A 56,463-nucleotide genomic window follows, 5' to 3' on the forward strand; every position below is an offset into this window, starting at 1 on the left:
TTTGTTGGGGTGGGCCGGCGGGGGGCCGCAAACTTCTGGGTGTTTTTTTCGTTTTGGTATGGGCGGCCCCGCGCCCGGCACTACCCATTCGAAGGGTTACCGCGAGAACTCGCGCAGCATCACCGCGATCGAGGCCACGTTGGCCAGCACGCACAGCCAGAACACCCACTGGAATCCGGCTTTGCGATGCTTGTGGCGGAACAGCGCCTGGCCCAGCAGCGCGCCCGGCCAACCGCCGGCAAAGGCCAGCAACTGCAGTGTGCGCTCGGGAATCCGCCACTGCTTTCGCTGCGCCGCGCGCTTGTCGTGGCCGTACAGGCCGAACGACACTGCGCTGGCGAGCAGGCACCAACCGCCCAGCCACAGCGGCAGCACGCCGCTGACCGTCAGTGCGATCAACGCACCGAATGCGGCCAGCGCGAGGTTACGCCGCCATGCCACTTACAGCGCGTCGAGGAAGCCGCGCACGGCCGGGCCGAAACGCTCGAAATCGACGAGGAAGGCGTCATGGCCCTGCGGCGACTCCAGACCGATGAAGCGCGCATCGGCACCGCCGGCGCGCAGGCCGTCGGCGACCTGTTGCTGCTGCTGCACCGGGAACAGGATGTCGGTGTTGGCGCCGATCGCCAGCGCCTTCTCCACCCGGATCTTCGCCAGCCCGGCCAGCACGTCGCCGTCGGCATACTCAGCCAGGTCGAACCAGTCCATCGAACGGCTCAGGTACAGATAGCAGTTCGGATCGAAGAAGCGCACGAAGCGCCGTGCATGGCCTTCCAGATAGCTTTCCACCTGGAATTCGAGGCCGAACGGATCGTCGTCGGCCTGGTCCGAATCCAGCCGCACGCGGCCGAAGCGCCCATCCCATTCCAGTGCCGAACGGTAGGTGATCACGCCCAGCTTGCGCGCCATGCGCATGCCGGACTCGGGATACTCGGCATCGTCGTAGTGGCCGCCATTCCAGCGTGGATCAAGGCGGATCGCCTCGCGCTGCAGCGAACGGATCGCGATCGAGAACGGCAGTGCCTGCGCACTGCCGGAAATGTTGACGTGGCTGCGCGCAATGCCCGGGTGCAGCATCAGTACCGCGAGTGCGGTCATGCCGCCCATTGAATTGCCGACCACGCAGGCCAGCTGTTCGATGCCCAGGGCACGCACGACTTCGATGGCGGCGCGTGCGCCGTCTTCGATCGACAGCTCGGGGAAGTCGAGGCGATACGGTTGGCCCGTGGCCGGGTTGAGCGAGGCGGGACCGGTCGAGCCCTTGCAGCTGCCCAGCGAATTCACGCATACCACGAACCAGCGGTCGGTATCGATCGGCTTGCCGGGGCCGACCATGCCTTCCCACCAGCCCACTGCGGGGTTGGCGTCATTGGCAGCGGCGTGTGCATCCGGCGACAGGCCGGTCACGATCAGGATCGCGTTGCTGGCGTCGGCGGCCAGCGTTCCCCAGGTTTCGTAGGCCACGCGTGCGCCATGCAGGGCGCCACCGCGCTTGAACGGGAACGGCGAGGGCAGGGCGTGGAAGCGGGTGCCGGGCGGGATGAATTCGGTCATGCAGCCATTCTAGCGGGGCCGCATGTGGAGCTGGCGACACGCTGGTTTCCATCGGCGATGCACCCGGTGGTGCCGGCCGCTGGCCGGCAACCTCATGAATCTGGATGCGCCCACGTGGTTGCCCGCCAGCGGCCGGCACTACGGGAACCGCAGCTCCACCACGCCTTCATGCGGCAGGCTCACCTTCACCGGCACGCTCTGCAGGTCATCCTCGCCGCGGTTGGCACTGCCGCTGCGCGAGATGCGTGCCAGCACTTCCACTTCGCGATGCGCGGACAACGGTGCGGTCGGCATCGGGCTGTCTGCGTCGCCCAGCCCGACCGTGGCCGGGAAACCGGCCAGAGGCAGCTTGCGTGCGGCCACCGGCATCGGCGGTCCACCCACGGCGCGGGCCAGCACGAATACCTGGGTGCTGGCGGGCCACTCGGCGTTGTTCAGCGCAGGCAGTTGCACGCGCACCTGCAGCAGCGCCGGTGGCGCCGCAGCGGCAGCATCGGGCGCCTGGCCGGCGGCCTCACGGGCGATGGCGATCTGCGCCTGCAGCGCCTGCGCGGCGCCGGGCTCAAGCCGTGGCAGCAGGCCGCTCCAGATGTCGGCAGCCTCGGCATTCTTTCCGCGCTGGCGCAGGGCGATGCCCAGCAGCCAGCTGGCGCGCTCTGCATCGGGCGCCAGCGCACGAGCCTGCTGCAACCAGGCCATCGCGGTGTCATCGAACTGCTTGCCGGCATCGGCCTGCGCACGTGCCTGCGCCGCTTCCACCAGCACGCCGGGGTCTTCCGGGGCGAGAGCGGCAGCACGTGCGAAGGCATCCGCTGCGGCTGCGGCGTTGCCCAGTTCGGCCTGCGACCGGCCCAGCAGCGTCCAGCCATCGGCTCGCTGCGGGTCTCGCTTCAGTGCATCCTGCAGGGCCTGCACGCCATCGCGCAGGGTGGCTACCGACGGGGTTGGTTGTACCTGTGCTGCACGCGGATCACCAACCAGCAGATACAGGCAGGCACCGGACACGCCCAGCGCGAGCACACCCACCACGAAACCGCGGCGACCGTGGTGGCGCAGCGGCCACAGCACCAGCGCCGCCATCAGTGCGGCCACCAGTCCAGCCAGCATCGGCAGCCAATGGCTCACCATCCGTCTCCTTCATCGGTCTTGCTGGCGGGGGCGGCAGCAACCGTGCGGCCACGGCGGCGGACGATGCCCAGTACCACCAGCGCGCCGGCGCCCAGCACCAGCAGCGGACCGCCCCACAGCAGCCAGGTGCCCGGCTGTAGAGGCGGTTGATAGAGCACGAACTCACCGTAGCGCGCGACCAGGAACTGCTTGATCTGTGCGTCGTCGCGGCCCTGCTGCATCAGCTGCAGCACCTCGCGGCGCAGGTCCTGCGCGATCTGCGCGTTCGAGTCGGCCAACGACTGGTTCTGGCACTGCACGCAGCGCAGCTGCGCGGCCAGGTCGTGGAAGCGGCGTTCTTCGGCGCCATCGCGGAACTGCAGTGGCTGCGGATCATGCAACGGCTGCTGTGCCAGCACGGCCAGGGGCAGCATCAGAAGCAGCAATGCCAGCAGCCAGCGCATGGGCTCAGGGCGCCGTGTGCAGCGTGCTGCCGGCATTGCCCTGGGCCTTCTCGATCTTCTCCAGTGCCGGGATCAGCTTCTCGTCGACCACGCGCTGGGTCATCGCACCGCTGTACTTCCAGCGCACGACACCGCTGCCATCGACCAGGAAGGTTTCAGGTGCCGCGGTCACGCCCCAGTCGATCGCGGTGCGGCCTTCCACGTCGCTGAGCACGACCATGAACGGGTTGCCCAGCTGTTCCAGCCAATGCAGGGCATCGGTCGGTTCATCCTTCCAGTTGTAGCCGATCACGCGCACGCGCTTGCTCTCGGCGAAACGGGTCAGCACCGGGTGTTCCTCGCGGCAGGCCGCGCACCAGCTGCCCCACACGTTAAACAGGTAAGGCGCGCCGCGCAGTTCGTCGCTGTGCACGATCATTTCCGGGTCGTGCAGCACCGGCAGCGCGAACGCCGGCGCCGGCTTGTCGATCAGCGCCGATGGCAGCACGTCGCGCTGCGGATCGCCCGATTTCATCACCCCGTAGATCATCAGCCCGAGCAGGCCGAAGAAGAACAGCACGCCGATCACGATGGCTACCGGCGGCAGCGGGCGGGAGGGGCGCGGGGCGGGGGACTCGGACATGGAAACTCCTACGGACGACGGAAGCGGCGGTCGGCGGCGGTGATGAATCCGCCTAGGGCCATCAACAGCGCGCCCAGCCAGATCCAGCGCACGAACGGCTTGATGTGCACCCGGACCGCCCATGCATTGTTGCCCAGCGGCTCGCCCAATGCCACGTAGACATCACCATCGAGGCGTGCATCGATGCCGGCCTCGGTCATCACCTGGCCGCCGCTGGCGTACTGGCGCTTTTCCGGATGCAGCAGGGCCAGCTCGCGGCCGTTGCGGAACACGCGCAGGTGGCCGCGGTCGGCGATGAAGTTCGGTCCTTCGCGATGGTCCACGCCCTCGAAGCGTACTTCGTGGCGGCCGACCACCACCTGCTGGCCCGGTGCCAGCGCCACTTCACGCTGTACGTTCAGGGCTTCCACCAGCAGCGCACCGGCCAGGAACACGGCGATGCCGGCATGGGCGACGATCATGCCGAGCATTTCGGCGGTGAAGCGGCCATTGCCGCGCAGTCGCTGCCAGACGAAACGTGCGGTACCGAAGCCGACCCAGACCGCGGCAGCGACACCGAGACCGGCCTTCCAGCCGTTCTGCGGCGCCTGCCACCAGGCCAGCGCACCCAGCAGCACCGCCAGCCCCAGCCAGGGTGCCAGCAGCGCGAACGCGCGCGAGGGCTGGTCGCGTTGCCACTTCACCAGCGGGCCGAACGGCAGCAGCAGGATCATCGGTGCCATCAGCAGCAGGAACAGGCTGCCGAAGTAGGGCGGGCCGACCGAGATCTTGCCCAGCGACAGTGCATCGGCCAGCAACGGATACAGTGTGCCGAGCAGCACCATCGCGCAGGCGGTGGCCAGCAGCAGGTTGTTGGCCAGCAGCAGGGTCTCGCGCGAGGTGGCGGTGAAGCCACGGCGCGGATCGTCGGCGTCCACGCTGAGCTGGCTGGCACGCAGCGCGTACAGCAGCAGGCTGCCGCCGACCAGCACCGACAGGAACACCAGGATGAACAGGCCGCGCGACGGATCTGCAGCGAACGAATGCACGCTGGTCAGCACACCGGAGCGCACCAGGAAGGTGCCGAGCAGCGACAGCGCGAAGGCCGCGATCGCCAGCAGCAGGGTCCAGCTGCCGAAGGTGCCGCGCTTCTCAGTGACCGCCTGCGAATGGATCAGTGCCGCACCGACCAGCCACGGCATGAAGCTGGCATTTTCCACCGGGTCCCAGAACCACCAGCCGCCCCAGCCCAGCTCGTAATAGGCCCACCAGCTGCCCAGCGCGATGCCCAGGGTCAGGAAGCCCCAGGCGACGTTGGTCCACGGCCGCGTCCAGCGCAGCCAGCGTGCGTCGACACGACCTTCCAGCAGCGCGGCCACGGCGAATGCGAACGGCACCGCGAAGCCGACATACCCGATGTAGAGCATCGGTGGGTGGATGATCAGCCCGGGGTCCTGCAGCAGCGGGTTGAGATCACGGCCTTCCAGCGGGGCCGGATTCAGGCGCAGGAACGGGTTGGAGGTGAAGATCAGGAAGGCGAGGAATCCGACGCTGACGATGCCCATCACCGCCAGTACACGCGCCTGCACCGGTGCCGGCAGGTGCCGCGAGAACAGCGCCACCACGCCGGTCCACAGCGCCAGCACCAGTGCCCACATCAGCAGTGAGCCCTCGTGCGCGCCCCACACCGCCGAGTAGCGGTAGATCATCGGCAGCAGCGAATTGGAGTTCTCGGCCACGTAGCGCACCGAGAAGTCCTGCTGCACGAACGCAGCGGTCAGCACGGCGAACGCGCCGGCGACCAGCAGCAGCTGCGCGAACGCGGCAGGTCGTGCCACCGCCATCCACGCGTTGTTGTTGCGCTGCGCGCCGACCAGCGGCAGGCCGGCCTGCAGCAGCGAGGCCAGCAACGCGCACAGCAGCAGGATCTGACCCAGTTCGGGCAGCACTCAGCGCACCTCGGGTGCCGTCACCGGCACGTCGTGCTTGCGATGTGCGTCGCCCATCTTGTCGGCCACTTCCTTCGGCACGTACTTCTCATCGTGCTTGGCCAGCACCTCGTCGGCGACGAACACATCGTCCTGCAGGCGGCCGCTGGCAACCACCGCCGTGCCTTCGGCGAACATGTCCGGCAGGATCCGCGACGTGGTCACCGCCAGCTGGGCATCGCCGTCGGTCACTTCAAAACGTGCTTCCAGCGAACCGACCGGGCGGTTGAAGGAGCCCTTCACCACCATGCCGCCCAGGCGGAACCGCGACTGCGCATCGACATCGCCGCGCAGCACTTCCGAAGGCGTGTACAGGTAGGCGATGTTGCGTTCCAGCGCCATCGCCACCAGCGCGGTGGCCAGCCCGGAGGCGAGCAGGGCCAGCAGTACCCAGACCAGGCGGCGACGTTGTACCGGCGTCATCGTTCCAGCTCCGTCGACAGCGGCGCCGCAGCGTCCTGTTTGACGGCGCGGGTCTGCTGCCGCTGCTGGCGTGCCAGCGCCAACCGGCGTGCCACGCGCAGGCGCAGCCACGAACCGATGGCATCGGCGCCGAGTACCAGCACGAACACGGCGTAGGCGCCGATCACATAGGGCAGGTGGGTCATGGCTGGGCCTCCCCGGCCGGACGTGCGGCATCGACGCGGCCGCCGACCCAGGCCTTGCCGGCCTCGCGGTCGAGATTGTCGGCACGGGCCTTGGCCAGCACCGAACCGGCGAACCAGAACTTGGTGCCGATCACCATCCACCACAGCGGCGCGATCATCGCGCTGCTGATCGCCGATTCACCGAACACGTTGATCGACTGGCGCTGGTGCAGGCCGCCCCACCAGTCCACCGAATAGCGGATCACCGGCAGCAGGCTGACGCCGACGATGGCCAGCAGGCCGGCTGCGCGTGCGGCGCTGCGGCGGTCCTCGATGGCGTGGTACAGGCCGATCACGCCCAGGTACAGGAACAGCAGCACCAGCTCGCTGGTCATGCGCGGGTCCCAGTCCCACCAGGTGCCCCAGGTGCCCTTGCCCCAGATGCTGCCGGTCAACAGGGTGATCAGGGTGAAACCGGCACCCATCGGTGCGCAGGCCATGGCCAGGATCTCGCAGACCTTGATCCGCCAGATCAGCGCGATGGCGGCATACAGCGCCATCAGCGCGAACACGAACAGGCTCATCCAGGCACTGGGCACGTGGATGTAGAGGATGCGGAAGCTGTCCAGCTGCTTGGCTTCCGGCGGCACCACCAGCAGCGCCTGCCATATGCCGACCAGCAGCACCGGCACCGCCGCGAGGTAGAACACCCGCGACCAGCGGGCAGCGAAACGGTCGAACGTGGGAGGCGAACCGAGTTGGTGGAACCAGCGGACAATCGGATTCATGCGTGGCGGCTATCCAGCAGGGGTGGATTGGCTCTCAGCTCGGTCAACTCAGAGAAATACGTATTGCAGCGGCGGTGGCCAACGGCGCCAGCACCAGCGCGACCAGCAGACCGGCGCCCAGCATCAGCAGCGCACCGACCGGATCCTGTCCGCGTCCCGCCGCTGCCAGGCTGCCTGCACCGAACACCAGTACCGGCACGTACAGCGGCAACGACAGCAACGCCACGAGAATACCAGAGCGCCGGATGCCTACGGTCAGTGCAGCGACCACGCCACCGATCAGGCTCAGCAACGGTGTTCCCAGCAGCAACGATGCCAGCAACATCGGCAGCTGGTCATGCGGCAGATGCAGCATTTCGGCCAGCAACGGGCTGACCACGATCAGCGGCAGCGCAGTGGTGGCCCAGTGCAGCAGCACGCGCACCAGCACCAGCCAGGCCAGCGGCACCGGCGCCAGCAGCCATTGCTCCAGCGAGCCGTCTTCGGCATCGGAGCGGAACAGTGAATCCAGTGACAGCTGGCCGGCCAGCAGCACGGCCAGCCACAGCACCGCGCCGGCGGTGGCGGCCAGTAGTTGCGGTTCGCGGCCCTGGGCGAGCGCGAACAGCACCACCACCAGTACCGCGAACAGCAGCGGCTGCAGCGCATCGCCGCGGCGGCGCCAGAGCAGGCGCAGGTCGCGCTTGAGCAGGGCCGCTGCGGTCTGCCACAGGCCCGGTTCGGTGCCTGGCGCGATCATGCGGTACCGCCGAGGTCGAGCTGGCGGGTACGCACCGGTGGTGCGGCATAGGCGCCGTGGGTGGTGACCAGTGCAGCGCCGCCGGCACGCAGATGCGCGGAAATCATCCGGTTGACCAGGGTGATGCCCTCCAGGTCGAGGTTGGCATAGGGTTCGTCGAGCAGCCACAACGGCGCCGGTGACAGCCAGATGCGTGCCAGTGCCAGCCGCCGCTTCTGTCCGGCGGACAGATGCCGAACGAGAGTGTCCTCATAACCGGCCAGGCCGACGATGGCCAGCGCGTTGCCCGGCATCTGCCGTGCGCGACGGCCGTGCAGGCCGCACAGGAAATGCAGGTTCTCCAGCGTGTCCAGATCGGGCTTCAATGCGGGCAGGTGGCTGAGGTAGGCGACGTAACGCGCGCGCTCGGCATTGCCGGCCGGCCTGCCATCGATCTGCACCTGCCCGGCACCAGGCCGGGCCAGGCCCGCCAGCACGCGCAGCAGGGTGGTCTTGCCGGCGCCATTGCCGCCCTGCACCAGCAGGGCTTCGCCGGCGTCCACATGGAAGTCCAGCGGGCCGAACACCGGCTCGTCATTGCGGGAAAAGCTCAGGCCGCTGGCGGCCAGCAATGCAGGGGTGTTCAAGGGGCAGGGTCTTCATGCCGGAGTGCGGCGGCAATTGTAGCGGTGAATGCATACGGTAGTGCCGGCCGCTGGCCGGCAGGCGCGACCAAGCGTCGCAGATAGTCCCGGGTTGGCGGCCCGCGGCCGGCCCAACCCAAGCAGGGATTTCGTAAAATAAGGGGCCGGTCTCCCCAAAAACCCCAGCCGATGCAACCCAACACCAATCTGCCCCCAGTCGGTACCACGATCTTCACCGTGATGTCCCAGCTCGCTGCCGAACACGGCGCGGTCAACCTGGGCCAGGGTTTCCCGGACTTTTCGGCGCCGCAGCGCCTGGTCGACGAGACTGCCAGGGCGATGGCCGCCGGGCTGAACCAGTACCCGCCGATGACGGGCGTGGCGCCGCTGCGCCAGGCCATCGCGCAGAAGGCGCTGGACTGCTACGGCGCGCAGGTGGATGCGGACAGCGAGATCACTGTCACCAGCGGCGGCACCGAGGCCATCTTCAACGCTATTCACGCTGTGGTGCGTGCGGGCGAGGAAGTGATCGTGCTCGACCCGGCGTATGACTGCTATGAACCGGCGATCGATCTGGCCGGCGCCAAGGCCGTGCATGTGTCGCTGGATCCGCAGACCTTCGCCGTCGACTGGGACCGCGTGCGTGCGGCGATCACCCCGCGTACCCGCATGCTGATCGTCAACACCCCGCACAATCCGTCCGGTGCGATGCTGTCGGCGCAGGACATGCAGGCGCTGACCGAGCTGCTGCGCGGCACGCAGATCTATCTGATCTCCGATGAGGTGTACGAACACATCATCTATGACGGTCGCCGCCACGAGTCGGCGCTGCGCTACCCGGAACTGCGCGAGCGCGCGTTCGTCATCTCCAGTTTCGGCAAGACCTACCACTGCACTGGCTGGAAGATCGGCTATGCGATCGCCCCGCCGGCGCTGACCGCCGAGTTCCGCAAGGTGCACCAGTACAACACCTTCACCAGCTTCGGCCCGGCGCAGTACGGCTTCGCCGCGATGATCCGCGATGAGCCCGAACACCACCTGGAGCTGGGTGCGTTCTACCAGGCCAAGCGCGATCGCTTCCGCGAACAGCTGGCCAGCACCCGGCTGAAGGCGCTGCCGGTGCCGGGCGGTTACTTCCAGCTGGTCGACTACTCGGCCATCAGCGACCTGCCGGACCATGAGTTCGTGAAGTGGCTGACCATCGAGAAGGGCGTCACTGCCATTCCGCTGTCGCCGTTCTACGAGAACCCGCCGGCCGGCCAGCGCCTGGTGCGCCTGTGCTTCGCCAAGAATGAAGCAACGATGGACGCGGCGATCGAACGCCTGCGCCTGCTCTGAGCGGAGGCGTGAACATGCAGGACCTGCGCATTTCCCTCGTCCAGGGCGACACCCGCTGGCATGACCCGGCGGGCAACCGTGAGTACTACGGCGCGCTGCTGGCACCGCTGGCGGGCACCACCGACCTGGTGATCCTGCCGGAGACCTTCACCAGTGGCTTCTCCAACGACGCCATCGCCCAGGCCGAAGGCATGGACGGCCCGACCGTGGCCTGGGTGCGCGAGCAGGCCAAGGCCTTGAACGCGGCGGTCATCGGCAGCGTGCAGCTGCGCGAGGGCGAGGGCGTCTACAACCGCCTGCTGTTCGCCACGCCCGACGGCGAGCTGCAGTACTACGACAAGCGCCACTTGTTCCGCTATGGCGGCGAGCACGAGCGCTATGCGGCCGGTCGCGAGCGCCTGAGCGTGGAATGGAAGGGCTGGCGGATCAATCCGCAGGTCTGCTACGACCTGCGTTTCCCGGTGTTCTGCCGCAACCGCTACAACGTTGAACGTCCACAGCAGCTGGATTTCGACCTGCAGATCTTCGTCGCCAACTGGCCGTCGGCACGTGCCTATGCGTGGAAGACACTGCTGCGTGCACGTGCGATCGAGAATCTGTGCTTCGTTGCCGCGGTGAACCGTGTCGGCGTCGATGGCAACCAGCTGCATTACGCCGGTGACAGCGCGGTGATCGACTTCCTCGGCCAGCCACAGGTGGAAATCCGCGAGCGCGAACAGGTGGTCACCACCACCATCTCGGCCGAGGCGCTGGCCGCACACCGCGCGCGCTTTCCGGCGATGCTTGATGCCGATGCCTTCCACCTGGACGAGCAGGCCTGAGCGACGGCCTGAACGCCGCCGCACCAGCGCGCGCGCCTGCATTCAACGTGCACGCGCGCGCTGCTAGATTCGCCGCCAGTCCGACCGAACTGGAAGTCCTGCCATGAACACGTCCTTCGCCCTGCTGCTGGCGCTGTCCGCCGCATCGCTGGCCCCGGCCGCGCACGCCGCCGGCAACCTCGACTGCGAGCTGCGCTACAACCTCTCCGGCTGGTCGCTGATCTACAAGACCGCCTCCGGCAATGGCACGGTCACCTGCAGCAACGGCGCCAGCATGCCGGTGCGCATCCAGATGAAGGGCGGCGGCCTGACCGTGGGCAAGTCGAAGATCACCAACGGGCGTGGCAGCTTCACCGGCGCGGTCAGCGTCAACGAACTGCTGGGTACTTATGCCTCGGTCGGCGCGCATGCCGGTGCGGTGAAGTCCAGTAACGCACAGGTGATGACCAAGGGTGATATCTCGCTGGCCCTGTCCGGTACCGGCAAGGGCTGGGACCTGGGCGTGGACGGCACCGCGTTCACCCTCAGCCGGCGCTGAGGCGCGACGGCTCGGCAGATCCCCAGCTGATGCGGATGTAGTGCTGTTCGGAATCGCTCAACAACCGTTCGACACTGAAACCATTCTTGAGCAGTTGTGCGGTCACGTCTTCGACGAGCTGCTCGCTGGCCATCACCTGGCTGAAGCCGAACACGAGATAGCGGCGGCCATTCTCCGAGCCGATCTGGATCGAGTTGTCGAGGTCGCGGTAGAACTGTTCGATCGGGCGCTTGGCGGCATCGGCGTTGGCGCGTGCCTGTTCGGCGGTAATGGTGATCATGGGCATCTGCCTGGTGTGGGAGAGCGCGCACGATAGCCAGCGTCCTGATGTGAATTCCGGGCGTGGCGCACAATGCCTTGTGTTTGCAGCAATTCCTAACATGCGGTGTGAGCGTCGATCCGCGCTGGAAAAGTGCCGCGCGACGGTGAGCATCCTGCATCGACATGAGGTCATCGGTCAGGGATGGGTTCCAACGGCAGTGGAGGCGTGAAACGCGCCGCCCACAGGGGATCCTGCGGCCATCCGATGCTGTGGGCGCTCATGCATTTACGTTTCCTTGACCCTGCAGTAACCCCGCAATGCCTAACAGGGACGTCCCAGCGATTCTGCTGGGATCATTGGAGACGCTGGAATGGAGTTCAGAACGTCCGTGCTGCTCGTGGCCCTCATCGCCACGCCCGCCATCGCCCACGCCGAGGTCTGCCTGTCTGACAGCGGACTCGTTGTGCCGTGTCCTAGCCTGTTGCCGCATCCGGTGACGGCCAGATTCGAGATCGGCACCCTGCCGCGTGTGGCTGGCTCGCCGTCGGAAATCTACATCACAGGCGGCGGCCAGGTGGATGGAACGAGTAATTTCTCGGTCTATGCCAATGGTCAGTTCCTGTGCCGTACCAATGACAATTACGACGGTGGCAACACCACGCCCATCCGCCATTGCACCGCGACCATCGCAACACCCGGGACCTATGTGATCTCAGCGTCGCGCAACAGTCCTGGCAACTTCCTCGCGCCGATGGACGAAGTGATCAACGTGCAGTAACCCGCTGTTCTCTGATCCAGGCCCCGGGGCAGGGACCTCGGGGCCACTGCTGCCCGCGTGGCAGCAGGAGCGAGTCTTTCATCGTTGCGATCGGCAGCCAGGCCTTCCGCCGTCGACTGACCGATCCCGCTGCAGCCACAAGGCCAGCAGGCCACACACGATGAGGGTCGGTGCCAGCAGCTGCACTGCACCGACCAACGCCATTGCCGCGCCGATCAACAGGTAGTAAAGCAGGCCGAACAGCGCGCCTGCGCTGCCGAGACAGTGTGGATAGCCGCGCAGGGCCTGGCCGAGCACATTGGGAATGGCAAGGCCGAAGCCAGTCACCACCGGCACCATCGCCGCGACCAGGGCAGGGTGATCATGCAGCAGCGCGGCCAGCAGGCCTCCCGTCAGAACCAGGCCTGCGGCGATGCGGATGCGCGTGGTTGCGGCAACGCCTGCACGCAGCAGGCGGCCATTGCCCCACGCGCCCAGTGCCGAGCCCAATGCCAGCACCGCGCCGCTGGCGCCGAACCAGGTGGCTGGCCAGTGCAGGCGCGCAAACAGGAAGGGGCCGAGTGCATACCAGCTGTACATCGCCACGTTGAAGGCCATCACCAGCAACGCGTGTGACCAGATCCAGCGATCGTGCAGCAGTTCCCGCAGCAGCGGCAGCATGGGCGTGTGCGGGATATGTGCAGGGCGGCTTTCGCGCAGGCCAGCCAGGCATGCGACTGCCAGCAGGACAGCTATCAGCAGCAGGCCGGACTGTACGCCGAGATAGCCATTGGCGGCGACCAGCAGCGTGCCCAGTGCAAGACCGATGGCCGGGCTCAGGGCCAGGGCCATGCCGATCCAGGAGAATGCCTGGGCCAACGCTGGCCCCTGCAGATGGTCGCGCAGCACGGTCTGGGTCACCACCGAAGCGGCGGCGGCGCCGACTGCGGCCAACGCCTGGGCCAGCAGCACGTGGCCGAAGCTGCCAGCCACCAGCCCGCCCAATGCGCCCGCTGCGAAAACGCCGAGGCCACAGAGAAGGGCAGGGCGACGACCGATACGATCGGCCAGACGCCCCCACAGCAGCACGCCTGCAGCGAAGCCGAACAGGTACAGGCTCATGGCCTGGCTGGCGGCACTCGGCGGCAGGGCGAAGCGTTCGGCCAGATCGGCCAGGGCCGGGCTGTACAGGGTCTGTGCCAACTGCGGAAACATCAGCAGTGCAATGGTGAGCAGCAACAGGCGGCGCGACATGCGGGCGCTCCAGGAACAGGGCCGCGCATTGTGGTCGCGTCCGCAATGGCGCACTCTGTATATCCTGTCATCGAATACATGAAATAAGACATGGCCTGGTTGCAGCCGGATGCACACTTCGACGCCGATGCCTGGGGCGCTCCGGTGCTGGGTATCGCGGCCTCATTGGCGGATCACGACTCGGGTTGGCACCAGCATGCGCGCGCGCAGCTGCTGTACACCCGGCAGGGCTGTACGCGCCTGACCTATGGTGATCGCGTCAGCCTGCTGCCGCCCGCGCGCGCAGCGTGGATTCCGGGTGGGCTGCGCCATCGCGCGCAGATGCGCCAGGCGGTCGACTACCGTTCGTTGTACTTCGACGCCACCCTGTCGGCCCAGCTGCCCCGCCAGCCGGCCATCATCGGCGTGGGTCCGCTGCTGCAGGCCTTGCTGGAGCCGATCGCGCAGGCACCGTTCGACCATGACTGGCAGTCGCCGCGCGCACACCATCAACTGGCGTTGTGCGTGCTGGAAATCGTCGCTGCACCGGTGGCGCCGATGGACCTGCCTCTGCCGCGTGATCCGCGGATCGCACGTTGTCTGCCGCTGGCCGAACAGTTGCCGCCCGAACTGGGCGAATTGGCCGCGCGTGTGGACCTGAGCGTGCGTACCGTTGGCCGGCTAATGCAGCGTGATACCGGCATGAGCTACCAGGCCTGGCGCCAGCAATGGCGCCTGATGCGGGCCATGGAGCTGCTGCTGCTCGGCCATCGCGTCGCGCATGTGGCGCAGGACACCGGCTTCTCCGCCGAGAGCCCGTTCATCGCCTTCTTCCGCAGCATGACCGGCACCACACCCGCCGCGTTCCAGCGCCACGCAAAAGGGGACGGAGGGGATTAAGTCGCTTTCGCCCCTTCGACACACGCCGTGGCAAAAACGACTTAATCCCCTCCGTCCCCTTTTTAAAGAAAAACCCCGGCCGGAGCTGGGGTTTTTCATTTCAGTCGGATCGCTGATCAGCCGCCGCGCGGGCCGCTGCGGCGCGGGCCGCCCGGACCGCGGTTGCCACCGGGGCCGCCCGGGCCTCGGTTGCCACCCGGACCACCGGGACCACGGTTACCGCCCGGGCCACGGTTGTTGCCACCGCCCGGACCGCGACCGCCCGGACGGGCGCCCTGCGCCGGCTTCGGGCTGCCATACGGGTTGAAGCCCGGGGTGGCGTGGTCGGACGGGAAGCTCGGGGCATTGCCCGGATGGCCGTACGGGTGCTTGTTGCCCTGGCCCTGCGAGCGGTTGCCCGCGCCGGCCGGACGACCTTGGCCGCCTGCGCCGCCACGGCCTTCACCGCCGAAGCCGCCACGGCCCTGGCCGCCACCGGCGCCAGCACCCGGACCCTTCGGCTTGCCGTACGGACGGCCCTGGCCGCCTGCGCCCGGACCACGGGCACCCGGGCCACGTGCGCCCGGACCGGCATTGCGATGTCCGCTCGGGCCGGTGCTCACGCCATCCGGCACGTACCAGGTGCGGAACGCGGCCGGATTGCCTTCCGGCAGCGAACGGTCGTTCTTCTGGGCACGCTGCTTGAACGGCTTCTGCGACTGCTTGGCTGCCGCTTCGCCGCTGACCGTCAGGCCGCCCTTGAAGCCGCCGCCCTTGCCGCCGCGACCACGGCCGCGGTCTTCGCGCACGTTGTCGAAGCGACGCAGCTCGCGACCTTCGTCGGCGGTGTTGTGGCCGTTGACGTAGGCGTTGCCGCGGCCACCTTCGCGCACGCGCACGGTGGTCTTGGCGGCGCGGCGCTGGCCGATCACCGGCTGCAGGGTCAGTGCCGACGGTGCGCCTTCTTCCAGCTTCAGCTGCGCGCGCAGGGCTTCAACCTGCGCGGTGCCCAGTTCCACTGAATGGCCACGGGCCAGTTCGCGCGGCAGGCTCACCTTGCCGTAGCGGGTGCGCTTCAGGCGGCTGACCTGGCAGCCCTGCGACTCCCACAGGCGACGCACTTCGCGGTTGCGGCCTTCCTTCACCACGACGCGGAACCAGTCGTGCGAGTCGGTGCCGCCGATGCGTTCGATCTCGTCGAACTTGGCCGGACCGTCTTCCAGCGCGACGCCACGGGTGAGGCGGTCGACGATGGCGTCGGAGACCTTTTCCTCGCCTTCCGGCGCGCGCACGCGCACCACGTATTCGCGCTCGACCTCGAACGACGGGTGCATCATGGCGTTGGCCAGTTCACCGTCGGTGGTGGCCAGCAGCAGGCCGGTGGTGTTGATGTCGAGGCGGCCGATCGCGATCCAGCGCGCGCCCTTCAGCGGCGGCAGCGATTCGAACACGGTCGGGCGGCCTTCCGGATCATCGCGGGTGGTCACTTCGCCTTCCGGCTTGTTGTAGACCAGCACGCGCGACGGCTCGGCCAGGGCGGTGGCGACGAAGCCACGGCCATCCAGTTCGATCTTGTCGCCGCTCTTGACCGACATGCCGGTCTGCGCGACTTCACCGTTGACCTTGACCAGGCCTTCGGCAATGCGCTGTTCCAGCGCGCGGCGCGAGCCAAGGCCGGCCTGTGCCAGCACCTTGTGCAGGCGTTCTTCCAACTTGAACTGTTCGGAGGTGGCTTCGCGCTTGAGCGAGAGCTTGTTCAACGACAGCTTGCGAGGGGTGTCACTCATCAGTTTTGCTCCGGCCGACGGTTTCGGGGTCGGCCTCTGGTTCGGAATCGGCTTGGTCAACAGCCACGGTCGTCATCGCGACGGCGTTGTCTTCGCGTTCGTTCACTGGCACCGCGCGCTCGCCCGGCGCGGAATCGGGGTGCCCATCATCGAGGGGCGAAGGTGCTTGCTCATCGGAAGCCGGCGCAGGGGCTGCGTCGGCGGAATCGGGGGTGTCACTGCCGGCCAGGCCGGCATCATCGTTCGCGGCAGCGCCTTCGTCGCCGGCCGAGATGTCAGGACCGTCGGCGCTTGCCGTTGCCGGTGCATCGCGGTCCAGGGACAGCTGGGGTTCCAGCTCGCCCAGGTCCTTCAGTTCCGACAGTGGCGGCAGCTCATCCAATCGCTTCAGGCCGAAATAATCCAGAAAGCCCTTGGTGGTGCCGAACAGCGCCGGCTTGCCGGGTACGTCGCGGTGGCCGACCACGCGGATCCACTCGCGTTCTTCCAGCGCCTGGATGATGTTGCTGCTGACCGCCACGCCGCGCACCTGCTCGATCTCGCCGCGGGTGATCGGCTGCCGGTAGGCGATCAGCGCCAGGGTTTCCAGGGTGGCGCGGGTGTAACGGGTCTTGCGTTCGGTCCACAGCCGGCTGATCCAGCCATGCACTTCGCCGGTGACCTGGTAGCGGAAGCCGGAGGCGACCTCGACCAGTTCCACGCCGCGGCCTTCGCAGGCTTCGCGCAGGCGTTCCAGTGCGCGTTCGATGCTGCCCGGCGGTGCCGGTTCCTCTTCCGGGAACAGGTCCTTCAGCTGGGCCAGGGTGAGCGGCTGGCTGGAGGCCAGCAGCGCACCTTCGACAATGCGGTTGATCAGCAATTGATCCATCGGCAGTCAGCGCTCACTCGTCTGCATTGGCGGCGTCGTTGTCGTCGAACTCGCTGCTGAACTGCAGCGGGGCGTTGGTGTTGCCGGCGGCCAGCGATTTCACGTAGATCGGCGCCAGCGGTTCTTCCTGGACGATGTCCAGCAGCTGTTCCTTGGCCAGTTCCAGCACCGCCAGGAACGTGACCAGCACGCCCAGCTTGCCTTCTTCGGCCGTGAACAAGCCTTCAAAACGATAGAACTTGCCATCTTCCAGGCGTCCCAGCACTTCGCCCATGCGTTGCCGCACGCTCAGTGCCTCACGCTTGATGGCGTGGCCGCTGAACAGCTCGGCGCGCTTGAGCACGTCGTGCAGCGCCAGCAGCATCTCCTTCAGGTCCACCGGCGGCGGCAGTTTCACCGTAGCGCGTTCGGGCATGAAGGCATGGGCCAGGCTGGTGTCGCGGTCCTGGCGGGGCAGGGCGTCGATGTCCTCGGCGGCCTGCTTGAAACGTTCGTATTCCTGCAGCCGGCGCACCAGCTCGGCGCGCGGGTCGGCCTCATCGCCTTCCTCGCTGACCGGGCGCGGCAGCAGCATGCGCGACTTCACCTCGGCCAGGATCGCGGCCATCACCAGGTACTCGGCGGCCAGCTCGAAGCGCAGCTCGCGCATCACGGTGATGTATTCCACATACTGCCGGGTGATCTCGGCGACGGGAATGTCCAGGACATCCAGGTTCTGGCGGCGGATCAGGTACAGCAGCAGGTCCAGCGGGCCTTCGAAGGCATCCAGGATGACTTCCAGCGCGTCCGGCGGAATGTACAGGTCCTGCGGAATCTGCAGGACCGGTTGCCCATGCACCACGGCCAGCGGCATTTCCTGCTGCTGGGGGGCGGGCGGCCGGGTTGGCGGGTTCGCGTCGAGCGCGAGTTCGGAAGTCATCTAATGGACATCAGGATTGCAACGGACCAGTCGCGGCACCGGGTTCGCCGGGCCAACGCCACGGAGCCCCAGGGCACCAGACACGCCGGGATCGGCGCGATTCCACACATATCAAACAGCAGGACGCGCCGCAGGAAACGGCAGCGACGGAACTACGGGGAGGTCGTCTACGTGGCCCGGCCAGGTGGTCCGGTTTGAAGCAGCGGGACGGTCGTCGGGGGCTGCGTTGGCCGCAAAAACCGACGGGCTGCTGCATCCAGCCACATGCAATGGAGTCTAGGGTAAGCCTTTGTTGCGCCAGTGTCCAGCCGGGCCGGGGCAGGGGCCGCATTGGCTAGAATCTGCGGACCCGACAACGCAAGCGAGGAAATGCCGGTGTGGTATGTGATCGAAGGGTATGACGGCCAGGATGTGCTGGCGCAGCGGCTGCAGGCGCGGCCGGAACACCTGGCGCGGTTGCACGCGCTGCGCGACGAGGGACGCCTGCTGCTGGCCGGCCCCTGCCCGGCGGTGGACAGTGAAGACCCCGGCCCGGCCGGTTTCAGCGGCTCGGTGGTGATCGCGCAGTTCGAGTCGCTGCTGCAGGCCCAGGCCTGGGCCGACGCCGACCCGTACGTGGCCGCCGGCGTCTACACCCGCGTGCAGGTGCGACCGTTCCGGAAGGTGTTGCCGTGAACGCGGAACGGATCTCGCGAATGCGTGATGCGCTGCAGCATGCGCTGGCGCCGAGCGTGCTCGAGATCGAGGACGACAGCCATCGCCACGCCGGCCATGCCGGTGCGCGCGATGGCCGCGGCCATTTCAACGTACATGTGGTCAGTGAACGCTTCGCCGGACTGGGCCCGCTGGCCCGGCATCGCGCGGTGTACGCCGCGCTGGGGACGATGATGGAGACCGATATCCACGCGTTGTCCATCCGCGCGCAGACCCCGTCAGAACAGGGCTGAGCCCTTGTCCCACGCTGTCCTGGCGGGTCCCTGCGGGGGCTCGCTGCAGACAGATTTCCATGTCCATTTCGGGACATTCGCCTAACGGACTGTTTACAAGCCCAGATGGAAACGCTTACATTCCGCGCCAATGCTGGTAGGTCCAAGCCGTGGAGGGCGGCTTCGTGAACAAGGCAGCTATCACAATCAAAGACGTCGCTCGCGAAGCCCGGGTCTCCGTGGCCACGGTTTCCCGCGCGCTCAACGGGCATGAAAATGTCGCCGAACCGGTCCGCCAGCTTGTGCTGGAGGTGGCCGCACGGCTGCGTTACACCCCGCACGCCGCCGCCCGCAGCCTGAGCAGCCGCCGCACCAATACGGTGGGCGTGGTACTGCCTGACCTGTACGGCGAATTCTTCTCCGAACTGATGCGTGGCATCGACAATGTCGCCCGTAGCCGTCGCCAGCACCTGCTGGTGTCCAGCTACCACGGTGACCAGGAGCAGCAGGGCGCGGCCCTGCGCGCCATGCGCGGCCGCGTCGACGGCCTGCTGGTGCTCTCGCCCTATGCCGAGAGCCCCGGTTTCCTGACCGACAACCTGCCGCAGTCGTTGCCGACGGTGTTGATCAACACCTATCTGCCCGGGCAGGACCACCCGGTGCTGAGCATCGACGACCATGCCGGTGCGATGGCGATGACCCGCCATCTGCTTGACGCCGGCCACCGTCGCATCGCTTTCATTTCTGGCCCGGATCTCAACTTCGACGCGCGCGAGCGCCTGCGCGGCTTCCGTGACGCGCTGGCGGCTTTTGGCGGTGGCGCCGAGGGCATCGAGCTGCCCGGTGATTTCGACGAAGCTTCCGGCCATCGCGCCGGTCAGGAGTTGCTGGCAGCCGGAGCGCTGCCTGATGCCGTGTTCGCCGCCAACGACATGATGGCCCTGGGATGCCTGTATGCATTCACGCAGGCCGGTGTCCGTGTTCCGACCGATGTCGCCCTGGCGGGTTTCGATGACATTCCACTGGCGCGTTTCGTCCACCCGTCGCTGACCACCATGCAGGTCAGCATCGCCGAGCTCGGCGACCGGGCCATGACGCGCCTGCTGCAGTTGATGGACGGCACCTCCACGGACGGGACAGGGGACAAGCAGACCCTGGTTCCCCGCTTGATAGTTCGCGATTCCACCACTCCGCCATCGGGCCATTGAAGCCAGAGGCGTTCCTTCTTTTTTGATTGATCGCAGGGACCGCGCGAGCGGTTACCGCCACCCGGAGATTGAGTTGATGATGCACACCACCTTCCGCACGCCGGCGCGCCGGCTGCTGAGCACCGCACTGGTCAGCTGCCTGATGCTGGCCGCCGCTCCGAACGTCATGGCGCAGTCGGCCAATGCCAGCCTGCGCGGCCAGGTTTCCGGCGCCCAGGCCGGCGCCGAAGTGACCGCCACCAACCTGGCCACAGGCACCGTCCGTCGCGGCACCGTCCGTGCCGATGGCAGCTACTCGCTGATGGGCCTGGACCCGGGCACCTATGACGTGGTCGCCAACGGCCAGTCGCAGAAGGTCACCGTCACTGTGGCCTCGACTGCTACCCTGAACTTCGCCGGTGCCGCCAGCAGCACCCCGGGTTCGACCGCGGCCACCAACCTGGACACCGTCAACGTTGTCGCACCGACCCTGCTGCAGGAAGTGCGCACGTCCGAAGTCGGCAAGACCGTCAGCCTGCAGCAGATCCAGACCACGCCGCAGGTCTCGCGCAACTTCCTGGAGTTCGCCGACGCGGTGCCGGGCATGATCTTCACCCGCGATGCCAAGGGCAACACCTCGCTGCGTGGCGGTGCCACCAACTCCGACGGCACCAACGTCTATATCGATGGTGTGGGCCAGAAGAGCTACGTGAAGGGTGGCGGCATCTCCGGCCAGTCCGGCAGTGCGGGCAACCCGTTCCCGCAGCTGGCCATCGGTGAGTACAAGGTCATCACCGGCAACTACAAGGCCGAGTACGGCCAGGTGTCCAGCGCCGCGATCACGGCTGCGACCAAGTCGGGTACCAACGAGTTCAAGGGTGAGACCTTCTACCGTTATACCAACGAAAGCATGCGTGCGATGACCCCGGCCGAACGCCAGCCGGGCAAGAGCAAGGAAGACTCGGCCGAGAAGGAATACGGCTTCGCGCTGGGTGGCCCGATCATCAAGGACAAGGCCCATTTCTTCGTCACCTACGAAGCCAAGCGCTTCGATCTGCCGGTGACCATCGCGCCGGACGGTGCCGTCACTCCGTCGGCCGCCAATCTGCCCGCCGATGGTCTCGCAGGTCTCGGCCCGGCCAGCCAGCCGTTCCAGCAGGACCTGATCTTCGCCAAGATCGACTTCGAGCCGACTGACAACGATCGCATCGAACTGACCTTCCAGGACCGCGACGAAACCCAGCAGCAGTTCAGTGGCCAGACCGCGAAGGTACACGGCAAGGTCGTGGACAACACCGACCGCCGTTATGCGCTGCGCTGGAACCACAGCGGTGAGCGTTTCTACAACGAGTTGATGGTGACCCACGAGGAGGCCTTCAACAATCCGCTGCCGTTGACCATGGGCAACGGCATCATCTACACCGCACCGGATTTCGGCGACTCGGACGCCAACCGCCCGCAGGAGAAGACACTCGTCCAGGTTGGCGCGGCTGATGCCTTCGCCTCGCAGGTGAAGGGCCAGAAGGGCTGGGCGATCGAGGACAACCTGACCCTGGACGGCCTGCAGTGGGCGGGTGACCACACCATCAAGATGGGCGCCAAGTACAAGCAGATCGACCTGTACGCTTCCGACGCGGCGCAGATCAACCCTCAGTTCTCCTACACCATCGACAACCCGGCGTTCCCCTCGAGCACGCCGTATAAGGCGCAGTTCACCAAGGCCAGCACCGGCGTCACCGGCGTGCAGTCCGAGGTGCGTGCCAAGGTCAAGCAGATTGGCCTGTTCATCCAGGATGACTGGCAGGTCAACGATCACCTGCAGCTGAACATCGGCCTGCGCTGGGACTACGAAAAGAACCCGGTCTACACCGATTTCGTGACCCCGCCGGAGGTAGTGAAGGCGCTGTTCTCGCAGGATCCGAACGCGCCGGCGGGCGTGTCCCAGACCTATGCGCAGACGCTGGCGCTCAGCGGGCTGAACGTCAACGACTACATCAGCACCGGCCACAACCGCAAGAACTTCAAGAACGCCTGGCAGCCGCGCCTGGGCTTCTCGTATGACGTCAATGCCGACGAACGGCACGTGTTCCATGGTGGCGCCGGCCGTTCCTATGACCGCGACCTGTTCGACAACCTGGCACTGGAAACCACCAAGCTGGCACTGCCGCAGCCGACCGTTTACTTCCGCAACCCGGCCACCGGCAACTGCATGTACGGCCAGACTCCGTGCTTTGACTGGAACCCGAACCTGATGAACGGCATCGAGAACGTGCAGGCACTGCTGGGTTCCACCAGCAATGAAGGCATGGAAGTCGATCTGCTGAACAACAACATGAAGGTGCCGTACGCCGACCAGTTCAGCCTGGGCATGAGCAACCAGTTCGGTGAGTGGCTGACCGACGCGACGATTTCTCGCACGCTGACCTATGATGGGTTCGCCTTCACCCTGGGCAACCGCTTCAACAACGGCAACTTCTTCGATAACCAGATGCTGTGTGGTGCCAAGGAGCCGACCTACGGCCAGCCGTGGAACTGCAACATTCCGGGCTTCGGCAGCCTGATCATCGGCCAGCAGGGCATCAAGACCCGTTCCACCCAGGTGCTGCTGTCGGCGCAGAAGCCGTACAGCAAGGAAAGCGGTTGGGGCACCTCGATCGCCTATACCTGGACCAACGCGCGTCACAACCGAAACATCAACGAGCATTACTCGTTCGATCGCGGCACCATCGGTGAGTACCCGACCATCAAGTCCAACGGCGCGCCGCGCCATCGCCTGGTGGTCACCGGCTCGTATGACGGCTTCTGGGGCATCACCTTTGGTGGCAAGCTGACCCTGGCCACGCCTACCCCGGGCAATGACTGGTCCTGCATCGCGCAGGCTGGCACTGCCAACTGCCTGCCGACTCCGGCCGCGGGTACTCCGGGTGGCAATGGCCGCTTCCTGCTCGGTGGCAAGATCTTCGGCTACCGCTCGCTGGACCTGCAGGCGACCAAGACCTTCAAGCTGGCCGGCGATACCGAGCTGTATGCGCGTATCGACATCATCAACGTGCTCAACTTCGACAACTTCTCGAACCTGAACTACGTGAAGAGCGATGGCAAGCTGCTGGTGAGCTACAACGAGACCGGCGATGTGATCGGTACCCCGCGTCAGGTGAAGGCCGAAGTGGGCTTCCGCTTCTAAGCGGATCCGCCTGAAGCAATACCCCGATGCCGCCGCTCCGCCGGCGGAATCGGCAGGAAGAAAAAAGGCAATGGCCGGCCCCGTGCCGGTCCATTGCCCATGCCGCTGCCGGCCAGGCGGCAGCGGCATGGGCAATGATCGCGGTGTCAAACCACGTTTTTCGTGGTTTTTTCAGAACGCATCTTGTAAACGATTTCAGATCATTGGACGGTATGCTTTCCCATCGATCAGACCACCGGAGAAATCGCGCCATGCAGGCACGCCATCTGTTGTCCGCCGCAGCGTTGAGCCTGGCCGTGGCCGCCTGCCAGCCGGCCCAGCAGGAACCTGCCAAGCCGCGGCCGCCGGTGATCCTGATCGAGGCCGACGCACCGCCGCGGCCGATGAAGCCGGTGCTGCCGCCGTTGTTCGATGACATCGAGCGCCGTACCTTCCAGTTCTTCTGGGATACCACCAACGAGATCAACGGCCTGACCCCGGACCGCTATCCGTCGCGGCCGTTCGCCAGCATCGCCTCGGTCGGCTTCGCGCTGACCGCCTATCCGATCGGCATCGAGAACGGCTGGGTCAGCCGCAACCAGGCGATCGACCGCACCCTGACCACGCTGAAGTTCTTCCGCGACGTGCCGATGGGCCCGCAGCGCACCGGCAAGGCCGGCTACAAGGGTTTCTACTACCACTTCCTGGACATGCAGGAAGGGCGTCGCTACGACAGCTGGGTTGAACTGTCCTCGGTGGATACCGCGCTGCTGATGATGGGCGTGCTGTTCGCGCAGTCGTACTACGACGGTGACGATCCGCGCGAGAAGGAGATCCGCCAGATCGCCGACACGTTGTACAAGAAGGTCGACTGGCCGTGGCTGCAGCAGCGTGCGCCGCTGATCTCGATGGGCTGGTTCCCGGAGAGCGGCTTCATCGACCACGACTGGATGGGCTACAACGAGGCGATGATGGTCTACATCCTCGCCCTGGGGTCGCCGACGCACCCGGTCAGCCCGGATGCGTGGACGGTGTGGACGCGCACCTACGACAACGACTGGGGCGTCTACCAGGGCCAGGAATACCTGTCCTTCGGCCCGCTGTTCGGCCACCAGTACAGCCATGTCTGGATCGACTTCCGCGATATCCAGGACGCGTACATGCGCGAGCGCGGCAGCACCTACTTCCTCAACAGCCGCTCGGCTGCGCTGGCCCAGCGCGAGTACGCCATCGCCAACCCGATGCAGTGGAAGGACTATGGCGAGAACGTATGGGGCCTGACCGCCAGCGACGGCCCGCAGAACACCACCCAGGAGTACCGCGGCGAGCAGCGCCAGTTCCGCCACTACTCCTCGCGCGGCGCCGGCCTGCGCGAGAACTTCGATGACGGCACCATTGCCCCCACCGCCGCGATCGCCTCGGTGGTGTTCGCACCTGAGCAGGTGATCCCGGCCACGCTGGAAATGCACAAGCGCTACGGCGACTACATCTATTCCAGCTACGGTTTCCTGGATTCGTTCAACCCCAGCTTCAACTACGACATCCCGATCAAGACCGGTCGCCTGGTGCCGGATCGCGGCTGGGTCGCCAGCGATTACATCGCCATCGACCAAGGCCCGATCCTGACCATGATCGCCAACTACCGCGATGACTTCGTCTGGGAAGTGATGAAGAAGAACCCGTACATCCGCAAGGGCCTGGAACGGGCCGGGTTCAGCGGTGGCTGGCTGGCACCGGAAGGTTCGTTCCAGCCGCTGGAACTGCAGAAAGACGAAAAGGCCGCGGCGGCACGCGCGGTGGGTATCGCCGAATCACGCGCGGCTGCCGCGCAGGAACAGAAGAACAATGCCAACCGCAATACAGGCCAGGGCAAGTAACCCGATGCCGAACTGGATCGACCGCCTGCGCCGCTGGGCGCTGCCTGCCCTGGCCGTGTTGGCCGTGGCCGGCTGCGCCCGTACCGAACCGGGCACCACCACCGTGCGCTTCTGGGCGATGGGCCGCGAAGCCGAGGTGGTCAGCGAGCTGATCCATGAATTCGAGGCCGAGAATCCGGGCATCAAGGTGGATGTGCAGAACATTCCGTGGACCGCCGCGCACGAGAAGCTGCTGACCGCGTTCGCCGCGGACGGCCTGCCGGACGTGTGCCAGCTGGGCAACACCTGGGTGCCGGAGTTCGCCGAACTGGACGCGCTGACGCCGCTGCAGCCGTTCGTGCAGCGTTCGTCCGTGGTCGACCCGAAGGACTATTTCCAGGGCATCTGGGATACCAATGTGATCCACGGCGAACTGGTAGGCGTGCCGTGGTATGTCGATACCCGCCTGATCTACTACCGCAAGGACCTGCTGGCCAAGGCCGGCTACGACCACCCGCCGCGCACCTGGCAGGAGTGGGACGAGCAGATGGCGGCGATCAAGCGCATGCAGGGCCCGAACCGCTATGCGGTGCTGATGCCGATCAACGAGTTCGAGCAGCAGCTTTCGCTGGCACTGCAGCAGCCTGATCCGTTGCTGCGCGACGACGACACCCGCGGCAATTTCGCCAGCCCGGGCTTCCGTCGCACGCTGGCCTTCTACGCCAACATGTTCGAGCAGGGCTGGGCGCCGAAGATGTCCGAGACGCAGATCTCCAACGTCTGGGATGAGTTCTTCCGCGGCTTCAACGTGTTCTACATTTCCGGCCCGTGGAACATCCGTGAGTTCAAGAAGCTGCAGCCGAAGGAACTGGAAGGGCAGTGGGGTACGGCCGCGCTGCCGGGTCCGGACGGCCCGGGCGCCGGTATTGCCGGTGGTACCAGCCTGGTGATCTTCCGCAAGTCGCAGCAGAAGGAGGCGTCGTGGAAGCTGATCGAGTTCCTGTCGCGACCCGAAATCCAGGCGCGCTTCCATTCGATCATCGGCGACCTGCCGCCGCGCCGCAGTACCTGGAACGCGCCGTCGCTGGCCAACGATCCGCTGGCCGCTGCGTTCCGTGACCAGCTGGAGCGGGTCAAGCCGACACCGAAGGTGCTTGAGTGGGAGCGCATCGTGCAGGAAATGCGCATCGTCACCGAGAAGGTGGTGCGTGGTGGCCTGGCGCAGGACAAGGCCGTGGAAGAGCTGGACCAGCGCGTGGACAAGGTGCTGGCCAAGCGCCGCTGGATGCATGAACAACAACGCCTGCAGCAGCGCGTGCCGTCGCCGCAATCGAGCAGTGCCGTGGCCGCCGGGAGCGCGCAATGAAACGTACCTCGCTTGCCGGCTGGGTTTTCGCCGGTCCCTCGCTGATCGTGCTGGGCATGTTCTTCGGCCTGCCGGTCGCCTCGGCGCTGGCGCTGAGCGTGACCGATTTCGACCTGTATGCCTTGGCCGACAGCAGCAACCTGCGCTTCGTCGGCCTCGGCAACTACATCGATCTGCTGCAGACGCCGATGTTCTGGAAGTCGCTGTGGAACACCACCTACTTCGTGTTGATCGGCGTGCCGTTGTCGATCGGCGTGTCGCTGGGCGCAGCGATGCTGCTGAATGCACCTGCCGCGCGTTTCAAGGCGCTGTTCCGCACCGCGCTGTTCGCGCCGGTGGTGACCACACTGGTGGCAGTGGCGGTGATCTGGCGCTACCTGTTCCATACCAGCTACGGCCTGGTGAACTACGGCCTGGGCCACCTGGGCATCAGCCCGATCGACTGGCTGGGTGATCCCAACTGGGCGATGCCGACCATCATGCTGTTCGCAGTATGGAAGAACTTCGGCTACAACATGGTGATCTTCCTGGCCGGCCTGCAGGCCATCCCGCATGACCTGTACGAGGCCGCCCGCATCGACGGTGCCTCGCGCTGGAAGCAGTTCCTGCACATCACCCTGCCGATGCTCGGCCCGGTGCTGCTGGTGGTCGGCGTGATCACCGTGTCCGGCTACTTCCAGCTGTTCGCCGAACCGTATGTGATGACCCGCGGCGACCCACTGCAGAGCACCGTCAGCGTGCTGTATTTCATGTTCGAGGAAGGCTTCAAGTGGTGGAACCTGGGACGCGCCTCCGCGGTGGCGTTTCTGCTGTTCCTGATCATCCTGGCGGTGACCACCGTGATGCTGCGTTTCGGCCGCAAGAGGCAGTTGGTATGAGTCGTGAAATCGGCCAGTCGCGCTGGTACCCGTGGTTGATCAATGGTGCGTTGCTGGTGCTGGCCCTGGTCAGCCTGGCACCGCTGCTGTGGATGCTCTCGGTTTCGTTCATGCCACAGGGCGAGGCGACCCATTTCCCGCCGCCGCTGCTGCCGTCCAGCATCACCACGCGCAACTACCATGAGTTGTTCGCGCGCACCGGCATGGGCGGCAACTTCGCCAACAGCCTGCTGGTGTCGGTCGGCATCACCCTGGGTTCGCTGCTGCTCAACACCATGGCCGGCTATGCCTTCGCCAAGCTGAACTTCGTCGGCCGCGAGCGCCTGTTCCAGGTGCTGATGGCGGCGCTGGTGATTCCGGCCCAGGTGGCGATGCTGCCGCTGTTCCTGTTGATGAAACAGCTCGGTCTGGTCAACAGTTTCGGCGGCGTGATCGTGCCGGCGCTGGCCAGCGTGTTCGGCATCTTCCTGGTGCGCCAGTACGCGCGTTCCATTCCTGACGAACTGCTGGAAGCGGCCCGCATCGACGGGGCAGGGGAGCTGCGGATCTTCTTCCAGATCGTGCTGCCGATGCTCAAGCCGGTGCTGGTGACCCTGGCGATCTTCACCTTCATGGGCGCATGGAACGATTTCATGTGGCCGTTGATCGTGTTGACCGACCAGGAGCACTACACTTTGCCGGTGGCGCTGGCCACCCTCTCGCGCGAGCACATCATGGACGTGGAAATGATGATGGCCGGCGCGGTGGTCACCGTGGTTCCGGTGCTGGCGCTGTTCCTGGTGCTGCAGCGGTACTACATCCAAGGTCTGTTGCTGGGGAGCGTCAAAGGATGAAGCGAGCGATCGCCGTTGGACTGGGCCTGTTGTGGACCTCCCTGGCGATCGCCGCACCACCGGCGCTGCCGGCACCGAAGGTGCTGGACGACTTCGACGACATCGCAGCCTGGAAGCTGGTGCTGTCCGACCAGGTCAGCGGATCGCTGCGACCGGTCAGCGGCGCCGGTGGTGGCCGCGCGCTGTGCCTGGACTATGACTTCCACGATGTCTCCGGTTACGTCGGCATCCGCCGCGCGCTGAACATCGACTACCCGGTCAATTACCGTTTCGGTTTCCAGCTGCGCGGTGATTCACCGGGCAACGACCTGCAGTTCAAGCTGATCGATGCCAGCGGCGACAACGTCTGGTGGGTCAATCGTCCCGGCTACAGTTTCCCCAAGGCGTGGACGCCGGTCGAGTATCGCCGTCGCCAGATCGACAAGGCGTGGGGGCCGTCTCCCGAGAAGGAGATGGCACGCAGCGCTGCGGTCGAGTTCACGATCTACAGCAAGGTCGGCGGCCGCGGCACGGTGTGCTTCGACAAGCTGACCCTGCAGGGCCTGCCAGTCCAGGATGACTCGGCGCTGGTGCCGTCGGTGATCGCCGATACCGCCACCGCGCTGCAGGACCGCATGATCGACGGCAAGAGCGATACGTTCTGGATCAGCGGTGGCGTCAAGCAGCAGACCATCAGCCTGGACCTGCACAAGAGCCGCGAGATCGGTGGTGCGGTGATCGACTGGCTGCCGAACCTGGAAGCCCGCCGCTACACCGTGCGCACCTCCGAGGATGGCCGCGACTGGCGCACCGTGCGCGAAGTCACCAGTGGTGCCGGTGGCCGCGACTGGCTGGCGCTGCCGGACACCGATGCGCGCTACGTGCGCTTCGATCTGCAGGACGGCCCGAACTGGCGCTACGGCATCCGCGACATCGCGCTCAAGCCGCTGGCCTTTGCTTCCACCCCGAACGCATTCCTGTCCTCGGTCGCCGCCGACCTGCCACGGGGCTCGCTGCCTCGTGCCTATGTGGGCGAGCAGCCGTACTGGACCCTGCTCGGCCTTGATGGTGGCCAGGAACAGGCATTGATCAGCGAGGATGGCGCACTGGAGCCGGCCAAGGGCAGCTTCAGCATCGAGCCGTTCATCCGCCTCGATGGCAAGCTTCTGGACTGGTCGAAGGTGGCCATCACCCAGTCGCTGCAGGATCACTACCTGCCGATCGCCAACGTCGACTGGGTGCATGAGAAGGTCGGCCTGGCAGTGACCAGCTTCGTGCAGGGTACGCCGGAGCGCGCGCAGCTGATCGGCCGCTACCGCCTGAGCAATCCGGACAAGGTCGCGCACGAGTACACCCTGGCGCTGGCGATCCGCCCGTGGCAGGTCAACCCGCCCACCCAGTTCCTCAACACCGTCGGTGGTTTCAGCCGCATCGATGCACTGGACGTGGGTGAGCAGCTGGTGCGGGTCAACGGTGAGCCGCGCATCTACCCGCTGCAGGTGCCGGACGCGCGCTTTGCCAGTACGTTCGACGGCAAGCTTGATGCGATGCATCTGGAAAGCGGCACGTACCCGGCGACCACAGCGGTGAAGGACAGCACCGGCATGGCGTCGGGTGCGCTGATGTACACGATCAAGCTGGAGCCCGGCCAGAGCCGTGAAGTGGCGGTGGTGCTGCCACAGACCGGTGGCTGGGCACCGCAGGCGCTGGACGTGGCCAAGGCGCAGGCGCAGGTGGCCGAGCAGTGGCGCAAGAAGCTGGGCGTGGTCTCGCTGCAGGTGCCGGCTGCGGGCCAGGCGCTGGTGGATACCCTGCGCACCGCGGTCGCGCACATGCTGATCTCGCGCGTCGGCCCACGCCTGCAGCCGGGCACGCGTTCGTATGCGCGCAGCTGGATCCGCGATGGCGCGATGATTTCCGAGGGCCTGTTGCGCATGGGCCGCAGTGATGCGGTGCGCGACTACATCAACTGGTATGCGCCGTATCAGTTCGAGAACGGCAAGGTGCCGTGCTGCGTCGATGCCCGCGGCAGCGACCCGGTGCCGGAGAACGACAGCCATGGCGAGTTGATCTACAGCATCGCCGAGTACGGGCGCTACACCGGCGACAGCACTTTCACCGAGCTGATGTGGCCGCATGTGCAGGGCGCCTACGGCTACATGGAGCAGCTGCGCGCCAGCGAGCGCACTGAGGAGAACCGCGCACGCAACCCGGCCTTCTACGGCATGATGCCGGCCTCGATCAGCCACGAAGGCTATTCGGCCAAGCCGATGCACTCGTACTGGGACAACTTCTGGGCACTGCGCGGCTACAAGGACGCGGCCCTGCTGGCGACCCAGCTGGGCAAGGTCGAGGCGATGCAGATCGCCGAATCGCGTGACCAGTTCCGTGATGACCTGCAGGCCTCGCTGCTGTCGGCGATGCAGCAGCACAACATCGACTACCTGCCGGGCTCGGCCGAGCTGGGTGACTTCGACGCGACGTCGACGACCATCGCACTGGCCCCGGGCGGCGAACAGGGCAGGTTGCCGCAGCAGGCGCTGGAGGCGACCTTCGAACGCTACTGGAACGAGTTCGTTGCCCGTCGCGACGGCAAGCGCGAGTGGAAGGACTACACCCCGTACGAGTGGCGCAACGTGGCCGCGTTCGTGCGCCTGGGCTGGCGCGATCGCGCTTGGCAGGCCACCGAGTTCTTCTTCAAGGACCGCGCACCGCAGGCCTGGAACCAGTGGGCCGAAGTAGTTTCGCGCACGCCGCGCAGGCCGTTCTTCGTCGGTGACCTGCCGCATGCCTGGGTGGCCTCGGACTTCGTGCGCTCGGCCTTGGACATGTTCGCCTACAACCGCGACATGGACGAGTCACTGGTGCTGGCCGCCGGCGTACCGACCGCGTGGCTGCAGGGCGAGGGCATCGCCGTGCAAGGCCTGCGTACGCCGCAGGGCCAGCTCAACTACCGCCTGCAGCGCAGCGACAAGCAGCTGGTGCTGGAGGTGCAGCCGGGCCTGGTGCCACCGGTGGGAGGCGTGGTGTTGCCGTGGCCATACGCCGGTGATCCGGGCGAGGCGAGTATCAACGGCGAAGCAGCCGAGTGGGTCAACAAGGAACTGCACGTGCACCAGCTGCCGGCGCGGGTTGAGATCGACGTACCGAGCGCAGTGCGCCGAGCCGAACGCAAGGGGCAGTAACGATGAAGCAACAGGGGGCAGGGGTGCGCACGTCGGTGCGTGCCCTGGGGCTGGCAATTGCATTGGCAGTGCCGAGCGCGGTGATGGCGGCCGAGCCGGCTGCCGCGAACGCGGCGCCCGACGTTGCCAGCGCAGCGGGCATGAGCATGGTCACCTTCAACCTGCATCATGACCGCGAAGACTGGCCGAGCCGGCGCCGCACCATCCTGGCCGAGCTCAAGCGCCTGCAGCCGGATGCGGTTGCCCTGCAGGAGGTGATCCAGCGCCGCGACGTGCGAAACCAGGCGCAATGGCTGGCCAGCCAACTCGGCTACAAGTACGTGTTCGTGTCCACCGATCCGGTCGGGGCACCCAAGCGCTACGGCAATGCGCTGCTGACCCGGCGGCCGATCCTCGCCCAGGGGGATCATCTGCTGCTGCCGTTGGACGACTACCGCACCGTGGCTCACCTGCGCATCGACGTCGACGGTATGCCGGTGAACGTCTACGCCACGCATCTGAACGAGCGCAGCGATGAGAGTGGGCAGCGCATCCGTCGCACCCAGGTCGAGGACCTGCTGCGCTTCATCACCACGACGTCGGCCGGTGCGCCGGTGGTGATCGCGGGCGACTTCAATGCGCTGGTGGATGCCGGCGACCTGAGCGAGCTGCGCAGCCACTACGGCGACAGCTACGGCAGCGTGCACGTCAACACCGACCTGTCCGGGGTCAGTACGCTCAACCGCCACTATTACCAGGCGCCTTCGCGGATCGACCACATCTTCTTCCAGCAGGACGAGATGGTCGCGCGTGAGGCGAAGCTGCTGTTCGACCAGCCCGATGACAGCGGACGCTGGGCCTCGGACCACTACGGCGTGTGGACCCGCCTGCAGTTCGCACCGAAGCCCTGACGGAGCAGGCTCCGGCAGGTGCCAACCTTGGTTGGCACGAACGTGTCCGCGTGCACTGAATCAACGGCGCCAACCAAGGTTGGCCTCTACCAAAGCAGTGACCGTGCGCGGGTTGTGCGCTGGTTGGCCTCCACCAAAGCAGTGACCGTGTGCGGGGTGTGCCCTGGTAGGTGCCAACCTCGGTTGGCGCGTGCGTGTCCACGTGCACTCAATCAACGGCGCCAACCAAGGTTGGCTTCTACCAAAGCGAAGCCAGCGCCAAACGCACACACAAAAACGGCGGGGATCATTGATCCCCGCCGTTTCGTTTCACGCGATCAAGGAGCGATCAGTTCGCCGGCGGCGTGCGCTTGGCGGCCTCTTCGTCTTCTTCATCGGTCTTGGCTTCTGCGGCCTGGGCCGCAGCGTCGGCATGGCCATCGGCGACCGGGTCGATCGACGGCGTCACCACCGCTTCGGCGACCGGGGCAGCGGCCTCGATCGGCGCGGCTTCCACCGCCACCGGAGCGACCGACTGTTCGGCGGCCACGACGGGCTCGACGACCGGCTTGGCTTCAACCACCGGCGTGGCCTCAACGGCCACCGGCTTGGCTTCAACCACCGGCGCGGCCTCAACGGCCACCGGCTTGGCTTCAACCACCGGTGCGGCCTCAACGGCCACCGGCTTGGCTTCAACCACCGGCGCAGCCTCGACCGCCGCCGGCTTCGCTTCGATCACCGGAGCGGCTTCAACCACCAGGGCGGCTTCAACCGCGACCGGCTTTGCTTCGGTCACCGGCGCGGCAGCGGCTACCGGCTGGGCCGGGGTCGCGGCGTCGATGGCATCGAGCATGCTGGTCTGCACCGGCGAGGACACCGCTTCGGTCTTCGCAGCAGCTTCGACCGGGGCCTGCACTTCAGCCACGACCGGGGCGGCGGCTTCGACCACAGCGCTGCTCACCACGGCAACCGGTGCGGCGGCAACAGCGGCGGCAGCACGGACCGGCTTTGCGGCGTCGGCAGCGGCCGGTTCGGCTTCGTCATCGAAGTCGAACTCCGGCTGCGAACGGGCCGGCTGCGCAGCAGCGACCGGCGCAGTGCCGGCAGTGCTGTCGACGCTCGGCTCGGCGCCGTCGGCGTCGTCACCGTCGTCACCATCGTCCTGGTCATCGCCCAGGGCGTCGCTGCCGGCGGCATTCTCGGCGCCACCGCGACGACGGCGACGGCCACCGCGACGGCCGCGACGACGGCGGGTCGCGCCTTCGCCGGTCTGCTCGCCATTGGCGTCGGTTGCAGCCTCTTCACCGGCAACCGCAACCACCTCGGCCTCGCTGGCGGTGTTGGCAGTCGTGTCGACCGGTGCTGCGGCTTCCGCCGGAGCGGCGGCCACCGGAGCAACCGGCGCGGTCGCTTCCTGCGCGGTCACCGCATTGGCAGCGACCGCCGTGGCGGCCACGGCTGCAGCCGCGGTCACGGCTTCGGCCGGTGCTTCTGCGGCGTTGCGCTGCGGCTTCTCGGCCGGCTTGTCACCGTCCTGCTGCGGGCGCGGCTGCTTCGGCTGCTTCAGCTTCGGCTGCTGCGGGTTCTGGCCCTGCTGCTCGTTGCGCGGCTTGTTCTGCTGCTGCGGCTGCTGCTGGCCATCCTTCTGCTGCGGCTCCTTCTGCTTGCCCTGCTGCGGCTGCTGCTGGGCATTGCCGTTGTTACCGTTGCGGCCGTCCTTGCTGCGTTGCTCACCGCGCTCCTTGCGGTTGCCGCCGTCCTTCTGCTGCTGCGCGTTGCCGTTGCCGCCGTTGCCACGGTTGTCGTCGCGACGGTCCTTGCGGTCCTTGTTGCGATCCTTGTTGCGGTCCTTGCGGCCGCCGTCCTGCTGCTGGCGGGCGACCGGAGCCGCCGGTGCCGGTGCCGGCGCCGGTTCGCCACCGAACACGCGCTTGAGCCAACCGATCACGCCGCCGCTCGGGGCCGCTGCAACCGGCGCTGCCACGACCGGGGCCGGTGCCGCTGCGGCCGGCTCCACTTCCTCGCGTACCGGGGCGGGGGAGGTGTGCTTGACCTGGGTCACCGCCGGCGGCGGGATGTTCAGCTGACCCTTGGTCAGCGCGTGCACCGGCAGCTTGCGCGGGGTGCCGCGCTGGTAGCTGGGCTTGTTGCTCTCTTCACCCAGCTCGTTCTCACGCAGGCGGGTGACGGTGTAGTGCGGGGTGTGCAGCTGCTCGTCGGCGACGATCACGATCGGCGCCTCGTGGCGCTGTTCGATCTCGCGCAGGGCGCTGCGCTTCTCGTTCAGCAGGTAATTGGCGATCTCCACCGGGGCCTGCACCAGCACCTGCCCGGTGTTCTCCTTCATCGCATGCTCTTCGGCGACGCGGATGATCGACAGCGACAGCGACTCGACGCTGCGCATGCGGCCGTGGCCGTCGCAACGCGGGCAGACGATCTGGCTCGATTCGCCCAGGCTCGGGCGCAGGCGCTGGCGGCTCATTTCCAGCAGGCCGAAGCGCGAGATGCGGCCGACCTGCACGCGCGCACGGTCGTACTTCAGCGCGTTGGCCAGGCGGTTCTCGACCTCACGCTGGTGCTTGTTGGAGGCCATGTCGATGAAATCGATCACCACCAGGCCGCCCAGGTCACGCAGGCGCAGCTGGCGGGCCACTTCCTCGGCCGCTTCCAGGTTGGTCTGGAAGGCGGTGTCCTCGATGTCGCTGCCCTTGGTGGCGCGCGAGGAGTTCACGTCGACGGCGGTCAGCGCTTCGGTCTGGTCGACCACGATCGAGCCGCCCGACGGCAGGCGCACGTTGCGCTCGTAGGCGCCTTCGATCTGCGATTCGATCTGGAAGCGGTTGAACAGCGGGATGTCGTCCTTGTAATGCTTGAGCTTGCGCAGGGTCTGCGGCATCACCTGCTGCATGAACTCGCGGGCGTGCTCGTACATCTCCTCGGTGTCCACCAGGATCTCGCCGATGTCGGCGCGCAGGTAGTCACGCAGGGCGCGCACGATCAGGCGCGATTCCTGGTAGATCAGGAACGGGGCCGGCTTGCTCAATGCGGCTTCGGCGATGGCGCGCCAGACGTTGAGCAGGTAATCCAGATCCCACTGCAGCTCTTCCGCATCGCGGCCGACGCCGGCGGTACGGATGATCACGCCCATGTCGTCGGGGATGTTCAGCTTGTCCAGGGCGTCCTTCAGGGCGGCCCGGTCTTCGCCCTCGATGCGACGGGAGACACCGCCGGCGCTGGGCGAGTTCGGCATCAGCACCATGTAGCGGCCGGCCAGCGAGATGAACGTGGTCAGGGCGGCGCCCTTGTTGCCACGCTCTTCCTTGTCGACCTGGACAACGATCTCCTGGCCTTCCTTCAGCAGTTCGCGGATGCCGGCCTTGTTGTGGTCGACACCGGCCTGGAAGTAATCGCGGGAGATTTCCTTCAGCGGCAGGAAGCCATGGCGGCCGCCACCGTATTCAACGAAGGCCGCTTCCAGCGAGGGCTCGATGCGGAAGATCCGGCCCTTGTAGATGTTGGACTTCTTCTGTTCCTTCGACGGCTGCTCGATGTCGATGTCATACAACGACTGGCCATCCACGATGGCAACACGCAGCTCTTCAGCCTGCGTGGCGTTGATCAGCATTCGCTTCATTGTTGCGTTCCTCGCAAGCGGCTACCGCGCGGAACGCCATGGGGTTTCGCCTCTGGACACGGTTCGCCGCCCATTCGCGCAAGCGCGGGGAGGGCGGCTTGGGTTTCCAGCGCTACGACACCACGGCAGGCCGCGGGAGCGCTTCACTCTTATGGGTTTTGGGGTGTTACAGGCCGCAGGCAGCTGTCAGCCAGGCTGGAGCGCCACGCGGGACATGTTCAGCACGGTTGCGTGTCAGGCATCCGGCGATGGCCGGGAAGGCCGGTGAGCCGCTAACATGGCCGCCCCGCGGGCGGTGGTCGCGCACTGTGCCGGATTCGTCGGAAGCTGGGCTTCTGGCCCTGAGTAACTTCCAACGAAATCAATCCCTTATCTCGCCCCCCGAGTGTAACAGAATAAACAGCCTGATGACTGCCCAAGACCCCACCAAACCCGCTGGCGACAAGCCTTCCGTGCGCATGATCACCGTTCCCGCCGACCGTGCCGGCCAGCGCCTGGACAACTTCCTGCTCGGCCAGCTGAAGGGTGCCCCGCGCAGCCTGGTCTACAAGCTGGTGCGCAGCGGCCAGGTACGGGTGAATGGTGGCCGCGCCAAGGCCGAACGCAAGCTCGAGGCGGGTGATGAGGTGCGTGTGCCGCCGGTCCGTCTCACCGAAGAGGGAGACAAGGCCGGTCCGCCGGAGGCGTTCATGCGCCGCCTGGAGCAGGCCATCGTCTTCGAGGATGCCCGCCTGCTGGCCCTGAACAAGCCCACTGGCGTGGCCAGCCATGGCGGCAGCGGCATCAGTTTCGGTGCCATCGAGACTCTGCGGGCCCTGCGCCCAGGCCAGACCCTCGAGCTGGTCCACCGGTTGGATCGAGACACCTCGGGCCTGCTGATCGTGGCCAAGAAGCGCTCCGCGCTGAGCGAACTGCAGGCGCTGCTGCGTGAAGATCACGGCGCCGGCATCCGCAAGCGCTACCTGACCCTGCTGGCCGGGCGCATGCCGGACGGCGTGATGACGGTCGATGCGCCGCTGCACGTGGGCCTGCGCCAGGGCGGCGAGCGCCATGTGCAGGTCAATGCGATCGGCAAGGAATCGATCAGCCACTTCCGTGTGCTGGAGCGTCGCGGTGGTCATTCCTACTGCGAAGTCCGCATCGAGACCGGCCGTACCCACCAGATCCGCGTGCATGCCCAGCATCTGGGGCATCCGGTGGCTGGAGACGACAAATACGGCGATCCTGCGGTCAACAAGCGGCTTCGTGAGCAGATCGGGCTGAAGCGTCTGTTCCTGCACGCGGCCTCGCTGGAGTTCGCGCTGGACGACGGCAAGAGCCCGTACGTGCTGAACGCGCCGCTGGCCGATGAGCTGGTCGAGGCGCTGGACCGGCTGCGCTGACGGCGGTTCGGCGGCGCCGGGTGCTTGGTCGGCGCCGTCGCTTCCCTGCGATGAGTGGGCTTGTCACTTTCTTTGCTCGTGCAAAGAAAGTAACCAAAGAAACACGCCGCCATCCGCGAGCCGGCGCTGCGCGCCGGTGCCCTGCGCTCCTCGGTCCGCCGAGGGGCGGCGCGGAACTCGCTGCGCTCAGACACCCGCGCCTCTTCACGCTCGCCGGACCTGCGGTGCTCGGCTAGGCGGACCAGACAGCCGCAGCGTAGACCCATACCCGCACGTAGCCTTTGTAGAGTCGAGCGACGCTCGACTCGCGCGCGCAGCGCGGGCTTCGCTTTCTTATTCTTTCATCGCGTGGCTGGCACGCACAGAAAAATGACGGGGCACGGGCGGGGGCGGCTTGCAGGGGTGTCCGCCGCATGGATGCGGCGGCCAAGCCTCCATGGATGGATTCACGGCGTCCCCTGCAAGCCGCCCCCGCCCGTGACCTCTCGATGCTGCGGGACGTACCAGCCACGAGGGGGCTCAGCCCGTTGGCCGCAAACCCCTCACCACTTGAACAGCACCAGGCTGATCGCCAGCGTGCCCATGCCCGCCACCAGCCCGTACACCGTTTCGTGGCCCTTGGCATAGCGCTTGGCCGCCGGCAGCAGCTCGTCCAGTGCCAGGAACACCATCACGCCGGCGATCAGCCCGAACACCCAGCCGAAGGTGGCGTGCGACAGCGACCCGGACAGCAGCCAGTAGCCCAGCGCCGCGCCTACCGGTTCGGCCAAGCCTGACAGCAGGCTGGCGCTGAATGCATACAGCTTGTTCTGGGTGGCGAAGTACACCGGCACTGCAATCGCAATGCCCTCGGGGATGTTGTGGATGGCGATGGCGAAGGCCAGTGGCATGCCCACCGACGGGCTTTCCAGCGTCGCGAAGAAGGTTGCCAACCCTTCCGGGAAGTTGTGCGCGGTGATCGCGATCGAGGTCAGCAGGGCGACGCGCTTCAGATACTCGCGGCTGTTCTCGCGGAACGCCGGGTCCTGCTTGTCCAGGCTGTCATGCGGGTTGGGGATGAAGTGGTCGATCAGCACGATCACGATCACGCCCAGCAGGAAGGCCAGAGTGCCGTAGGTGAAGCCGGTGCGCTCGCCATAGGCCAGTGCGAACGAGGCAATGGACTTGTTGAGGATCTCCGACAGCGACACATAGACCATCGCACCGCCGGCGAAGGCCAGGCCGAAGGCCAGCAGGCGCGGGTTGGGGCGGCGCGAGAACAGCACCAGCAGGCTGCCGATGGCGGTGGCCAGGCCGGCCGCGAGGGTGACCGCCAGTGCGATCCAGACATTTTCGGGGGGAATCTGCAGCATGTACCGACGCGGTCCTGGTCAACAGACAACCGCCCCGGATGAACGCGGGGCGGGGAGGGCGAGGCGGGCGTCGGCTGGCCTCGTCGGGGCGCGCGCGATCAGCCGCCGCGGCGCAGGCGTTCTTCGATGGCGAAGCACTGGTCCGGCTTCGGCTGCGGCGGGTTGAAGCTCACCGGCACCTGGATCGTGGCCGGCACCGGCTGGCCGTTGCGGGTGGCGGCATTGAACTGCCAGCCCTGCACGGCGGTCCTGGCCAGCTCGTCCAGCTGGGGGTTGCCGGCGCCGGTCAGCAGAGCCACTTCGCTCGGCTTGCCATCGGTGCCGATGGTCACCTTGAAGGTGCTGGTGCCGCCCACACCCATGCAGGCCAGCTCAAGCGGGTACTGCGGCGGCGGTGTCTTCACCGCAGCCACTTCGGTGGGCGGCGGCGGTGGTGGTGCCGCTGGTTCGGACGCGCCACAGCCGGCCAGGCCGGTCGCAGCGATCAGGGACAGGCTCAGCAAACGTACGTTCATGGCAGTTGCTCCGTCAGGGCCGAAGTCTTCGCCGCACAGATGAAGTCGTTCTCGCTCAGGCCGCCCACATCGTGGGTGGAGAAGCGCACGACCGCGCGGTCGTAGTGCACGCCCAGGTCCGGATGGTGGTCCTCGCGGTGGGCAATCCAGGCCAGCGCGTTCACGAAGGCCATGGTGGCGTAGTAATCCTTGAAGCGGAAAGTGCGCAACAGGGCCTGCCCGCCCTCGCTCAGCTCCCAGCCGGGAATCTGCGGCAGCAGTTCGGCCAGGCGGGCTTCGCCGAGCTTGTGGTCGCTGCCTTTGCGCGGCACGCAACGGGCCTGGGCCAGTGGAATCAGGTCGGCCATGGGAATCTCCACCTCGTGTTGACTGAACAATGCGCCGGACGGTGTATAAATCGAATGAGCGGCTGACGCTTACTTGGCTAGAATAGCCTGATGATCCAGATCTCCGACACTGCCCAGACCCATTTCCGCAAGTTGATCGAACGCGAGGGCGTGCCCGGCATGGGCGTGCGCCTGAGTGCCGTCGACCCTGGTACGCCGCGCGCCGATGCCAGGCTGGAATTCGCCGAACCGACCGACCTGCTCGGTGACGAGTGGGCGGTGGACTGCGATGGCTTCACCCTCTACGTCGATGCGAGCAGTGTCGGCTGGCTCGATGGCGCCGAGATCGACATCGTCGCCGGCACCGCCGGTACCCAGCAGTTGACCATCAAGGCGCCGCGCATCAAGGGTGAGGCCCCCGGCGATGCCGCTTCGCTGGTCGAGCGCGTGCACTGGGTGGTGGAAAACGAAGTCAATCCGCAGCTGGCCTCGCATGGTGGCAAGGTGGCCGTGCAGGAAGTCTCGTCCGACGGCGTGGTGCTGCTTCGCTTCGGTGGTGGCTGCCAGGGCTGTGGCATGGCCGACGTGACGCTCAAGCAGGGCATCGAGAAGACCCTGATGGGCCGTGTGCCGGGCGTGACCGCCGTGCGCGACGCGACCGACCATGACAGCGGCCACGCGCCGTATATCCCGCGCGGCAACGTCGCCTGACCGCTGACGCGTGCCTCTGACCCGGGCCGAGCAACTCATCGAACTGCTGCTGGCCCGCCAGCAGCCACGCGCCGTCCTCGAGAAGTCCACGCGCCTGCCCTATGGCTGGGCGCTGTGGCTGCGCTCGCTGGGCCCGCTGCCGCGGCCGTTCCACGCCCGCGAAGTGATTGCGGTATTGCTGCCGCGCCCGCTGCCTGGAGCGCCGGGCCAATCACCCCGGCTGTCGCCGTGGCAGGCGCTGCGCCGGTTGTTCTGGCAGGACTGGGATGCTGCGCCGCGCGATCAGCGCTGGATGCGCTGGACCTCGGCGTTGGCCAGCGCGCTGCTGCACCTGCTGTTCTTCATGCTGCTGCTGTGGGTTGCGGTGATCCGCACCACGGCACCGGAAGCAGGGGGCGCCGAAGGCGAGCGTGTGCAGGTGGAATTCGTCGGCCGCGCCTCCCAGGAGGGCGGAGGCGATCAGCCGGGTGCCGAGGCGGCTGCGGCTGCACCGGCCGGCCAGGTTGCCGCCGGCCAGGCAGCAGGGGCCGCGACTGCACCTGAGCCGCGACCTGCGGCCGCGTCGGCGCCTGCGCCTGCACCGGCTCCAGCACCGGCAGCCAGCGTGCCGTCGCCGCCGGCCGAAGCCGAGCCGGCCCCGCTTGCGGCCCCGCCACCGTCGCCGGTGCAGGCCACCGAAGTGGCGCAGGCCAGCACGGATTTCGTGGTGCCGCCGGTCAGCGTGCCGCGCACCGAGGTCAGCATCGTGCCGCGTGACACCACACCCACGGTGCGCGAGCGCAGCGTGCAGCCGGTGCAGGCGCCGCCAACCCCAACCGTGATGCGTGCGCCGCAGATCGCGGTGCGGACGCCGCAGCTGCGTGACATCCCGGTGCAGGAGCGCGAAGTCAGTACGGTCGATGCACCGGCGGTGTCGCAGCCACTGCGCACGGCCGATGTGCAGGTGCGCGTGCCGCAGCGGGACGTACAGGTGCGCGAGCGTGAAGTGCAGGCGGTGGTCGATCCGCAGGTGCGGATGGCGACCGTCGCCGGTCGTGAACCGGCAGTGCATGCGCCGGCGGGTCGTGACGTACAGGTGCGCGAGCGCGAAGTAGCCTCGGCACCGGCGGCAGCCCCTTCGTCTTCCAGTGGCAATGCACCCGCGGCAACGCCCGCGCCGGCAGCCAGTGGCAGCGCGACGCAGGCGAGCAGCAGCGCTGCGCGGCCTGCTGCATCCAGCACGACCCCGGCCCAGGCTGGAGCGCGCCCGGCCCCCAATCCGGGCAACTGGGCCACGCCCGCCAAGGGCGATGACTGGGGGGCATCGAGCCGCAACCAGGACGGCGCCGACAAGGGCGCCCGCCAGGCCAGTACCAGCGGCAAGGGCAGTGGCCTGTTCAATGCCGATGGCAGCGTCCGCGTGCCGGGCCAGGAAGGCGAGGGGCGTGCCGAGCGCGGTGCGCCAGGTGGCGCCAACGACGGCTGGAGCAAGGAACGCATCGCGCAATCGGGCACCTGGTTGAAGCGACCGCCGTACGACTACACGCCCACTTCGTTCGACAAGTACTGGGTGCCGCAGGAATCGCTGCTGGCCGAATGGGTGCGCAAGGGCGTCAAGGCGATGGAGATTCCATTGCCGGGTACCAGCACGAAGATCTCCTGCGTGATCTCGATCCTGCAGGCCGGTGGTGGCTGTGGCCTGACCAATCCGAACATGCAGGACCAGCCAGCGGTGGCACGACCGCCGCCGGACATCCCGTTCAAGAAAGAGCTGCAGGAAGATAACGGGAGCCGCTAACGGCTCCCGTTGTCCACGCATGTTTCCTTATCCCCGCGCCGTTGGCGCGCCCCCTTGAACAACAAGGGGACTTTTCGATGGACCCATCGCGGGATGTGACGGCCATGCTGGCGCGCTTTGGTAGGTGCCAACCTTGGTTGGCACAGAAGCGCCGACCAAGGTCGGCCTCTACCTGGGCGATGACCTCACGCGCTCTGCGACAGAAACATCCAGAACGGCAGGTCTCCGCCAACCCACTGGCCGGCTCGCGCTTTGGTAGGTGCCAACCTTGGTTGGCACAGACGCGCCGACCGAGGTCGGCATCTACCGGATGCACGTGCGCCGACCGAGGTCGGCATCTACCGGATGCACGTGCGCCGACCAAGGTCGGCCTCTACCTGGGTGGTGACCTCACGCGCTCTGCGACAGAAACATCCAGAACGGCACGTCTCCGCCAACCTGCTGGCCGGCTCGCGCTTTGGTAGGTGCCAACCTTGGTTGGCACAGAAGCGCCGACCAAGGTCGGCCTCTACCTGGGTGGTGACCTCACGCGCTCTGCGACAGAAACACCCAGAACGGCACGTCTCCGCCAACCTGCTGGCCGGCCCGCGCTTTGGTAGGTGCCAACCTTGGTTGGCACAGAAGCGCCGACCAAGGTCGGCATCTACCACGGCATTGCGCTTACGCGCTCTGCGACAGGAACACCCAGAACGGCACGTCGCGGCCAACCCAGTCGCGGCTGGCTTCGTCCATTACGTCCAGCAACGTGTCGAAATCCTTCTGCGTGGAGGCGCGCAACGTGTCCACGTCGGCCAGGAACAGCGCGTAGCCGTTGGCCGGAAGCCACTGCAGGTCGCGCAGGTTGTCCGACAGCGCATCCCAGTTGCCGCCGAAGCCGGCAGGGAAATCCAGTTGCGCGGCCAGCCGGGCCAGCAGGGTGCGCTTGTCGGCCACGCCTTCCAGGTCGATGCGGATCACCTTCAGCCCGGCATCGCGCATCGCAGCGGCCAGTGCGCCGATGTCGTCGCTGTCGATGGCGTAGACGCCGGCATTGTTGATGTCATGCAGGCCGAGGCCGAAATCATCGTGGCTCATTGCTGCGCTCCCTGGGCCGGTACGGTGAAGCTGCGGAACGATGTGTAGTGGTCGTCGGTGTAGTACCACGCCTCCGGCGGATCGCCACCGGTGACGATGCGGCGCGTGCCGCGGGTACGCGCACCGGGGGTGTCGACGGTGTATTCGCGGTAGTAGCCGCGCGGGCGCTGCGGCAGCTGCTGCTCGCGGTTGCCGAAGGTGCTGCCGTCCTGGCGGTGCGGGAACGGGCCGCCACGCTGGATCAGGGCGATGGTCTGCCGGGCTTCGGCGGGCAGGAATGCGGGCAGGCCGCTGTCGTTGTCGGTTGCGGGCGTGGCCGTGGCCGGCGCGCGCGCGGCAGGCGCACCCTGCAGGTCCGGCGCGAACTGCGGCGCCGGTGGGCGCTGCATGAAATGGTTGACGACCAGGCCGAGCAGCAGCAGGGCGATGGCGGTGATCAGCAGCCGGGGGTTGCGCATGAGCAGGGGCGGGCGAGGGTGGTGCGGGCACTGTAGCGCCTGTGCGCTGCACGGTGCATGAGGACGCCGTCGCGTCACTGCTGCGTAACAATTGCCGTCATGCTCACTGGCAGGACGCAATTTCCTTTACATCCCCCTTGGTAATCTGGTGGTCTGTCCCCATCATTCACCGCGCAACGCCCGACACCGTCGGGTGCCCTCGCAATCAGGAGATGCATCATGGCCTATACCCTGCCCAAGCTGTCCTACGCCTACGACGCGCTGGAACCGCATATCGATGCGGCGACGATGGAAATCCATCACACCAAGCATCACCAGACCTACATCAACAACGTCAACGCGGCGCTGGAAGGCACCGAGTACGCTGACCTGCCGGTCGAAGAACTGGTGAAGAAGCTCAAGTCGCTGCCGGAGAACCTGCAGGGTCCGGTGCGCAACAATGGTGGCGGCCATGCCAACCACTCGCTGTTCTGGACCGTGATGGCTCCGAATGCTGGCGGCAACCCGGTGGGCGACGTGGCCAAGGCCATCGACAAGGACCTGGGCGGCTTCGACAAGTTCAAGGACGCCTTCACCAAGGCGGCGCTGACCCGTTTCGGCAGCGGCTGGGCGTGGCTGAGCGTGACCCCGGACAAGAAGGTCGTGGTCGAGAGCACCGGCAACCAGGACAGCCCGCTGATGGAAGGCAACACCCCCATCCTCGGCCTGGACGTGTGGGAACACGCGTACTACCTGAAGTACCAGAACCGTCGTCCGGAATACATCGGCGCGTTCTTCAACGTCATCGACTGGAACGAAGTCGAGCGCCGTTACCAGGAAGCGATCGCCTGATCGCGGTAACGGGATGAACTGAGAAGGCCGGGGGAGACCCCGGCCTTTTCTGTTGCAGGAGTCATTCGGTAGTGCCGGCCGCTGGCCCGCCCGAGGGTGGGTACCCCGGGGGCCCCCCGCCGCCGGCACATCGTGTGGTACCCGAGGAGCCGGACAGCGGCCGGCACTACCTATTCCGCGCCCTGCAGCCGCAGGGTGGCCATCACGCCCAGGCGCAGGCCGGGCAGGTCGCCGTCGGCTGGCAGCAGGATCGGCTGCTGGCGGATGCCGCCGAAGTGCTTGACCTGGAACAGCACATCCAGGCCATGGCCACTGCTGCCACCGCCACTGGCCGCAGGCGCCTCGGCGCGGCCGCCGGGATTGCGCCGGGCCGGCTGGAAGCCGGGCGTACTGCGCACCAGTTCCACCGTGTTGGCGGAGAAATCGCCGGCGATCAGGCTGGGCATGCCCTCGGCGGTGGCGCCGATCCAGGTCATCAGGTCGCTGGTCTGATGCTGGCGGGCGGTGGCCTCGTCCGGGTCCGGGCGCAGCCGTGCCACATAGATGTTGACCAGTGCCTCGCCCAGCTTCAGCCGCATCATGCCGGCGGCGCTGAAGGTGCCGGGTGGGTGCAGCAGGGTCACGCCATCCTCGCTGACCGGCAGCCGGGTCAGCATCGCGTTGCCATGCCGCAACGGCTGGCTGGGCGGATCGGCGGTAACGAAGTCGCAGCTGTAGCGCAGCCGGCTGGCCAGCCAGCAGGCCGGATTGCGGCCCTGCTGCTGCAGCACCTGCTGCACCGAGATCACGTCCGGCTGCAGATCGGTCAGCAACTGTGCGACCTGCTCACGGCGCAACTTCCATTGCGCGTCATCGCGGCTGGGCAGTTCCAGCGCGGCCACGGTGAGTTGCCGGGGCTCGCTCTCGCTGGCGGCGGTGGCCGTTGCCTGCGGCCGCGCCTGTGCCTGCAACGCCATCAGCAGCACCAGGCAACTGAGCAGGAGACGGGCGGGGGCGAGGGGGCGCATAACGATAAGTTTACGCTTTTGTCGTGCAGGTGCCGTGACTTCCGGCACGGAGTGTCGCTGCCTGCCATGGATTGGCACCGTTGTCATGCAGCCCTGCAGCGTGCTTCGCAAGCCCTGCTTCCGGTAATCTTGCGCCTTTCGCTTTGCAGGATTGCCTTACAGGATGAGCCACGACGCAGTTGCCCCCATCGCCGGCCAGGGAAAGATGCCGCGCCAGATCCCGTACATCATCGGCAATGAGGCCTGCGAGCGGTTCAGTTTCTACGGGATGCGCAACATCCTGGTGCAGTTCCTGATCACCTCGCTGCTGCTGCAGGAAATCACTGCGGAAGGCCGTGCCGGTGAAGCCAAGGACATCATGCACAGCTTCATGATCGGCGTGTATTTCTTCCCGCTGCTCGGAGGCTGGCTGGCCGACAGGTTCTTCGGCAAGTACCACACCATTCTCTGGTTCAGCCTGGTCTACTGTGCCGGCCACCTGTGCCTGGCGCTGTTCGAGAACAGCCGCGAGGGCTTCTTCCTCGGCCTGGGCCTGATCGCGCTCGGTGCCGGTGGCATCAAGCCGCTGGTGGCCTCGTTCATGGGCGACCAGTTCGACCAGAGCAACAAGCACCTGGCCAAGATCGTCTTCGACGCCTTCTACTGGATCATCAACTTCGGCTCGCTGTTCGCCTCGCTGCTGATCCCGCTGGTGCTGAAGAACTGGGGCCCGCAGTGGGCGTTCGGCATCCCGGGCATCCTGATGTTCATCGCCACCTTCGTGTTCTGGCTGGGCCGCAAGCGCTACGTGCTGGTGCCGCTGCCGCCGAAGGATCCGCATTCGTTCGCCAACGTGGTGCGTACCGCACTGACCACGCGCGTGGCCGGCCAGGGCCGTCCGGGCCTGGTGATCGCCGTGCTCGGCCTGGTGCTGGCAGTGGCCTCGTTCGGCTTGGTTGGCTCGTTGGGCATTGTCATCTGCCTGTGCCTGGCGCTGGTATCGATCCTGGCCGGTATCGGCGGTGGCACTTGGCTGCAGCTCGATCGCGCCCGTGGTCAGCATCCGGCCGAAGCCGTCGAAGGCGTGCGCTCGGTGCTGCGGGTGCTGGTGATCTTCGCGCTGACCACGCCGTTTTTCTCGCTGTTCGACCAGAAGGCCTCGACCTGGGTCCTGCAGGGCCAGCAGATGCAGATGCCGAGCTGGTTCACCGCCTCGCAGATGCAGGCACTGAACCCGCTGCTGGTGATGATCCTGATTCCGTTCAACAACCTGGTGCTGTACCCGGCCCTGCGCCGCTTCGGCTTCGAGCCGACCGCGCTGCGCCGCATGACCGCCGGCATCGCCTTCAGCGGTCTGGCCTGGATCGTGGTCGGCGGCATCCAGGTGGTGATGGACGGGGGCAACGCCATGTCGATCTTCTGGCAGATGCTGCCGTATGCGCTGCTGACCTTCGGTGAGGTGCTGGTCTCGGCCACCGGCCTGGAGTTCGCCTACAGCCAGGCGCCGCAGGCGATGAAGGGCGTGGTGATGAGCTTCTGGAACCTGACCACCACCATCGGCAACCTGTGGGTGCTGCTGTCCAACGCGGCGGTGCGCAACGATGCGGTGACCCACAAGATCGCCAGTACGGGCCTGAGCGAGGCGGCGTTCCTGATGTTCTTCTTCGCCGGTTTCGCCTTCGTCGCGGCGTTGGCCTTCGGTTGGTATGCGAAACGCTATCGTATGGTCGACAACTACCGTAGCGCCTGAGCCTGACATGACCCCCGTCAATCTGCTGTTGATCGCCATCACCGCCATCCTTTCGTGGATGGCGTTCAACAACCGCAAGCTGGCCGACCGCCTGATCCTGTGGCCGCCGGCCATCGACCGTCACCGCCAGTACGACCGGCTGGTGACCTATGGCTTCATCCACGCCGACTGGTCGCACCTGATCTTCAACATGATCACCCTGTTCTTCTTCGGGGGATTCATCGAGAGCGTGATGGTGCAGCTGACCGGCAGCTACCTGACCTACCCGGCGTTCTACATCGGTGCGCTGCTGGTCTCGATCCTGCCCAGCTACCTGAAGAACCAGAAGAACCCGAACTACCTCAGCCTGGGTGCGTCCGGTGCGGTGTCGGCGGTGCTGTTCGCCTTCATCCTGATCAAGCCGTGGTCGATCATCCTGGTGTTCTTCATCCCGGCGCCGGCCATCGTCTACGCCGCGTTCTACGTCGGCTACAGCATCTGGATGGACAAGCGCGGCGGTGACCGCATCAACCACAGCGCGCACCTGGCAGGCGCGGCGTTCGGCGTGATCTTCATGCTGGCCATGCAGCCGAGCATCTTCACTCACTTCCTGCGCGAACTCTCCAACCCGACCTTCCGCCTCGGCGGCGGTTGATGACGGGAGCGGGGCGGATCGGCAGCGATCCGCCCCCGCTGTTTCAGAGCGTGGGCTGCTGACCGTAGGTATCCAGCAGGCGGGCGAACACTTCTTCGCCGATGCGCTGGAAATCCTGGTCCTGGGTCTGCCCCTCCACCGCCAGTTGCAGCAGGCCCTCCAGCAGGGCGCGGTCGGTATCTGAATGGGAATCGCTGGGGTGCATCGGAGCCTCCGCGGTGGTGCGCATGATCAACGGTCGCAAGGGCCGTGCCAGCCTGGCCGTACCCCTCCACAGGCGATAGCGGCCGCCAGCGCTCCAGCTTGAGGGTCGCAAACTGACGTGAATGGAACGGACTTGCCCCTGTTCAGGCTTCACGCGATCATGGCGCCCGGCTGCGCACCATCCACGCAGTCGCCGCAGGAGACAGTTCCATGGCTTCGGTCACGCCCCCCGGTCTGGCCTACGAGGTCGAACACGACCTGGCCAACCATCGCTTCACCGCCCGTGTGCGCGGACAGCTGGCGGTGCTGGACTACCAGATCAAACGCAGGCGCATGGTCATCACGCATACCGAGGTGCCCGAGCCGATTGCCGGCCGAGGCATCGCCGGTGAGCTGACCCGTGTGGCGCTGCGTTTTGCCCGTGAGCAGAAGTACAAGGTGGTGCCGGCGTGTTCCTACGCCGAGGCCTTCCTGCAGCGGCATGAGGAGTACCACGACCTGCTCGTTGGCTGAATGCCAGCGGGCCACGCTTCAGCCATGGCAGGCGATGATGTGCAAACATGAACAGGGGATCCCGATGAAGATTGGAAACAACCGGCCATTGCACGGCAGCGTGCTGGCCGGCGTGGTGGGCGTGCTGTTGCTGGCCGGTTGCCAGCGTGAAAGCGAGCCGGCACCGGCGACCGACGCGGCGCCCGCCGCCGAAGCCACCGCCGCAGGTGAAACGCCGGCCACGGAAGCGCCGCTGGACCTGCGCGACGTGATCGAGAACAACGAGCGCGAAGTGGTGGGTATCAGCTACCCGGCCGGCATCGACCGCTACCCGGGCCTGGCCCGCGCCCTGCAGAGCTATGCGACGAGTGCGCGCAGTGACCTGCAACAGGCGCTGGACGGGCTGGGCAATGACAAGCCGACCATGCCGTACGAGCTGTCGCTGAGCTTCGAGAAGCTGCTGGAAACCCCGCAGCTGGTGGTGGTCAGTGCCGATGGCAGCCGCTACACCGGTGGCGCCCATGGCGAACCGCTGGTGGCCCGATTCGTGTGGCTGCCGCAGCATCAGCAGATGCTCAGCGCCGAAAAGCTGGTGGCCGATGCCAAGGGCTGGAAGGCGATCAGCGATTTCGTCGCCGACCAGCTGCGTGAACGCGTGGCCACCCGCCTCAGCGGTGAGGACATGGATCCGGCCCAGCTGCAGGAATCGCTGCGCAACGCATCGCGAATGATTGCCGACGGCACCGGCCCGCAGGCCGACAATTTCAGCCAGTTCCAGCCGCTGACCGACGACAAGGGGCAGATCACCGCGCTGCGCTTTGTTTTCCCGCCGTACCAGGTGGGTCCATACTCGGACGGCACCCAGACCGCCGATGTACCGGCGGCGGTGCTGTTGCCGCACGTGGCCAAGGACTACGTGGAGCTGTTCGCACGCGGTTGACCGCAGTCGAGGAGGTGGCGTGGATACAGGGTTGCAGGAGCGGGTCGCCGGCCTGCTGCAGGAAGCCGGGGTCCGCATCGGCGGTACCCAGCCACAGGATATCCAGGTTCATGACCCGCGCTTCTTCGCGCGGGTCATGGCGCACGGCTCGCTTGGCCTCGGCGAGAGCTACATGGACGGTTGGTGGGATGCCAACGTCCTGGACGACTTCCTTGTCCACCTGATGCAGGCGCACCTGGACGAACGGGTGCACGGTTGGCGCGAAGTGGCCGATGCACTGAAGGCGCGCCTGTTCAACCTGCAGGTGGGACAGGGCAGCTACGAGGTGGGCCGCCGCCACTACGACCTCGGCAATGATCTCTACCAGGCCATGCTGGGCCAGCGCCTGGTCTATAGCTGTGGCTACTGGCGCAATGCCGGCGATCTCGACGCCGCGCAGGAAGCCAAGCTTGACCTGGTCTGCCGCAAGCTGGGCCTGCGCCCGGGGCAGCGTGTGCTGGACATCGGCTGTGGCTGGGGCGAAGCCCTGAAGTTCGCCGCCGAGCGCTACGGTGTCAGTGGCGTCGGCGTGACCATTTCGCAGGAGCAGGCCGAGTTCGCCCGCGAACTGTGCGCCGGCCTGCCGATCGAGATCCGCCTGCAGGACTACCGCGAACTGCACGAGCCGTTCGATGCGATCTTCTCGATCGGCATGTTCGAGCACGTCGGCGACAAGAACTACGCCAGCTTCTTCGAGGTGGCCAGGCGTTGCCTGTCACCGCGCGGCCTGCTGCTGCTGCACAGCATCGGCACCAACATCTCGCGGCATCGTACCGACCCGTGGATCGCGCGCTACATCTTTCCCAACTCGATGCTGCCATCGGCGGTGCAGATCACCAAGGCGTTCGAGGGCTGCTTCGTGCTGGAGGACTGGCACAACTTCGGCACCGATTACGACCTGACCCTGCAGGCCTGGCGGCGCAACGTGGAAGCGGCGTGGCCGCGGCTGGATGCGCGCTACGACGAGCACTTCCGGCGCATGTGGCGCTTCTACCTGGCCGGGTCGATGGCCACCTTCCGTTGCCGGCACGCGCAGCTGTGGCAGCTGGTGCTGTCGCCGGAAGGCGTGCCGGGTGGGTACGTGGCGCCACGTTGAGGCTGCACTTCTGCCCTGCGCGACCGATGGTGCGGATCGTGGAAGACGCGACATCGCTTGACGTCATGCGCGAGCGTTGTCGGCGCTGTGCCTGGCTGGGGTGACGTGGGCGCTAAACTTGTCGACCAGCGGCATCACCGCTTCACTGAAGGCATCGCAGCATGGGTTGGGACATCACCTATCATCCGATTGCGGAATCCGAGATCCGTGACATTTATTTCCGTGCGCTTGAGGATGGCGCGCTGGTCGCCGAGCTGCAGCAGCGGTTCCAGATCGAGCCGTTCTACATGGAGCAGCTGCAGGAGCGCATCGAGGAGGCTCGCTCGATCAGCGCAGAAGTGCCTTTCGAGAAGGGGCACGCTTTGTACCTGGCGATCGTGGCCGGCCACTTTCGGCGGTATCACTATCTCCGCGGGAGCGCCCTTTCGTTTTTCATCGACGATCCGGTGGTCGCCCGCTATTTCGCGGACTGGCGGCAACTGGTGCCGTTGCAGTGGGCGGATGCTGCCGCCGGCAACCATCTACGTGAAAACTATGGTGGTGGCGTGTTCATCACGCATGCCCGGCTGAAGCAGTTACGCGCTGATCATGCAGTGGACAGCGCACTGGCTGCGCGCCTGGAGGAGCTGTTCTCCGATGGACGCCTGGTCGTTTTCTGGCGTGTTGTCGATGACGCGATCGCCAGCGGATGCGGATTGCTGGAGGCCAGCGAGGTGGTCGAGCCGAACCCGATGGATCTCAATGCATCGACCAGCTTGAGCAATCTGCTGAACTGCGCGCCGGATGGCGCGATGCTGTATGCGGAGGCCGCGGCGGCACAGCTGGCGGAGTTCGTGGCAGCGCACCCGGATATCGCATCGACTGCCGCTGCCACGCCCGGTACGCCGAAAGGGCGGTGGTGGGAGCGACTGTTTCGGCGGTGACCGGAGAGCATCCACGCATGGCGTGGATCTACTGGTGGGTGCCGACCGTTGGTCGGCACGATCCATCCGCGCCACGAACTCCGGCATCATCGATCCACACATGACGCACTTCAGTAGATCCACGCCATGCGTGGATGCCCCAACAAAAAACCGCCCGGTCTCCCGGGCGGTTTTCGTTTCAGGCTACCGCGCGGGCGATCAGTTGCCGGCGCCGGTCAGGCCACGCTTTTCCAGCAGCGGTTCGATCTGCGGCTCGTGGCCGGCGAAATCGCGGAACAGCTGCATGGCATCCACGCTGCCGCCCTTGGACAGCAGGGTGGCGCGGAAGTGGTCGCCGTTCTTGCGGCTCAGGCCGCCGTTGTCCTTGAACCACTTCTGGGTGTTGGCGTCGAGCACTTCCGACCAGATGTAGGCGTAGTAGCCGGCCGAGTAGCCGCCCATGATGTGGCTGAAGTACGGGGTCTTGTAGCGCGGCGGAACCGGCGCGTAGTAGATGCCGTCCTTCTCCAGCGCGGCGCGCTCGAAGGCCATCACGTCCTTGGCGGCCGGCACCTGGTCGGCGCCGATCTGGTGCCAGCGCTGATCAAGCATGGCCGCGCCCAGGTACTCGGTGGTGGCGAAGCCCTGGTTGAACTTGGCCGCTGCCAGCACCTTGTCCAGCAGTGCCTGCGGCATCGCCGAACCATTCTGGTAGTGCTTGGCGTAGTTCTTCAGGATGACCGGGTTGTCCGACCACATTTCGTTGACCTGCGAGGGGAACTCGACGAAGTCACGCGGCACCGAGGTGCCCGAGAAGTACGGGTACTTCACGTTGGAGAACATGCCGTGCAGGGCGTGGCCGAACTCGTGGAAGGTGGTGTTCACCTCGTCCCAGGTCAGCAGGGTCGGCTGGCCGGCCGGCGGCTTCGGGATGTTCAGGTGGTTGGCGACCACCGGCTTGAAGCCGGTCAGCTTGGACTGCGAGACGTAGGAGTTCATCCACGCACCGCCGCGCTTGGAGGCGCGTGCATACGGGTCGAAGATGAAGATCGCCAGCTGGCTGCCGTCAGCGTCGAACACGTCGTAGACGGTGACGTCATCGTGGTAGACCGGCAGGTCGGTGCGCTGCTTGAAGGTCAGGCCGAATTCCTGGCCGGCGGCGTAGAACACGCCGTTCTCCAGCACGTTCTTCATCTCGAAGTACGGCTTCAGCTGCGACTCGTCGAAGTTGTACTTGGCCTGGCGCACCTTCTCGCTGTAGAAGGCCCAGTCCCACGGTTCCAGCTGGAAGGTCGGCTTGCGCGCGGCCTTCTGTTCCTTGTCGATCATCGCCTGCAGATCGGCGGCTTCGCGCTTGGCGTTGGCCACGGCGGCCGGAGCCAGCTTGCCGAGCATTGCGTTGACCGCTTCCGGGGTCTTGGCGGTCTGGTTGGTCAGGTTGTAGGCGGCGAAGTTCGGGAAGCCCATCAGCTTGGCCTTGTCGGCACGCAGCTGCATGATGCGCGAGACCAGCGCGGTGTTGTCGAACTCACCGCCGCGGCTGCCGCGGGTGGTCGAGGCTTCGTAGATCTTCTGGCGCAGGGCGCGGTTGGCCAGGTTGGTCAGCGGCGGCTGGCCGGTGGTGTTGAGCAGGGTGATCACGTACTTGCCTTCCAGGCCACGGGCCTTGGCGGCTTCGGCGGCGGCAGCGATCTGCTCCTTGGACAGGCCGTCCAGCTCCTTGACGTCGTCGACGGTGATCGCCGAAGCGTTCACTTCCGACTGCACGTTCTGGCTGAACTTGGTGCCCAGGTTGGCCAGCTCGGCGTTCATCTCCTTCAGCGTGGCCTTGTCAGCCTCGGACAGCTTGGCGCCGGCGCGCACGTAGTTGTCGTAGTACTTCTCGACCAGGCGCACGCCTTCGGCGTCCAGGCCCAGCTGGCTGCGGGTGTCGTACAGCGCCTGGATGCGGGCGAACAGCTTGCCGTTCAGCGCGATCGCATCGCTGTGCGCGGCGAACTTCGCCGAGTAGTCGGCCTGCAGCTTCTTGCGGGTGTCGTTGGTATCGGCGCCTACCAGGCTGAAGAACACGGTGGTCGCACGGTCGAGGATGTCACCGCTCTTTTCCAGGGCGATGATGGTGTTGTCGAAGGTCGGCTTGGCCTTGTTGTTGGCGATCGCCTCCACTTCCTTCAGCTGCTGCGCCATGCCGGCGTCGAAGGCCGGGGCGAAGTCGCTGTCCTTGATCTTGTCGAACTGCGGGAAATGCAGCGGCAGCGGGCTTTCGGCGAAGAACGGGTTGGCCTGCTGGGCATTGGTGCTGGCAGCCGGGGTGGCGGCGCCGGCCGAGAAGGCGGGCAGGGCAAGGCCGAGGGACATGGCCACGGCAAGGGCAAGGCGAGTGGTCAAGGTAGGAACTCCGGTAAGGCAAACAAGGGCCCGAGGGTAACCCGGCCGGCGGCGCCCGCACTTGTGTCAAAAGGCATGTTGCCGGGGCTGGGCGCGGGTACCATGCATTCACCGCCCACGGCCCGCTGCCATGACCACTGCCTACGATTTCAGCTTCCGCGACCTCGACGGCCAGCCGCAGGCCCTGGCCCGGTACCAGGGGCACCCGTTGCTGCTGGTCAATGTCGCCAGCCGCTGTGGCTTCACCCCGCAGTACACCGGGCTGGAACAGCTCTGGCAGGAGTATCGCGAGCGTGGCCTGGTGGTGATCGGGTTCCCATGCAACCAGTTCGGTGCACAGGAGCCCGGCGACGCCGCGCAGATCCGCCAGTTCTGTTCGCTGGACTACCCGGTCAGCTTCCCGCTGTCGGAGAAGATCGAGGTCAATGGCGAGGGGGCTGATCCGTTGTGGGCATGGCTGTCACGCGAGAAGCGCGGCCTGCTGGGTAGCGCCCGCATCAAGTGGAATTTCAGCAAGTTCCTGGTCGACCGCCAGGGGCAGGTGGTGTCGCGGCATGCGCCCACCACCAAGCCGGAGCAGCTGCGCGGCGAGATCGAAGCGCTGCTGTGAGATGAACCCGAAAAGGGGACGGAGGGGATTAAGTCGTTTGTGCACAAACGACTTAATCCCCTCCGTCCCCTTTTTGTTTATTTCTCGACGAACGCGCGCTCGAACACGTAGTGGCCCGGCTGGCCGATACGCGGCGAGACCTGGAAGCCACGGGCATCGAGCACGCTGCGCAGGTCGGCCAGCATCTGCGGGCTGCCGCAGATCATCGCGCGGTCATTCTCCGGGCTCAGCTCCGGCAGGCCGAGGGTGCGCTGCATCTCGCCGCTTTCCATCAGCTGGGTCAGGCGGCCCTGGTTGGCGAACGGCTCGCGGGTGACGGCCGGGTAGTACAGCAGCTTGTCGCCGATCATCTCGCCCAGGAACTCATGCTCACGCAGTTCCTTCTCGAAGTAGTCGCGGTAGGCGAGGTCCTTTTCGTAGCGCACGCCGTGGCAGAGGATCACCTTCTCGAAGCGCTCGTAGGTTTCCGGGTCCTTGATGACCGACAGCCACGGCGCCATGCCGGTGCCGGTGCCCAGCAGGTACAGGTTCTTGCCGGGGTGCAGATCGCTGATCAGCAGGGTGCCGGTGGGCTTCTTGCCGACCAGCACCTTGTCACCCGGCTTGATGTGCTGCAGGCGCGAGGTCAGCGGGCCGTCCTGCACCTTGATGCTGAAGAACTCCAGATGCTCTTCCCAGTTGGCGCTGGCGATGGAATACGCGCGCAGCAGCGGCCGCGCCTCGGTTTCCAGGCCGATCATCACGAACTGGCCGTTCTCGAAGCGGAAACCGCTGTCGCGGGTGAGGGTGAAGCTGAAGTAGGCATCGGTCCAATGACGGACCTCAAGCACCGTTTCGGCGCCAAAAGCGGAGGACATGGGCGTATCTATCGGAAGTCGTCGGGGTGATTCTATCTCAAATGAGACAGGTTCTCATTAGGCGGAACGAGAGGCGTTCTCAGCGGTAGCCGGCCGCCTGCAGCTCGAACAGCTCGGCGTAGCGGCCGCCCTGGGCCATCAGCTCTTCATGGGTGCCGCTGGCCTCGATCCGGCCATCGGCCAGCACCAGGATGCGATCGGCCATGCGTACCGAAGAGAAACGGTGGGAAATCAGCACTGCGGTGCGATTATCCGCCAGTTCCCTGAACCGCTGGAACACCTCGAACTCACTTCGCGCATCCAGCGCCGCCGTTGGCTCATCCAGGATCATCACCTGCGCATTGCGCATCCATGCGCGGGCGATGGCGATCTTCTGCCATTGGCCGCCGGACAGGTCCACGCCCTGCTTGAAGCGGCGGCCGATCAGCTGGTCGTAGCCGCCGGGCAGGTCGTCGATCACTTCCTCGGCCATGCCACGCCGTGCGGCGTCGGCGATGCGCGCCTGGTCGTCCATCGCCTCGACCTGGCCGACGCCGATGTTCTCGCCGGCGCTGAGGTTGTAGCGCACGAAGTCCTGGAAGATCACCCCGAGGTTGGCGCGCAGGTCGTCCAGGTCGTAGTCGCGCAGGTCGCGGCCATCGAGCAGGATGCGGCCCTCGTCCGGTTCGTACAGCCGTGCCAGCAGCTTCACCAGGGTGGTCTTGCCGGCGCCGTTCTCACCGACCAGCGCCAGTACTTCGCCAGCCTGCAGCTGGAAATCAAGGTGGCGCACCGCCCATTGCTCGGCATCCGGGTAGCGGAAGCCGACGTTCTCGAACACGAAGCCCTGGCGGATCGGCTGCGGCACGCGCACCGCACCTTCACGCGAGTGGATTTCCGGCTGGATCTGGAAGAACGAGAACAGGTCATCCAGGTACAGCGCCTGGCTGGCCACCTGCGAGAACCCGATCAACAGGCCCTCCAGCAGCTGGCGCAGGCGCAGGAAGCTGCCGGCGAGGAAGGTCAGGTCGCCGATCGAAAAGTCGCCGCGCACCGTGCGCCAGGCGATGTAGGCGTAGGCGGTGTAGTAGCCCAGCGTGCCCAGTGCGGCCAGCAGCGTGCCCCAGAACGCGCGGCGCCGGGCCAGGGCGCGGTTGGCCTGGAACAGCGCCACCGACAGGCGCCGGTAGCGCTCCACCAGGAAGCGATGCAGGTTGTAGATCTTCACTTCCTTGGCCGTTTCCACGCTGGCACCGAGCTGGCGCAGGTAGTCGAGCTGGCGGCGCTCGGGCGTCCACTGGAAGTTGAGGCTGTAGCCGGCCGCGTTGAAGTGCGATTCGCCGATGAAGGCCGGCACCAGGGCCAGCGCCAGCAGCAGGATCAACCACGGCGCGTAGACCAGCAGGCCGACGGCGAGGCTGGCCACGGTGA

At 66.4% G+C, this 56,463-nt stretch carries 53 protein-coding genes (1 of these 53 only partly in view); 26 read left to right on the top strand and 27 right to left on the bottom strand.

Going from position 1 to position 56,463, the window contains the following annotated elements; genetic code table 11:
- Positions 1 to 96: 96 nt before the first annotated feature.
- The 11 genes from ABE423_RS07905 to ccmA all read right to left on the bottom strand — a co-directional run bounded on the left by ABE423_RS07905 (position 97) and on the right by ccmA (position 8,454).
- On the bottom strand, positions 97 to 441 hold the full coding sequence (locus tag ABE423_RS07905) for a DUF1294 domain-containing protein (RefSeq protein WP_049401133.1): 345 nt from the start codon (positions 439 to 441) through the stop codon (positions 97 to 99).
- The gene (locus ABE423_RS07910; RefSeq protein ID WP_125894446.1) at positions 442 to 1,554 is read right to left on the bottom strand and encodes a homoserine O-acetyltransferase; all 1,113 of its coding nucleotides are present in this window, start codon (positions 1,552 to 1,554) and stop codon (positions 442 to 444) included. It lies immediately after the preceding gene.
- A 138-nt stretch (positions 1,555 to 1,692) separates the two neighbouring features.
- Positions 1,693 to 2,682 carry a cytochrome C biogenesis protein gene (locus tag ABE423_RS07915; protein ID WP_125894444.1) on the bottom strand — a complete coding sequence of 330 codons (990 nt, stop codon included), beginning with the start codon at positions 2,680 to 2,682 and terminating at the stop codon, positions 1,693 to 1,695.
- A complete protein-coding gene (locus tag ABE423_RS07920; protein WP_032129419.1) occupies positions 2,676 to 3,125 on the bottom strand; it encodes a cytochrome c-type biogenesis protein in 450 nt (149 codons plus the stop codon). The genes ABE423_RS07915 and ABE423_RS07920 overlap by 7 nt, the downstream gene beginning before the upstream one ends.
- A 4-nt stretch (positions 3,126 to 3,129) precedes the next feature.
- Positions 3,130 to 3,747 carry a DsbE family thiol:disulfide interchange protein gene (locus ABE423_RS07925; RefSeq protein ID WP_125894442.1) on the bottom strand — a complete coding sequence of 206 codons (618 nt, stop codon included), beginning with the start codon at positions 3,745 to 3,747 and terminating at the stop codon, positions 3,130 to 3,132.
- Between the two features lie 8 nt (positions 3,748 to 3,755).
- Positions 3,756 to 5,675: a heme lyase CcmF/NrfE family subunit gene (locus ABE423_RS07930; RefSeq protein ID WP_125894440.1), complete on the bottom strand. Its 1,920-nt coding sequence runs from the start codon at positions 5,673 to 5,675 to the stop codon at positions 3,756 to 3,758.
- On the bottom strand, positions 5,676 to 6,137 hold the full coding sequence (ccmE, locus tag ABE423_RS07935) for a cytochrome c maturation protein CcmE (protein ID WP_032129787.1): 462 nt from the start codon (positions 6,135 to 6,137) through the stop codon (positions 5,676 to 5,678).
- On the bottom strand, positions 6,134 to 6,322 hold the full coding sequence (locus ABE423_RS07940) for a heme exporter protein CcmD (RefSeq protein WP_032129786.1): 189 nt from the start codon (positions 6,320 to 6,322) through the stop codon (positions 6,134 to 6,136). The genes ccmE and ABE423_RS07940 overlap by 4 nt, the downstream gene beginning before the upstream one ends.
- Positions 6,319 to 7,089 (bottom strand): heme ABC transporter permease CcmC, encoded by a 771-nt coding sequence (gene ccmC, locus ABE423_RS07945; RefSeq protein ID WP_125894439.1) that lies wholly within the window; start codon positions 7,087 to 7,089, stop codon positions 6,319 to 6,321. Before ccmC ends, ABE423_RS07940 begins: the two co-directional genes overlap by 4 nt.
- Before the next feature lie 43 nt (positions 7,090 to 7,132).
- Entirely contained in the window at positions 7,133 to 7,828 is a 696-nt protein-coding gene (ccmB, locus tag ABE423_RS07950; protein ID WP_032129785.1) for a heme exporter protein CcmB, read from the bottom strand.
- Positions 7,825 to 8,454, bottom strand: coding sequence for a heme ABC exporter ATP-binding protein CcmA (gene ccmA, locus ABE423_RS07955; protein ID WP_032129784.1), 630 nt, complete (start codon positions 8,452 to 8,454; stop codon positions 7,825 to 7,827). Before ccmA ends, ccmB begins: the two co-directional genes overlap by 4 nt.
- Before the next feature lie 186 nt (positions 8,455 to 8,640).
- Between ccmA and ABE423_RS07960 the strand changes: the two genes are divergently transcribed.
- The 3 genes from ABE423_RS07960 (at position 8,641) to ABE423_RS07970 (ending at position 11,148) form a co-directional block, all read left to right on the top strand.
- Entirely contained in the window at positions 8,641 to 9,789 is a 1,149-nt protein-coding gene (locus ABE423_RS07960; RefSeq protein ID WP_346485673.1) for a pyridoxal phosphate-dependent aminotransferase, read from the top strand.
- A gap of 14 nt (positions 9,790 to 9,803) precedes the next feature.
- On the top strand, positions 9,804 to 10,610 hold the full coding sequence (locus ABE423_RS07965) for an amidohydrolase (RefSeq protein WP_125894435.1): 807 nt from the start codon (positions 9,804 to 9,806) through the stop codon (positions 10,608 to 10,610).
- Positions 10,611 to 10,713: 103 nt separating this feature from the next.
- Positions 10,714 to 11,148: a hypothetical protein gene (locus ABE423_RS07970; protein ID WP_032129781.1), complete on the top strand. Its 435-nt coding sequence runs from the start codon at positions 10,714 to 10,716 to the stop codon at positions 11,146 to 11,148.
- Here the strand turns inward: ABE423_RS07970 and ABE423_RS07975 are convergent.
- Entirely contained in the window at positions 11,135 to 11,428 is a 294-nt protein-coding gene (locus ABE423_RS07975; protein WP_125894433.1) for a hypothetical protein, read from the bottom strand. The genes ABE423_RS07970 and ABE423_RS07975 overlap by 14 nt on opposite strands.
- A 370-nt stretch (positions 11,429 to 11,798) precedes the next feature.
- Here ABE423_RS07975 and ABE423_RS07980 point away from each other — a divergent pair, with 370 nt between their 5' ends.
- Entirely contained in the window at positions 11,799 to 12,188 is a 390-nt protein-coding gene (locus tag ABE423_RS07980; RefSeq protein WP_230080608.1) for a hypothetical protein, read from the top strand.
- Positions 12,189 to 12,266: 78 nt separating this feature from the next.
- Here ABE423_RS07980 and ABE423_RS07985 read toward each other — a convergent pair whose 3' ends face one another.
- The gene (locus ABE423_RS07985) at positions 12,267 to 13,421 is read right to left on the bottom strand and encodes an MFS transporter (protein ID WP_293797782.1); all 1,155 of its coding nucleotides are present in this window, start codon (positions 13,419 to 13,421) and stop codon (positions 12,267 to 12,269) included.
- Positions 13,422 to 13,511: 90 nt separating this feature from the next.
- Between ABE423_RS07985 and ABE423_RS07990 the strand changes: the two genes are divergently transcribed.
- Positions 13,512 to 14,300, top strand: a complete 789-nt coding sequence (locus tag ABE423_RS07990; protein WP_125894429.1) for a helix-turn-helix transcriptional regulator — start codon at positions 13,512 to 13,514, stop codon at positions 14,298 to 14,300.
- A gap of 116 nt (positions 14,301 to 14,416) precedes the next feature.
- Here the strand turns inward: ABE423_RS07990 and ABE423_RS07995 are convergent, their stop codons facing one another.
- From ABE423_RS07995 to ABE423_RS08005, 3 genes are read right to left on the bottom strand one after another with little or no spacing between them, the layout of a single operon-like run.
- Complete coding sequence (locus ABE423_RS07995; protein ID WP_049401107.1) at positions 14,417 to 16,066, bottom strand: pseudouridine synthase; 1,650 nt, start codon at positions 16,064 to 16,066, stop codon at positions 14,417 to 14,419.
- Entirely contained in the window at positions 16,059 to 16,934 is an 876-nt protein-coding gene (gene scpB, locus ABE423_RS08000) for an SMC-Scp complex subunit ScpB (protein WP_125894427.1), read from the bottom strand. Before scpB ends, ABE423_RS07995 begins: the two co-directional genes overlap by 8 nt.
- 13 nt (positions 16,935 to 16,947) lie before the next feature.
- Positions 16,948 to 17,853 carry a ScpA family protein gene (locus ABE423_RS08005; RefSeq protein ID WP_006456456.1) on the bottom strand — a complete coding sequence of 302 codons (906 nt, stop codon included), beginning with the start codon at positions 17,851 to 17,853 and terminating at the stop codon, positions 16,948 to 16,950.
- A 375-nt stretch (positions 17,854 to 18,228) separates the two neighbouring features.
- On the opposite strand from ABE423_RS08005, the gene ABE423_RS08010 reads away from it, so the two are divergent.
- The 10 genes from ABE423_RS08010 (at position 18,229) to ABE423_RS08055 (ending at position 32,116) form a co-directional block, all read left to right on the top strand.
- Positions 18,229 to 18,528, top strand: coding sequence for a YciI family protein (locus ABE423_RS08010; RefSeq protein ID WP_032129789.1), 300 nt, complete (start codon positions 18,229 to 18,231; stop codon positions 18,526 to 18,528).
- Between the two features lie 20 nt (positions 18,529 to 18,548).
- Complete coding sequence (locus tag ABE423_RS08015) at positions 18,549 to 18,800, top strand: BolA family protein (RefSeq protein ID WP_032129775.1); 252 nt, start codon at positions 18,549 to 18,551, stop codon at positions 18,798 to 18,800.
- A gap of 149 nt (positions 18,801 to 18,949) precedes the next feature.
- A complete protein-coding gene (locus ABE423_RS08020) occupies positions 18,950 to 19,987 on the top strand; it encodes a LacI family DNA-binding transcriptional regulator (protein ID WP_032129774.1) in 1,038 nt (345 codons plus the stop codon).
- A 76-nt stretch (positions 19,988 to 20,063) separates the two neighbouring features.
- Complete coding sequence (locus tag ABE423_RS08025; RefSeq protein WP_049401101.1) at positions 20,064 to 23,150, top strand: TonB-dependent receptor; 3,087 nt, start codon at positions 20,064 to 20,066, stop codon at positions 23,148 to 23,150.
- 251 nt (positions 23,151 to 23,401) lie between these two features.
- Positions 23,402 to 25,006 carry a glucoamylase family protein gene (locus tag ABE423_RS08030; RefSeq protein ID WP_032129772.1) on the top strand — a complete coding sequence of 535 codons (1,605 nt, stop codon included), beginning with the start codon at positions 23,402 to 23,404 and terminating at the stop codon, positions 25,004 to 25,006.
- Between the two features lie 4 nt (positions 25,007 to 25,010).
- Complete coding sequence (locus ABE423_RS08035; RefSeq protein ID WP_032129771.1) at positions 25,011 to 26,351, top strand: sugar ABC transporter substrate-binding protein; 1,341 nt, start codon at positions 25,011 to 25,013, stop codon at positions 26,349 to 26,351.
- Positions 26,348 to 27,229 carry a sugar ABC transporter permease gene (locus ABE423_RS08040; protein WP_032129770.1) on the top strand — a complete coding sequence of 294 codons (882 nt, stop codon included), beginning with the start codon at positions 26,348 to 26,350 and terminating at the stop codon, positions 27,227 to 27,229. Before ABE423_RS08035 ends, ABE423_RS08040 begins: the two co-directional genes overlap by 4 nt.
- Positions 27,226 to 28,062 (top strand): carbohydrate ABC transporter permease, encoded by an 837-nt coding sequence (locus tag ABE423_RS08045; protein WP_006378064.1) that lies wholly within the window; start codon positions 27,226 to 27,228, stop codon positions 28,060 to 28,062. The genes ABE423_RS08040 and ABE423_RS08045 overlap by 4 nt, the downstream gene beginning before the upstream one ends.
- Entirely contained in the window at positions 28,059 to 31,226 is a 3,168-nt protein-coding gene (locus ABE423_RS08050) for a discoidin domain-containing protein (protein ID WP_125894423.1), read from the top strand. Before ABE423_RS08045 ends, ABE423_RS08050 begins: the two co-directional genes overlap by 4 nt.
- Before the next feature lie 2 nt (positions 31,227 to 31,228).
- Entirely contained in the window at positions 31,229 to 32,116 is an 888-nt protein-coding gene (locus ABE423_RS08055) for an endonuclease/exonuclease/phosphatase family protein (protein ID WP_125894421.1), read from the top strand.
- Positions 32,117 to 32,444: 328 nt separating this feature from the next.
- On the opposite strand, the gene rne is transcribed toward ABE423_RS08055, so the two are convergent.
- Positions 32,445 to 35,729, bottom strand: coding sequence for a ribonuclease E (gene rne, locus ABE423_RS08060; RefSeq protein WP_346485679.1), 3,285 nt, complete (start codon positions 35,727 to 35,729; stop codon positions 32,445 to 32,447).
- A gap of 407 nt (positions 35,730 to 36,136) precedes the next feature.
- On the opposite strand from rne, the gene ABE423_RS08065 reads away from it, so the two are divergent.
- Positions 36,137 to 37,111, top strand: a complete 975-nt coding sequence (locus ABE423_RS08065) for an RluA family pseudouridine synthase (RefSeq protein WP_049401092.1) — start codon at positions 36,137 to 36,139, stop codon at positions 37,109 to 37,111.
- A gap of 542 nt (positions 37,112 to 37,653) precedes the next feature.
- Here ABE423_RS08065 and zupT read toward each other — a convergent pair.
- The 3 genes from zupT to ABE423_RS08080 all read right to left on the bottom strand — a co-directional run bounded on the left by zupT (position 37,654) and on the right by ABE423_RS08080 (position 39,325).
- Positions 37,654 to 38,463, bottom strand: a complete 810-nt coding sequence (zupT, locus tag ABE423_RS08070) for a zinc transporter ZupT (protein ID WP_049399991.1) — start codon at positions 38,461 to 38,463, stop codon at positions 37,654 to 37,656.
- 98 nt (positions 38,464 to 38,561) lie between these two features.
- Positions 38,562 to 38,978 (bottom strand): energy transducer TonB, encoded by a 417-nt coding sequence (locus tag ABE423_RS08075; RefSeq protein WP_032129663.1) that lies wholly within the window; start codon positions 38,976 to 38,978, stop codon positions 38,562 to 38,564.
- Positions 38,975 to 39,325, bottom strand: coding sequence for a 4a-hydroxytetrahydrobiopterin dehydratase (locus ABE423_RS08080; RefSeq protein WP_100440645.1), 351 nt, complete (start codon positions 39,323 to 39,325; stop codon positions 38,975 to 38,977). Before ABE423_RS08080 ends, ABE423_RS08075 begins: the two co-directional genes overlap by 4 nt.
- A gap of 90 nt (positions 39,326 to 39,415) precedes the next feature.
- Between ABE423_RS08080 and ABE423_RS08085 the strand changes: the two genes are divergently transcribed.
- Positions 39,416 to 40,015, top strand: a complete 600-nt coding sequence (locus tag ABE423_RS08085) for an NfuA family Fe-S biogenesis protein (protein ID WP_125895477.1) — start codon at positions 39,416 to 39,418, stop codon at positions 40,013 to 40,015.
- A 10-nt stretch (positions 40,016 to 40,025) separates the two neighbouring features.
- Positions 40,026 to 41,792, top strand: a complete 1,767-nt coding sequence (locus ABE423_RS08090; protein ID WP_125895478.1) for a hypothetical protein — start codon at positions 40,026 to 40,028, stop codon at positions 41,790 to 41,792.
- Positions 41,793 to 42,452: 660 nt separating this feature from the next.
- Here the strand turns inward: ABE423_RS08090 and ABE423_RS08095 are convergent.
- Together ABE423_RS08095 and ABE423_RS08100 are read right to left on the bottom strand one after the other, a co-directional pair.
- The gene (locus ABE423_RS08095) at positions 42,453 to 42,866 is read right to left on the bottom strand and encodes a barstar family protein (protein WP_032129660.1); all 414 of its coding nucleotides are present in this window, start codon (positions 42,864 to 42,866) and stop codon (positions 42,453 to 42,455) included.
- Positions 42,863 to 43,324, bottom strand: a complete 462-nt coding sequence (locus tag ABE423_RS08100) for a ribonuclease domain-containing protein (protein ID WP_125895479.1) — start codon at positions 43,322 to 43,324, stop codon at positions 42,863 to 42,865. Before ABE423_RS08100 ends, ABE423_RS08095 begins: the two co-directional genes overlap by 4 nt.
- 219 nt (positions 43,325 to 43,543) lie before the next feature.
- Here ABE423_RS08100 and ABE423_RS08105 point away from each other — a divergent pair, with 219 nt between their 5' ends.
- Positions 43,544 to 44,155, top strand: coding sequence for a superoxide dismutase (locus ABE423_RS08105; protein WP_005410310.1), 612 nt, complete (start codon positions 43,544 to 43,546; stop codon positions 44,153 to 44,155).
- Positions 44,156 to 44,325: 170 nt separating this feature from the next.
- Here ABE423_RS08105 and ABE423_RS08110 read toward each other — a convergent pair whose 3' ends face one another.
- Entirely contained in the window at positions 44,326 to 45,162 is an 837-nt protein-coding gene (locus ABE423_RS08110) for an endonuclease/exonuclease/phosphatase family protein (RefSeq protein ID WP_125895480.1), read from the bottom strand.
- A gap of 163 nt (positions 45,163 to 45,325) precedes the next feature.
- Here ABE423_RS08110 and ABE423_RS08115 point away from each other — a divergent pair, with 163 nt between their 5' ends.
- Both ABE423_RS08115 and ABE423_RS08120 read left to right on the top strand, forming a co-directional pair.
- On the top strand, positions 45,326 to 46,891 hold the full coding sequence (locus tag ABE423_RS08115) for an oligopeptide:H+ symporter (protein WP_032129657.1): 1,566 nt from the start codon (positions 45,326 to 45,328) through the stop codon (positions 46,889 to 46,891).
- A gap of 7 nt (positions 46,892 to 46,898) precedes the next feature.
- Positions 46,899 to 47,525, top strand: coding sequence for a rhomboid family intramembrane serine protease (locus tag ABE423_RS08120; RefSeq protein ID WP_010486760.1), 627 nt, complete (start codon positions 46,899 to 46,901; stop codon positions 47,523 to 47,525).
- 43 nt (positions 47,526 to 47,568) lie between these two features.
- Here the strand turns inward: ABE423_RS08120 and ABE423_RS08125 are convergent, their stop codons facing one another.
- Positions 47,569 to 47,730, bottom strand: a complete 162-nt coding sequence (locus ABE423_RS08125) for a hypothetical protein (RefSeq protein ID WP_165929939.1) — start codon at positions 47,728 to 47,730, stop codon at positions 47,569 to 47,571.
- A 209-nt stretch (positions 47,731 to 47,939) separates the two neighbouring features.
- Here ABE423_RS08125 and ABE423_RS08130 point away from each other — a divergent pair, with 209 nt between their 5' ends.
- From ABE423_RS08130 to ABE423_RS08145, 4 genes are all read left to right on the top strand, one after another.
- Positions 47,940 to 48,242, top strand: coding sequence for a GNAT family N-acetyltransferase (locus ABE423_RS08130; protein ID WP_006455911.1), 303 nt, complete (start codon positions 47,940 to 47,942; stop codon positions 48,240 to 48,242).
- A gap of 37 nt (positions 48,243 to 48,279) precedes the next feature.
- Positions 48,280 to 49,161, top strand: coding sequence for a DUF3298 domain-containing protein (locus ABE423_RS08135; RefSeq protein WP_346485697.1), 882 nt, complete (start codon positions 48,280 to 48,282; stop codon positions 49,159 to 49,161).
- 19 nt (positions 49,162 to 49,180) lie between these two features.
- Positions 49,181 to 50,296, top strand: coding sequence for a cyclopropane fatty acyl phospholipid synthase (gene cfa / locus ABE423_RS08140; protein WP_125895481.1), 1,116 nt, complete (start codon positions 49,181 to 49,183; stop codon positions 50,294 to 50,296).
- A gap of 161 nt (positions 50,297 to 50,457) precedes the next feature.
- Positions 50,458 to 51,219: a hypothetical protein gene (locus ABE423_RS08145; RefSeq protein WP_164081430.1), complete on the top strand. Its 762-nt coding sequence runs from the start codon at positions 50,458 to 50,460 to the stop codon at positions 51,217 to 51,219.
- 198 nt (positions 51,220 to 51,417) lie between these two features.
- On the opposite strand, the gene ABE423_RS08150 is transcribed toward ABE423_RS08145, so the two are convergent.
- Positions 51,418 to 53,586: a M3 family metallopeptidase gene (locus ABE423_RS08150; protein ID WP_125895483.1), complete on the bottom strand. Its 2,169-nt coding sequence runs from the start codon at positions 53,584 to 53,586 to the stop codon at positions 51,418 to 51,420.
- A gap of 130 nt (positions 53,587 to 53,716) precedes the next feature.
- Between ABE423_RS08150 and ABE423_RS08155 the strand changes: the two genes are divergently transcribed.
- Positions 53,717 to 54,196: a glutathione peroxidase gene (locus ABE423_RS08155; RefSeq protein ID WP_346485687.1), complete on the top strand. Its 480-nt coding sequence runs from the start codon at positions 53,717 to 53,719 to the stop codon at positions 54,194 to 54,196.
- A gap of 77 nt (positions 54,197 to 54,273) precedes the next feature.
- On the opposite strand, the gene ABE423_RS08160 is transcribed toward ABE423_RS08155, so the two are convergent.
- Both ABE423_RS08160 and ABE423_RS08165 read right to left on the bottom strand, forming a co-directional pair.
- Positions 54,274 to 55,053 carry a ferredoxin--NADP reductase gene (locus ABE423_RS08160; protein WP_046984352.1) on the bottom strand — a complete coding sequence of 260 codons (780 nt, stop codon included), beginning with the start codon at positions 55,051 to 55,053 and terminating at the stop codon, positions 54,274 to 54,276.
- A gap of 79 nt (positions 55,054 to 55,132) precedes the next feature.
- A protein-coding gene (locus ABE423_RS08165; protein WP_164080938.1) for an ABC transporter ATP-binding protein crosses the window boundary here: on the bottom strand, positions 55,133 to 56,463 show its 3' portion. The gene runs 541 nt beyond the window's last position; the window shows 1,331 of its 1,872 coding nt (coding positions 542-1,872); its start codon lies off the right edge, out of view; its stop codon occupies positions 55,133 to 55,135.

This window comes from Stenotrophomonas sp. TWI1409 (assembly GCF_039673015.1).
GTDB classification, from domain to species: domain Bacteria; phylum Pseudomonadota; class Gammaproteobacteria; order Xanthomonadales; family Xanthomonadaceae; genus Stenotrophomonas; species Stenotrophomonas maltophilia_A.

Coding starts and splice junctions, on each gene's coding strand:
- ABE423_RS08135 (WP_346485697.1), top strand. CDS start 48,280: ATGTGCAAACATGAACAGGGGATCCCGATGAAGATTGGAAACAACCGG.
- ABE423_RS08025 (WP_049401101.1), top strand. CDS start 20,064: ATGATGCACACCACCTTCCGCACGCCGGCGCGCCGGCTGCTGAGCACC.
- ccmE (WP_032129787.1), bottom strand. CDS start 6,137: ATGACGCCGGTACAACGTCGCCGCCTGGTCTGGGTACTGCTGGCCCTG.
- ABE423_RS08145 (WP_164081430.1), top strand. CDS start 50,458: ATGGGTTGGGACATCACCTATCATCCGATTGCGGAATCCGAGATCCGT.
- ABE423_RS07960 (WP_346485673.1), top strand. CDS start 8,641: ATGCAACCCAACACCAATCTGCCCCCAGTCGGTACCACGATCTTCACC.
- ccmB (WP_032129785.1), bottom strand. CDS start 7,828: ATGATCGCGCCAGGCACCGAACCGGGCCTGTGGCAGACCGCAGCGGCC.
- ABE423_RS08065 (WP_049401092.1), top strand. CDS start 36,137: ATGACTGCCCAAGACCCCACCAAACCCGCTGGCGACAAGCCTTCCGTG.
- ABE423_RS08160 (WP_046984352.1), bottom strand. CDS start 55,053: ATGTCCTCCGCTTTTGGCGCCGAAACGGTGCTTGAGGTCCGTCATTGG.
- ABE423_RS08035 (WP_032129771.1), top strand. CDS start 25,011: ATGCCGAACTGGATCGACCGCCTGCGCCGCTGGGCGCTGCCTGCCCTG.
- ABE423_RS08125 (WP_165929939.1), bottom strand. CDS start 47,730: ATGCACCCCAGCGATTCCCATTCAGATACCGACCGCGCCCTGCTGGAG.
- ABE423_RS08055 (WP_125894421.1), top strand. CDS start 31,229: ATGAAGCAACAGGGGGCAGGGGTGCGCACGTCGGTGCGTGCCCTGGGG.
- ABE423_RS07975 (WP_125894433.1), bottom strand. CDS start 11,428: ATGATCACCATTACCGCCGAACAGGCACGCGCCAACGCCGATGCCGCC.
- scpB (WP_125894427.1), bottom strand. CDS start 16,934: ATGGATCAATTGCTGATCAACCGCATTGTCGAAGGTGCGCTGCTGGCC.
- ABE423_RS08130 (WP_006455911.1), top strand. CDS start 47,940: ATGGCTTCGGTCACGCCCCCCGGTCTGGCCTACGAGGTCGAACACGAC.
- ABE423_RS08050 (WP_125894423.1), top strand. CDS start 28,059: ATGAAGCGAGCGATCGCCGTTGGACTGGGCCTGTTGTGGACCTCCCTG.
- ABE423_RS07995 (WP_049401107.1), bottom strand. CDS start 16,066: ATGAGTGACACCCCTCGCAAGCTGTCGTTGAACAAGCTCTCGCTCAAG.
- ABE423_RS07970 (WP_032129781.1), top strand. CDS start 10,714: ATGAACACGTCCTTCGCCCTGCTGCTGGCGCTGTCCGCCGCATCGCTG.
- ABE423_RS08080 (WP_100440645.1), bottom strand. CDS start 39,325: ATGGCCGACCTGATTCCACTGGCCCAGGCCCGTTGCGTGCCGCGCAAA.
- rne (WP_346485679.1), bottom strand. CDS start 35,729: ATGAAGCGAATGCTGATCAACGCCACGCAGGCTGAAGAGCTGCGTGTT.
- ccmC (WP_125894439.1), bottom strand. CDS start 7,089: ATGAATCCGATTGTCCGCTGGTTCCACCAACTCGGTTCGCCTCCCACG.
- ABE423_RS07985 (WP_293797782.1), bottom strand. CDS start 13,421: ATGTCGCGCCGCCTGTTGCTGCTCACCATTGCACTGCTGATGTTTCCG.
- ABE423_RS08095 (WP_032129660.1), bottom strand. CDS start 42,866: ATGAGCCACGATGATTTCGGCCTCGGCCTGCATGACATCAACAATGCC.
- zupT (WP_049399991.1), bottom strand. CDS start 38,463: ATGCTGCAGATTCCCCCCGAAAATGTCTGGATCGCACTGGCGGTCACC.
- ABE423_RS07910 (WP_125894446.1), bottom strand. CDS start 1,554: ATGACCGAATTCATCCCGCCCGGCACCCGCTTCCACGCCCTGCCCTCG.
- ABE423_RS08015 (WP_032129775.1), top strand. CDS start 18,549: ATGCGTGATGCGCTGCAGCATGCGCTGGCGCCGAGCGTGCTCGAGATC.
- ABE423_RS08030 (WP_032129772.1), top strand. CDS start 23,402: ATGCAGGCACGCCATCTGTTGTCCGCCGCAGCGTTGAGCCTGGCCGTG.
- ABE423_RS08045 (WP_006378064.1), top strand. CDS start 27,226: ATGAGTCGTGAAATCGGCCAGTCGCGCTGGTACCCGTGGTTGATCAAT.
- ABE423_RS08085 (WP_125895477.1), top strand. CDS start 39,416: ATGATCCAGATCTCCGACACTGCCCAGACCCATTTCCGCAAGTTGATC.
- ABE423_RS08075 (WP_032129663.1), bottom strand. CDS start 38,978: ATGAACGTACGTTTGCTGAGCCTGTCCCTGATCGCTGCGACCGGCCTG.
- ABE423_RS08110 (WP_125895480.1), bottom strand. CDS start 45,162: ATGCGCCCCCTCGCCCCCGCCCGTCTCCTGCTCAGTTGCCTGGTGCTG.
- ABE423_RS08005 (WP_006456456.1), bottom strand. CDS start 17,853: ATGACTTCCGAACTCGCGCTCGACGCGAACCCGCCAACCCGGCCGCCC.
- ABE423_RS07965 (WP_125894435.1), top strand. CDS start 9,804: ATGCAGGACCTGCGCATTTCCCTCGTCCAGGGCGACACCCGCTGGCAT.
- ABE423_RS08120 (WP_010486760.1), top strand. CDS start 46,899: ATGACCCCCGTCAATCTGCTGTTGATCGCCATCACCGCCATCCTTTCG.
- ABE423_RS07925 (WP_125894442.1), bottom strand. CDS start 3,747: ATGTCCGAGTCCCCCGCCCCGCGCCCCTCCCGCCCGCTGCCGCCGGTA.
- ABE423_RS08040 (WP_032129770.1), top strand. CDS start 26,348: ATGAAACGTACCTCGCTTGCCGGCTGGGTTTTCGCCGGTCCCTCGCTG.
- ABE423_RS07940 (WP_032129786.1), bottom strand. CDS start 6,322: ATGACCCACCTGCCCTATGTGATCGGCGCCTACGCCGTGTTCGTGCTG.
- ABE423_RS08105 (WP_005410310.1), top strand. CDS start 43,544: ATGGCCTATACCCTGCCCAAGCTGTCCTACGCCTACGACGCGCTGGAA.
- ABE423_RS07915 (WP_125894444.1), bottom strand. CDS start 2,682: ATGGTGAGCCATTGGCTGCCGATGCTGGCTGGACTGGTGGCCGCACTG.
- ABE423_RS08155 (WP_346485687.1), top strand. CDS start 53,717: ATGACCACTGCCTACGATTTCAGCTTCCGCGACCTCGACGGCCAGCCG.
- ABE423_RS08115 (WP_032129657.1), top strand. CDS start 45,326: ATGAGCCACGACGCAGTTGCCCCCATCGCCGGCCAGGGAAAGATGCCG.
- ABE423_RS07990 (WP_125894429.1), top strand. CDS start 13,512: ATGGCCTGGTTGCAGCCGGATGCACACTTCGACGCCGATGCCTGGGGC.
- ABE423_RS07920 (WP_032129419.1), bottom strand. CDS start 3,125: ATGCGCTGGCTGCTGGCATTGCTGCTTCTGATGCTGCCCCTGGCCGTG.
- ABE423_RS08100 (WP_125895479.1), bottom strand. CDS start 43,324: ATGCGCAACCCCCGGCTGCTGATCACCGCCATCGCCCTGCTGCTGCTC.